Annotated in this window: 53 protein-coding genes (1 of these 53 only partly in view); 30 read left to right on the forward strand and 23 right to left on the reverse strand. The window is 68.9% G+C overall.

Annotation, left to right across the window (positions count from 1 at the left end):
- The first annotated feature begins 6 nt into the window (after window positions 1-6).
- From P7A99_RS07890 to P7A99_RS07900, 3 genes are all read left to right on the forward strand, one after another.
- Entirely contained in the window at window positions 7-327 is a 321-nt protein-coding gene (locus P7A99_RS07890; RefSeq protein WP_277793355.1) for a hypothetical protein, read from the forward strand.
- Window positions 328-385: 58 nt separating this feature from the next.
- Window positions 386-1,165: an NAD kinase gene (locus tag P7A99_RS07895; RefSeq protein WP_101717634.1), complete on the forward strand. Its 780-nt coding sequence runs from the start codon at window positions 386-388 to the stop codon at window positions 1,163-1,165.
- Window positions 1,166-1,278: 113 nt separating this feature from the next.
- Window positions 1,279-1,758, forward strand: coding sequence for an Hpt domain-containing protein (locus P7A99_RS07900; protein ID WP_277793356.1), 480 nt, complete (start codon window positions 1,279-1,281; stop codon window positions 1,756-1,758).
- A gap of 164 nt (window positions 1,759-1,922) precedes the next feature.
- Here P7A99_RS07900 and folD read toward each other — a convergent pair whose 3' ends face one another.
- Window positions 1,923-2,801 carry a bifunctional methylenetetrahydrofolate dehydrogenase/methenyltetrahydrofolate cyclohydrolase FolD gene (gene folD / locus P7A99_RS07905; RefSeq protein WP_277793357.1) on the reverse strand — a complete coding sequence of 293 codons (879 nt, stop codon included), beginning with the start codon at window positions 2,799-2,801 and terminating at the stop codon, window positions 1,923-1,925.
- A gap of 124 nt (window positions 2,802-2,925) precedes the next feature.
- Between folD and crtY the strand changes: the two genes are divergently transcribed.
- The 3 genes from crtY to P7A99_RS07920 are packed head-to-tail and all read left to right on the forward strand — an operon-like array spanning window position 2,926 to window position 6,571.
- Entirely contained in the window at window positions 2,926-4,113 is a 1,188-nt protein-coding gene (gene crtY / locus P7A99_RS07910) for a lycopene beta-cyclase CrtY (protein ID WP_277793358.1), read from the forward strand.
- On the forward strand, window positions 4,110-5,633 hold the full coding sequence (locus tag P7A99_RS07915; protein WP_277793359.1) for a phytoene desaturase: 1,524 nt from the start codon (window positions 4,110-4,112) through the stop codon (window positions 5,631-5,633). The genes crtY and P7A99_RS07915 overlap by 4 nt, the downstream gene beginning before the upstream one ends.
- Complete coding sequence (locus P7A99_RS07920; protein ID WP_277793360.1) at window positions 5,630-6,571, forward strand: phytoene/squalene synthase family protein; 942 nt, start codon at window positions 5,630-5,632, stop codon at window positions 6,569-6,571. The genes P7A99_RS07915 and P7A99_RS07920 overlap by 4 nt, the downstream gene beginning before the upstream one ends.
- A gap of 114 nt (window positions 6,572-6,685) precedes the next feature.
- On the opposite strand, the gene P7A99_RS07925 is transcribed toward P7A99_RS07920, so the two are convergent.
- The 3 genes from P7A99_RS07925 to P7A99_RS07935 all read right to left on the reverse strand — a co-directional run bounded on the left by P7A99_RS07925 (window position 6,686) and on the right by P7A99_RS07935 (window position 10,236).
- Window positions 6,686-7,900 (reverse strand): O-antigen ligase family protein, encoded by a 1,215-nt coding sequence (locus P7A99_RS07925; protein ID WP_277793421.1) that lies wholly within the window; start codon window positions 7,898-7,900, stop codon window positions 6,686-6,688.
- Between the two features lie 44 nt (window positions 7,901-7,944).
- A complete protein-coding gene (locus P7A99_RS07930) occupies window positions 7,945-8,625 on the reverse strand; it encodes a sugar kinase (protein WP_277793361.1) in 681 nt (226 codons plus the stop codon).
- Between the two features lie 108 nt (window positions 8,626-8,733).
- Complete coding sequence (locus P7A99_RS07935; protein ID WP_277793362.1) at window positions 8,734-10,236, reverse strand: GumC family protein; 1,503 nt, start codon at window positions 10,234-10,236, stop codon at window positions 8,734-8,736.
- Between the two features lie 86 nt (window positions 10,237-10,322).
- On the opposite strand from P7A99_RS07935, the gene P7A99_RS07940 reads away from it, so the two are divergent.
- The gene (locus P7A99_RS07940) at window positions 10,323-11,063 is read left to right on the forward strand and encodes a polysaccharide biosynthesis/export family protein (RefSeq protein WP_277793363.1); all 741 of its coding nucleotides are present in this window, start codon (window positions 10,323-10,325) and stop codon (window positions 11,061-11,063) included.
- 65 nt (window positions 11,064-11,128) lie between these two features.
- Here the strand turns inward: P7A99_RS07940 and P7A99_RS07945 are convergent, their stop codons facing one another.
- Both P7A99_RS07945 and P7A99_RS07950 read right to left on the reverse strand, forming a co-directional pair.
- On the reverse strand, window positions 11,129-11,407 hold the full coding sequence (locus tag P7A99_RS07945) for a hypothetical protein (protein ID WP_058350531.1): 279 nt from the start codon (window positions 11,405-11,407) through the stop codon (window positions 11,129-11,131).
- 174 nt (window positions 11,408-11,581) lie between these two features.
- A complete protein-coding gene (locus P7A99_RS07950; protein WP_277793364.1) occupies window positions 11,582-12,307 on the reverse strand; it encodes a glutathione S-transferase family protein in 726 nt (241 codons plus the stop codon).
- 181 nt (window positions 12,308-12,488) lie between these two features.
- Between P7A99_RS07950 and P7A99_RS07955 the strand changes: the two genes are divergently transcribed.
- Window positions 12,489-12,989, forward strand: a complete 501-nt coding sequence (locus tag P7A99_RS07955; protein ID WP_277793365.1) for an RcnB family protein — start codon at window positions 12,489-12,491, stop codon at window positions 12,987-12,989.
- A gap of 203 nt (window positions 12,990-13,192) precedes the next feature.
- Window positions 13,193-13,582, forward strand: coding sequence for a proteophosphoglycan 5 (locus P7A99_RS07960; RefSeq protein WP_277793366.1), 390 nt, complete (start codon window positions 13,193-13,195; stop codon window positions 13,580-13,582).
- Window positions 13,583-13,701: 119 nt separating this feature from the next.
- On the opposite strand, the gene gatB is transcribed toward P7A99_RS07960, so the two are convergent.
- A complete protein-coding gene (gatB, locus tag P7A99_RS07965; RefSeq protein WP_277793367.1) occupies window positions 13,702-15,198 on the reverse strand; it encodes an Asp-tRNA(Asn)/Glu-tRNA(Gln) amidotransferase subunit GatB in 1,497 nt (498 codons plus the stop codon).
- 347 nt (window positions 15,199-15,545) lie between these two features.
- Between gatB and P7A99_RS07970 the strand changes: the two genes are divergently transcribed.
- On the forward strand, window positions 15,546-16,493 hold the full coding sequence (locus P7A99_RS07970) for a hypothetical protein (protein WP_277793368.1): 948 nt from the start codon (window positions 15,546-15,548) through the stop codon (window positions 16,491-16,493).
- Window positions 16,494-16,521: 28 nt separating this feature from the next.
- Window positions 16,522-17,031, forward strand: a complete 510-nt coding sequence (locus tag P7A99_RS07975; RefSeq protein WP_277793369.1) for a hypothetical protein — start codon at window positions 16,522-16,524, stop codon at window positions 17,029-17,031.
- 105 nt (window positions 17,032-17,136) lie between these two features.
- On the opposite strand, the gene hrpB is transcribed toward P7A99_RS07975, so the two are convergent.
- Window positions 17,137-19,581 carry an ATP-dependent helicase HrpB gene (gene hrpB / locus P7A99_RS07980; protein ID WP_277793370.1) on the reverse strand — a complete coding sequence of 815 codons (2,445 nt, stop codon included), beginning with the start codon at window positions 19,579-19,581 and terminating at the stop codon, window positions 17,137-17,139.
- A gap of 181 nt (window positions 19,582-19,762) precedes the next feature.
- Between hrpB and P7A99_RS07985 the strand changes: the two genes are divergently transcribed.
- Both P7A99_RS07985 and P7A99_RS07990 read left to right on the forward strand, forming a co-directional pair.
- Window positions 19,763-21,379: an amino acid permease gene (locus P7A99_RS07985; protein WP_277793371.1), complete on the forward strand. Its 1,617-nt coding sequence runs from the start codon at window positions 19,763-19,765 to the stop codon at window positions 21,377-21,379.
- 74 nt (window positions 21,380-21,453) lie between these two features.
- Window positions 21,454-22,164 (forward strand): MBL fold metallo-hydrolase, encoded by a 711-nt coding sequence (locus tag P7A99_RS07990; protein WP_277793372.1) that lies wholly within the window; start codon window positions 21,454-21,456, stop codon window positions 22,162-22,164.
- Between the two features lie 7 nt (window positions 22,165-22,171).
- On the opposite strand, the gene P7A99_RS07995 is transcribed toward P7A99_RS07990, so the two are convergent.
- The gene (locus P7A99_RS07995) at window positions 22,172-22,612 is read right to left on the reverse strand and encodes an EF-hand domain-containing protein (RefSeq protein WP_277793373.1); all 441 of its coding nucleotides are present in this window, start codon (window positions 22,610-22,612) and stop codon (window positions 22,172-22,174) included.
- 104 nt (window positions 22,613-22,716) lie between these two features.
- On the opposite strand from P7A99_RS07995, the gene P7A99_RS08000 reads away from it, so the two are divergent.
- The 3 genes from P7A99_RS08000 (at window position 22,717) to P7A99_RS08010 (ending at window position 25,800) form a co-directional block, all read left to right on the forward strand.
- Window positions 22,717-23,484, forward strand: a complete 768-nt coding sequence (locus tag P7A99_RS08000; RefSeq protein WP_277793374.1) for a response regulator — start codon at window positions 22,717-22,719, stop codon at window positions 23,482-23,484.
- A complete protein-coding gene (locus tag P7A99_RS08005; RefSeq protein ID WP_277793375.1) occupies window positions 23,481-24,947 on the forward strand; it encodes an ATP-binding protein in 1,467 nt (488 codons plus the stop codon). The genes P7A99_RS08000 and P7A99_RS08005 overlap by 4 nt, the downstream gene beginning before the upstream one ends.
- A 91-nt stretch (window positions 24,948-25,038) precedes the next feature.
- The gene (locus P7A99_RS08010) at window positions 25,039-25,800 is read left to right on the forward strand and encodes a hypothetical protein (RefSeq protein WP_277793376.1); all 762 of its coding nucleotides are present in this window, start codon (window positions 25,039-25,041) and stop codon (window positions 25,798-25,800) included.
- Window positions 25,801-25,806: 6 nt separating this feature from the next.
- Here the strand turns inward: P7A99_RS08010 and P7A99_RS08015 are convergent, their stop codons facing one another.
- A complete protein-coding gene (locus tag P7A99_RS08015) occupies window positions 25,807-26,346 on the reverse strand; it encodes a DUF1345 domain-containing protein (RefSeq protein WP_277793377.1) in 540 nt (179 codons plus the stop codon).
- A gap of 252 nt (window positions 26,347-26,598) precedes the next feature.
- On the opposite strand from P7A99_RS08015, the gene P7A99_RS08020 reads away from it, so the two are divergent.
- Both P7A99_RS08020 and P7A99_RS08025 read left to right on the forward strand, forming a co-directional pair.
- Complete coding sequence (locus tag P7A99_RS08020; protein ID WP_277793378.1) at window positions 26,599-26,766, forward strand: hypothetical protein; 168 nt, start codon at window positions 26,599-26,601, stop codon at window positions 26,764-26,766.
- 9 nt (window positions 26,767-26,775) lie between these two features.
- On the forward strand, window positions 26,776-26,985 hold the full coding sequence (locus P7A99_RS08025) for a KGG domain-containing protein (protein ID WP_058350544.1): 210 nt from the start codon (window positions 26,776-26,778) through the stop codon (window positions 26,983-26,985).
- A 148-nt stretch (window positions 26,986-27,133) separates the two neighbouring features.
- Here the strand turns inward: P7A99_RS08025 and egtB are convergent, their stop codons facing one another.
- Entirely contained in the window at window positions 27,134-29,296 is a 2,163-nt protein-coding gene (gene egtB / locus P7A99_RS08030) for an ergothioneine biosynthesis protein EgtB (protein ID WP_277793379.1), read from the reverse strand.
- Window positions 29,297-29,518: 222 nt separating this feature from the next.
- Here egtB and P7A99_RS08035 point away from each other — a divergent pair, with 222 nt between their 5' ends.
- Entirely contained in the window at window positions 29,519-30,151 is a 633-nt protein-coding gene (locus tag P7A99_RS08035) for an alpha/beta hydrolase (protein ID WP_277793380.1), read from the forward strand.
- Between the two features lie 154 nt (window positions 30,152-30,305).
- Here P7A99_RS08035 and P7A99_RS08040 read toward each other — a convergent pair whose 3' ends face one another.
- Window positions 30,306-30,506 (reverse strand): hypothetical protein, encoded by a 201-nt coding sequence (locus tag P7A99_RS08040; RefSeq protein WP_277793381.1) that lies wholly within the window; start codon window positions 30,504-30,506, stop codon window positions 30,306-30,308.
- A 33-nt stretch (window positions 30,507-30,539) separates the two neighbouring features.
- Window positions 30,540-31,028, reverse strand: a complete 489-nt coding sequence (locus tag P7A99_RS08045; RefSeq protein ID WP_277793382.1) for a GcrA family cell cycle regulator — start codon at window positions 31,026-31,028, stop codon at window positions 30,540-30,542.
- A gap of 288 nt (window positions 31,029-31,316) precedes the next feature.
- Here P7A99_RS08045 and P7A99_RS08050 point away from each other — a divergent pair, with 288 nt between their 5' ends.
- Genes P7A99_RS08050 through P7A99_RS08060 form a run of 3 tightly spaced genes read left to right on the forward strand, consistent with a single transcriptional unit; the run spans window position 31,317 to window position 32,580 of the window.
- Entirely contained in the window at window positions 31,317-31,856 is a 540-nt protein-coding gene (locus P7A99_RS08050) for a c-type cytochrome (protein WP_277793383.1), read from the forward strand.
- Window positions 31,853-32,215 (forward strand): nuclear transport factor 2 family protein, encoded by a 363-nt coding sequence (locus P7A99_RS08055; protein WP_277793384.1) that lies wholly within the window; start codon window positions 31,853-31,855, stop codon window positions 32,213-32,215. The genes P7A99_RS08050 and P7A99_RS08055 overlap by 4 nt, the downstream gene beginning before the upstream one ends.
- A gap of 2 nt (window positions 32,216-32,217) precedes the next feature.
- Window positions 32,218-32,580, forward strand: coding sequence for a nuclear transport factor 2 family protein (locus tag P7A99_RS08060; protein ID WP_277793385.1), 363 nt, complete (start codon window positions 32,218-32,220; stop codon window positions 32,578-32,580).
- A gap of 185 nt (window positions 32,581-32,765) precedes the next feature.
- Here P7A99_RS08060 and P7A99_RS08070 read toward each other — a convergent pair whose 3' ends face one another.
- From P7A99_RS08070 to P7A99_RS08085, 4 genes are all read right to left on the reverse strand, one after another.
- Entirely contained in the window at window positions 32,766-35,120 is a 2,355-nt protein-coding gene (locus tag P7A99_RS08070) for a transketolase (protein ID WP_277793386.1), read from the reverse strand.
- Between the two features lie 14 nt (window positions 35,121-35,134).
- Window positions 35,135-38,281, reverse strand: a complete 3,147-nt coding sequence (locus tag P7A99_RS08075; protein ID WP_277793387.1) for an efflux RND transporter permease subunit — start codon at window positions 38,279-38,281, stop codon at window positions 35,135-35,137.
- Window positions 38,281-39,408: an efflux RND transporter periplasmic adaptor subunit gene (locus tag P7A99_RS08080; protein ID WP_277793388.1), complete on the reverse strand. Its 1,128-nt coding sequence runs from the start codon at window positions 39,406-39,408 to the stop codon at window positions 38,281-38,283. The genes P7A99_RS08075 and P7A99_RS08080 overlap by 1 nt, the downstream gene beginning before the upstream one ends.
- 174 nt (window positions 39,409-39,582) lie before the next feature.
- On the reverse strand, window positions 39,583-40,359 hold the full coding sequence (locus P7A99_RS08085; protein ID WP_277793389.1) for a class II aldolase/adducin family protein: 777 nt from the start codon (window positions 40,357-40,359) through the stop codon (window positions 39,583-39,585).
- A gap of 151 nt (window positions 40,360-40,510) precedes the next feature.
- On the opposite strand from P7A99_RS08085, the gene P7A99_RS08090 reads away from it, so the two are divergent.
- From P7A99_RS08090 to P7A99_RS08110, 5 genes are all read left to right on the forward strand, one after another.
- Window positions 40,511-41,179, forward strand: coding sequence for a DUF969 domain-containing protein (locus P7A99_RS08090; RefSeq protein ID WP_277793390.1), 669 nt, complete (start codon window positions 40,511-40,513; stop codon window positions 41,177-41,179).
- Entirely contained in the window at window positions 41,176-42,129 is a 954-nt protein-coding gene (locus tag P7A99_RS08095) for a DUF979 domain-containing protein (RefSeq protein WP_277793391.1), read from the forward strand. The genes P7A99_RS08090 and P7A99_RS08095 overlap by 4 nt, the downstream gene beginning before the upstream one ends.
- Complete coding sequence (locus tag P7A99_RS08100; RefSeq protein WP_277793392.1) at window positions 42,110-43,099, forward strand: DUF2891 domain-containing protein; 990 nt, start codon at window positions 42,110-42,112, stop codon at window positions 43,097-43,099. Before P7A99_RS08095 ends, P7A99_RS08100 begins: the two co-directional genes overlap by 20 nt.
- Before the next feature lie 283 nt (window positions 43,100-43,382).
- Window positions 43,383-45,731, forward strand: a complete 2,349-nt coding sequence (gene ligA / locus P7A99_RS08105; protein ID WP_277793393.1) for an NAD-dependent DNA ligase LigA — start codon at window positions 43,383-43,385, stop codon at window positions 45,729-45,731.
- Window positions 45,707-46,597, forward strand: coding sequence for an exonuclease domain-containing protein (locus P7A99_RS08110; protein WP_277793394.1), 891 nt, complete (start codon window positions 45,707-45,709; stop codon window positions 46,595-46,597). Before ligA ends, P7A99_RS08110 begins: the two co-directional genes overlap by 25 nt.
- Before the next feature lie 165 nt (window positions 46,598-46,762).
- Here P7A99_RS08110 and P7A99_RS08115 read toward each other — a convergent pair whose 3' ends face one another.
- Together P7A99_RS08115 and P7A99_RS08120 are read right to left on the reverse strand one after the other, a co-directional pair.
- Complete coding sequence (locus tag P7A99_RS08115; RefSeq protein ID WP_277793395.1) at window positions 46,763-47,830, reverse strand: alpha/beta fold hydrolase; 1,068 nt, start codon at window positions 47,828-47,830, stop codon at window positions 46,763-46,765.
- A 3-nt stretch (window positions 47,831-47,833) separates the two neighbouring features.
- A complete protein-coding gene (locus P7A99_RS08120) occupies window positions 47,834-48,691 on the reverse strand; it encodes an NAD(P)-dependent oxidoreductase (protein WP_277793396.1) in 858 nt (285 codons plus the stop codon).
- Between the two features lie 126 nt (window positions 48,692-48,817).
- On the opposite strand from P7A99_RS08120, the gene P7A99_RS08125 reads away from it, so the two are divergent.
- From P7A99_RS08125 to P7A99_RS08135, 3 genes are all read left to right on the forward strand, one after another.
- Window positions 48,818-49,717 carry a flagellar motor protein MotB gene (locus tag P7A99_RS08125; RefSeq protein ID WP_277793397.1) on the forward strand — a complete coding sequence of 300 codons (900 nt, stop codon included), beginning with the start codon at window positions 48,818-48,820 and terminating at the stop codon, window positions 49,715-49,717.
- A gap of 111 nt (window positions 49,718-49,828) precedes the next feature.
- A complete protein-coding gene (locus tag P7A99_RS08130; protein WP_277793398.1) occupies window positions 49,829-50,674 on the forward strand; it encodes an arginyltransferase in 846 nt (281 codons plus the stop codon).
- Window positions 50,675-50,951: 277 nt separating this feature from the next.
- Entirely contained in the window at window positions 50,952-51,152 is a 201-nt protein-coding gene (locus P7A99_RS08135) for a hypothetical protein (RefSeq protein WP_277793399.1), read from the forward strand.
- A gap of 16 nt (window positions 51,153-51,168) precedes the next feature.
- On the opposite strand, the gene P7A99_RS08140 is transcribed toward P7A99_RS08135, so the two are convergent.
- The 4 genes from P7A99_RS08140 to P7A99_RS08155 all read right to left on the reverse strand — a co-directional run.
- The gene (locus tag P7A99_RS08140; protein ID WP_277793400.1) at window positions 51,169-51,936 is read right to left on the reverse strand and encodes an SDR family oxidoreductase; all 768 of its coding nucleotides are present in this window, start codon (window positions 51,934-51,936) and stop codon (window positions 51,169-51,171) included.
- A 49-nt stretch (window positions 51,937-51,985) separates the two neighbouring features.
- Complete coding sequence (locus P7A99_RS08145) at window positions 51,986-53,311, reverse strand: serine hydrolase domain-containing protein (RefSeq protein ID WP_277793401.1); 1,326 nt, start codon at window positions 53,309-53,311, stop codon at window positions 51,986-51,988.
- A gap of 239 nt (window positions 53,312-53,550) precedes the next feature.
- Entirely contained in the window at window positions 53,551-53,736 is a 186-nt protein-coding gene (locus P7A99_RS08150) for a hypothetical protein (RefSeq protein WP_277793402.1), read from the reverse strand.
- A gap of 74 nt (window positions 53,737-53,810) precedes the next feature.
- Window positions 53,811-54,864 carry the 3' portion of an SGNH/GDSL hydrolase family protein gene (locus P7A99_RS08155; protein ID WP_277793403.1) on the reverse strand. It continues 173 nt past the right edge of the window, so 1,054 of the gene's 1,227 nt are visible here — the last part of the coding sequence; the start codon falls outside the window, past its right edge; its stop codon occupies window positions 53,811-53,813.

Here is a 54,864-nt window from a genome sequence, read left to right on the forward strand (position 1 = left end):
CGCAGCATGACGCCCCTCCCGCCGCCCGGCCCAGTCGAGCACGACGACCGCTACGGCTGGATGCTGTGCTTCTGGGGCGAGGCCTGCGACTTCACCATCCCGTTCAGATCCTGGCTGGACCAGATCGCCCTGCGGTTGGACGCCGCGATCGCCCTGCCCGTCAGGACCGCCGGCGAGGACTTCGTCGAGGGATCTCTGGCCTTCGACGGCCAGACCCTCGCCGTCTACTACGAGTTCAGCCTCGGCTACCTGTCGCTGGCCCATGCGAGCAAAGCGGTGATGACGGTCACCCACCAGCGCCTGCTCGGAGCCTGCAGCGCCGCCTGACGGAGCCGGCAAGACCGCCGTTTGACAAGCAGGCGGCGATCCCGCCACTTGGGGCGGCATGTTCCAAGCCCAGCCGTACTCGACTCGCCTGACATTCAAGGCCAGCGACCGTCCCGAAGCCCAGGAGGCCCGCGAGCGCCTGACGGCCCGCTACGGCGACGCCGGCGACGACGCCCAGATCGTCGTCGCCCTCGGCGGCGACGGCTTCATGCTGGAAATGCTGCACGAGACGATCCTGAACCAGAAGCCGATCTACGGCATGAACCGAGGCTCGGTCGGCTTCCTGATGAACGAATACAGCGAGGACGACCTGCTGGGGCGCATCAACGCCGCCGAGCGCGCCGTCATCCATCCGCTGGCCATGGTCGCCATCGACTCGCGTCGTCGCCAGCATCGGGCGCTGGCGATCAACGAGGTCTCGCTGCTGCGCCAGACCCGCCAGACGGCCAAGCTGCGCATCTCGATCGACGGCAAGGTGCGGATGGGCGAGCTGGTCTGCGACGGGGCCCTGGTGGCCACGCCGGCCGGTTCGACCGCCTACAATCTGTCGGCTCACGGACCGATCATTCCCCTGGACGCCCGGGTGCTGGCCCTGACCCCGATCAGCGCTTTTCGACCCAGGCGGTGGCGGGGCGCGCTTTTGCCGCAGAGCGCGAGGGTGACGTTCGAGGTCCTGGAATGCGATAAGAGACCCGTCAGCGCCGTGGCCGACAACTACGAGGTCCGCGACGTCGTCGAGGTGCATATCTCCGAGGACCGGGGTTCGACCCTGTCGATGTTGTTCGACGCGGGCCGCAGTCTCGAGGAGCGCGTACTGACAGAACAGTTCTCGGCCTAGCCGGGAACGTCGGAAGCCCGACACAAGGCTGTGGAGTGAAACCTTCGTCTCACTCATTGTTAACGCCTGTCGTGTGACCGTTCCCTAAGTAACGCCGACGGGGAGGCGACCCGATGAACAAGCCCACCGCTGAGGTGATCCAGGTGCCGAACATGCTCAAGCTCAAGGTGGGCGGACGCGGCGGCATCGACATGGCCGCGATCGCCAAGGCTGAAGCCGCGCTCAAGAGCCTTTCGGGCAACTTCGCCCAATGGCTCAACGACGAGATCGTCAAGCTGGAGGCCGCCCGCCAGGGCGTGCGCGCCGAGGGCCTCAACGCCCAGACGGTCGAGACCCTCTACCTGCGCGCCCACGACCTGAAGGGCCTGGGCGCCACCTACGAATTCCCGCTGATCACGCGCCTGGCCGCTTCGCTGTGCAAGCTGATCGACGACCCGGCCACCCGCCTTTCGGCCCCGATGTTCCTGGTCGACGCCCACATCGACGCGATCAAGGCCTGCGTCCGCGACGACATCAAGACCGACGAGCACCCCGTGGGCCGCGCCCTGGCGCTGGAACTGGAAGGCCGCGTGGCCGAATACCTGGCCGGCTGATCGGTCGCGACCGCCATTGAAAACAAGAAAGCCGGGGCCAACGCCCCGGCTTTCTTCGTTCTGGCGTCCGAACCTAGCCCTTCGACAAGCTCAGGGTGAGGTTCTACTTCGAAGCTGGCCTTGATCCTCTTTCTGAGCCTGTCGAAGGATGAGGATCACGCAGCCTACTCCCCGATCCCGTTCAGGCGCTTGGCGGCCAACACGGTGTTGGCCAAGAGGCAGGCGATGGTCATGGGGCCCACGCCGCCCGGCACCGGGGTGATGGCCGAGGCCACTTCCTTGACCTCGTCGAACGCCACGTCGCCCACCAGGCGGGTCTTGCCGTCATCCTTGGGGATGCGGTTGATGCCGACGTCGATGACCACCGCGCCCGGCTTGACCCAGTCGGCCTTGACCATCTGCGCACGGCCGACGGCGGCCACGACGATGTCGGCCTCGCGGACGACGGCCGGCAGGTCCTTGGTGCGCGAGTGGGCGATGGTGACGGTGCAGTCGGCGGCCAGCAGCAGCTGGGCCATCGGCTTGCCCATCAGGTTCGAGCGGCCGATGACCACGGCGCGCTTGCCCGACAGCTCGCCCAGCTGGTCGCGCAGCAGCATCATGCAGCCGGTCGGGGTGCAGGGCGTCAGGGCCGGCAGGCCGCTGGCCAGGCGCCCGGCGTTGGCCACGGTCAGGCCGTCGACGTCCTTGTCGGGCGAGATGGCGGCGACCACGGCGGCCTGGCTGATGTGGTCGGGCACCGGGAACTGCACCAGGACGCCGTGCACGGCGGGATCGGAGTTCAGCCGCTCGACCAGGGCCAATAGCTCGGCCTGGCTGGTCTCGGCCGGCAGGCGATGGGTTTCGGAGTGCATGCCCGCTTCCAGGGTCTGCTCGCCCTTGCTGCGCACATAGACCTGGCTGGCCGGGTCCTCGCCCACCAGCACGACGGCCAGGCCGGGCGTCAGGCCGTGCTCGGCCTTCAGGGCCGCGACCTCGGCGGCGATGGTCTGGCGCAGGCGGGCGGCGAAGGCCTTCCCGTCGATGATGGCGGCTTCTGACATGTGGGGGCGCTCCTGTGCGCGCTCCCCTATCGCCTCGACCGCCTGGGTGCAACGCCCAAACGGGCGACCGCTTTGCGTCATAGCGCTGGCGTGAGCGTCGTTCTTTCGTGCTAGAGCCACAACGATGGAATCCGCTTCCGCCGCGCTTCGCGCCGACGTCGTCCTGGTGGGCGGCGGACTGGCCAACAGCCTGATCGCCCTGCGCCTCAAGGCGCTGCGGCCGGGCCTGCGGGTGCTGTTGCTGGAGCGCGAGGCCACCATCGGCGGCGAGCACACCTGGTGCCACTTCGAAACCGACGTTGACGCAGCCATCGGCGGCTGGCTGCGGCCGCTGATCGTGCATCGCTGGACCGGCTACGAGGTGCGCTTCCCCGCCCATAGCCGCCGCCTGCCCACGCCCTACCTGGCCATCACCTCGAAGCGCCTGCACGAGGTGGTGACCCGCGCCCTGGGTCCAGACGCCTGGACGAGCATCAACGTCGTCGACGTCAATCCGCACCAGGTCACCCTGGCCGACGGCCGCCGCATCGTCGCTGGCGCGGTGATCGACGGCCGCGGCGCCCGCCGCAGCAAGCGCCTGGCGCTGGGCTGGCAGAAGTTCGTCGGCCAGGACCTGCGCCTTGCCGCGCCCCACGGTCTTTCCGCCCCCATCATCATGGACGCCACGGTGCCGCAGACCGACGGCTACCGCTTCGTCTACGTCCTGCCGCTCGACGCCCATCGCCTGCTGATCGAGGACACCCGCTACAGCGACGGCCCGGGCCTGGACCGCGTCTCGCTGGGCGCGGCCATCGCCGACTACGCCAGGGGCCAGGGCTGGACCATCGAGGCGGTCGAGCGCGAGGAGCACGGCGTGCTGCCCATCGCACTTGGCGGCGACATCGACGCCTATTGGCGCGAAGCCCGGCCGCAGGTGGCGGAGGTCGGCCTGCGCGCCGCCCTCTTCCAGCCGACCACCGGCTATTCCCTGCCCGACGCCGCGCGCCTCGCCGACAAGATCGCCGCCCTGCCCCGCATCACCAGCGCCAGCGTCCGCGCCTGCGTCGAGGCCCACTCCAAGGCGGCCTGGCGCAAGCGTAGCTTCCTGCGCCTGCTCAACCGCATGCTGTTCCGCGCCTGCGCGCCGGAAGAGCGCTATCGGGTGCTGGAGCGCTTCTACCGGCTATCGGTCCCGCTGATTCAGCGCTTCTATGCGGCGCGCCTGACCTGGCGCGACAAGGCGCGGGTGCTGATCGGCAAGCCGCCGGTGCCCATCCCGGCGGCCATGAAGTGCATAAGCGAGAGTTCCGTGTTCGGAGGACAAGACGCATGAACGCCCACGCCCCGGTCCCGCCCCGTCCCAAGGCGGCCGTCATCGGCGCCGGCTTCGGCGGCCTGTCCCTGGCCGTGCGCCTGCAATCGCAGGGCTTCGACGTCACCCTGTACGAAGGCCGCGAGAAGCCGGGCGGGCGGGCTTATGTCTGGGAGCAGGAAGGCTTCACCTTCGACGCCGGTCCCACGGTCGTCACCGATCCCGATTGCCTCAAGGAACTGTTCGAGCTCTCGGGCCGCGACATCGCCGACTATGTCGACCTGCTGCCGGTCGATCCCTTCTACCGCCTGCTGTGGGAAGACGGCGACGTCTTCGACTACGTCAACGACCAGGAGGGCCTGGATCGCCAGATCGCCGCCCGCAACCCGGCCGACGTCGAGGGCTACCGCCGCTTCCACGACTATTCCGAGGAGCTGTACCAGAAGGGCTATGTCGAGCTGGGCGCCGTGCCCTTCCTCGACTTCGGCTCGATGATCGCCGCGGCCCCGTCGCTGATGAAGCTGCAGGCCTGGCGCAGCGTCTATGACAAGGTCGCCGGCTTCGTGAAGGACGACCACGTCCGCCAGGCCCTGTCGTTCCACAGCCTGCTGGTCGGCGGCAGCCCGTTCGCCACCTCGTCGATCTACGCCCTGATCCACGCCCTGGAGCGCCGGGGCGGCGTGTGGTTCCCGCGCGGCGGCACCCACGCCCTGGTGCGGGCCCTGGCCAAGCTGTTCACCGACCTGGGCGGCAAGCTGCAACTCTCCCACCCCGTCGAGCGCATCGCCGTGCGCGAGGGCCGGGTGACGGGCGTGGTGACCAAGGAAGGCTTCGAGGCCTTCGACACCGTCGCCTCCAACGCCGACGTCATGCACACCTACCGCCACCTGCTGCGCGAGGAGCCGCGCGGCCAGAAGGTCGGCAAGGCGCTGGAGAACAAGCGCTGGAGCCCGTCGCTGTTCGTGGTCTATTTCGGCCTCAAGACGAAGCACCCCGAGATCCGCCACCACACCATCTGCTTCGGCAATCGCTATCGCGAGCTGATCGGCGAGATCTACGGCAAGAACGCCCTGGCCGAGGACTTCTCGATCTATCTGCACCATCCGACCGCCAGCGATCCGGCCATGGCTCCGGAAGGCTGCTCGACCTTCTACGCCCTGTCGCCGGTGCCCAATCTCGAGACGGCCGACATCGACTGGTCGGTCGAGGGGCCCAAGTACCGCGACCGCATCCTGGCCTATCTGGAAAAGCACTACATTCCGGGCCTGACCGCCGACCTGGTCACCAGCCGCTTCATCACGCCGGACGACTTCGTGAAGGACCTCAACGCCTGGAAGGGCGCGGCCTTCTCGCTGGAGCCGATCCTGACCCAGAGCGCCTTCTTCCGCACCCATAACCGCGACGACGTGATCCCCAACCTCTATTTCGTCGGGGCCGGCACCCATCCGGGCGCGGGCATCCCCGGCGTGGTCGGCAGCGCCAAGGCCACGGCCGGCCTGATGATCGACGACTTCGCCACCCTGGCCCCGGCGGCCGAATGAGCGCGCTGGAAGCCGACATCGAGGCCCAGAGCCGCGAAGCGATCCAGAAGGGCAGCAAGAGCTTTGCGGCCGCCGCCGCCCTGTTCGACGCCCAGACCCGCGCCGACGCCGAGATGCTCTACGCCTGGTGCCGGCACTGCGACGACGTCATCGACGGCCAGACCCTGGGCCACGGCATGAGCCCGGTGGCCGACGCCCCCGCGCGTCTCGCCGCCCTCTACGCCCAGACCCGCAGCGCCCTGGCCGGCGAGACGCCGACCGACCCGGTGTTCGCCGCCTTCCAGACCGTGGCCCTGCGGCGCGGCATTCCCGAACGCTACGCCCTCGACATGATCGACGGCTTCGCGATGGACGTCGAAGGCCGCACCTACGAGACGCTGGAAAACCTCTTGGCCTATTGCTGGGGCGTGGCGGGCGTGGTCGGCGCGATGATGGCCATCGTCATGGGCGTGCCGGCCTCGGATCTCGCCACTCTGCGCCGGGCCCAGGACCTGGGCCTGGGCTTCCAGCTGACCAATATCGCCCGCGACATCGTCGAGGACGCCCGCAACGACCGGGTCTATGCGCCTCGCGCCTGGCTGACGGAACTGAACCTGCCCGTCGATCAACTGACCGCCCCGGCCCGCCGCGCCGACGTCGCCGCCCTCGCCCGCCGCCTGGTGGAAGCCGCCGAGCCCTACTACGCCTCGGCCCGCTGGGGCCTGCGCGACCTGCCCGTCCGCTCGGCCTGGGCGATCGCGGCGGCGCGTGGCGTCTACCGCCAGATCGGCCTGGACGTGGTCTCGGCCGGCTCCGCGGCCTGGGACGAGCGCGTAGTCGTCAGTGGGCGGATGAAAGCCTGGCGCGCGCTGGAAGGCGGCATCGTCGCCCTGCGCTCGGCGACGCTGGACCGGCTTGGCAAAGCGCCCGAACGGCCGGCGATGTGGTCGAAGATCTGAGCCGCGCGAACCTCGCCCTTCGAGAAGCTCAGGGTGAGGTTCTCTACTGGTCCGCAGCGCCTGAACTGGCCCTCATCCTGAGCTTGTCGAAGGACGAGGGCCACGCCCCGCCCCTTACCGCTCCAATTCCCGGTCCGGGAACGCCAGCTTCACCGCCAGCGCCACGAACAGCACCCAGCGGAAGTCGTTGTAGGCTACCGCGATGCTCTCGGTCAGGGCCACGAGGCTGTAGACGACCAGGAACGGGAAGGCGAGCAACGCGCCCCGGTCGCGGAACACGGCGATCAGGGCCAGCGTCATGGTCTGGATGTAGAACAGGCCCCAGGCGGCCAGACCGAACAGCCCCATGCCCAGCCACTGCTCCAGCCAGGAATTGTGGGCGTGCTGGGCCTGGAAGCCAGCGTTCTTGCTGATCCAGGCGAACGGCCCCCAGCCGCTCTTGTCGCCCCAGATGGCGTGGTAGCCGAAGCCCAGCCACGGCCGCTCCTGGATCTCGACCAAGGCCGCACTCCAGATCTTGGTGCGACCCGTCAGGGTGGCGTCCTTGCCGAGGATGGCGAAGAACACGTCCGAGGCCAGCACCACGAAGGCGATCAGCAGGCCAAAGCCCGTCACCGCCGTCCAGGTCGCCGCCGTGCCCGCCGCCGGGCCGCGTCGGGCGATGAGCACGAAGCCCAGGGCAGCCACGCCCAGCATCAGCGACACCAGCGAGGTCTTCGAGGTCGACATCAGGACGAGGCCGATCGCCAGCACGGCGAAGCCCCACCAAAGCCTGGCCCGCTTGGGGTTCAGGAGGGCGGCGGCCGAGACGATGCAGAAGCCGAAGGCCATCATGCCGCCCAGGCCGTTCTTCTCGCGCCACAGGCCGCGCCAGGCGCCGGGGAAGAGCTCGGTCATCACCCCGATGCGCGGCACGGCGATGCAGACCACGTAGGAGGCGATGATCAGCACCGCGAAGGCAGCGGCGAACACCTCGGCCAGCTCGCGCCAGCGGAAGCGCGCGGCCAGGGCGACGCCACCCAGCGTCGTGCAGGTCACGGCGAAGGCGCGGCGAGTGGTGACGTCGGGCGCGATCGACCAGAAGGTCGACAGACAGACCATGCCGATCAGGGCGAACAGGAACGGTTGGCGCACGCTGGCGCGGAAGCTGTTGCGCGGGTCCAGGGCGATCAGGCCGAAACCCGCCGCATAGGCCGGCAGGTAGGCGACGCGCAGGATGGCCGAACCGGCCTCGTCGGCGTTCTCGCCCACCAGCGGCAGCTCCCAGCCGCCGCTGTAGAGCAGCAGCAGAACCACCGCGGCGGTGAAGATGGCGATCTGGGGAAACAGGAGCCTCGGCGGCGCGACGCTGACCGGTCCGCCGTAGGACGAGGTCACGGCAGGATGGCCCGCAGGAAGCTCGGCGGCGTCACCGAGGCCTGGTTGAAGAACACCCCGGCGCAGCGGCCGCCGGCCGAGGCCAGGGCGTCGCGCAGCAGGCCCGGCGGCCGCACGTCGGCCTCCTGGGCGCTGACCACCAGGATGGTCTGGTCCATGTGCTGGGCGATGGTCAGGGCGGCCTGCGAGGTGTCGGCCGACGGGCAGTCGACGACGATGATCTCGGCGTGGCGTCGCAGGGCGGCCCAGTACTCGACGCCCGGCAGAATGTGGGCCTTCTGGCGGCCGCGCAGGGCCTCGCGCTTGAAGCGGGTGACCCAGAAGCGCGGCCCGCCGACGCTGTGGGCGGCGACGTATTTAGAGTCCGGCCACACGCCGCCGTCGGGCCGAGGCGCCGGCGGCTGCACGGTGAAGAACATCGAGCCGTCGGGACTGGCCGCCGCGCCCGAGCCCAGCGGGCCATAGCGTTCCGGATCGGCGGCGATGGCCTGGTATTGCGGCGAGGTGGTGAGGTCCAGGTCGATCAGCCAGGTCCGGCGGCCGGCGCGCTTGGAGGCGAAGCGGGCGAACTCGCGGGCGACCGTCGAGGTCCCCTCCCCGCGCCGGGCCGACACGAACTGGACGACGTGCGCACGGCCGGCCGCAGGGGCGCCGAGCGACCCCCACAGTTCCGCCATTTCCACGTTCAAATCCACCATTCGCCCGAATCGCCGCGCGTTGAAGACCGTTGAAACTAATGCCTAACCATGTTCGCGCGAAAGGCGACCAAATCGCCCACTTGGACCTTAAGCCGCGCGCTTGACGCCGGCGGTCGCCAGGACCGGCAGGCCAAGCGTGCGCGAGGCCGAGGCCGGCGTCTGCAAGCCCGGACGCAGCAGCATCCGCACTAGGCCCGCGCAGGCGGCGGTGAAGGCGGCGAACAGGAAGGCCAGCACGACCACCGGCTTCTGAAGGCTCTTGCCCTGCGACGGCGCGACGGCGCGCTGGACGATGCGGATGTTGTCGCTGCTCTCGGCCGACATCTGCCGCTGGGCCTCGTCCTGCTGTTCCTTGACGGTGAAGTCGCGGACATTGGCCGACAGCACGTCGCGGTCGCGGGTCAGCTGGTTGAACTGCGGCTCCAGCTGCGACAGGCGCAGCAGGCGCTCGTTCACTTCCTGCACCTGCATGGCGTAGGCGCCTTGCGACTGGCGCAGGGCGGCGACTTCCGCCGACAGGTCGTTGCGGGTCGATTGCAGGGTCTGCCAGATCGGGTTGGGGCCGCTGCGGCGCGCGCCTTCGCCATTGGTGCGACCACTGGCCACGCCCTGTTCCAGCTGGGCGATCTGGGCGTCGATGTCGCGCACCGGCTGGGCGTTGGGCAGATAGCGGGCCAGCAGCCCCTCGCGGTCGAGCTTAAGCTGAGCCAGCTTGCTCGAAGCCGACATGTCCTGGTCGCGATAGAGCACCGCTTCGGACGGCGTGCGGGACAGCTCGGCCTGAACGGCGGCCAGGCGCCCCTGGCGGTCCTGGAGCTGGGCGTCGATCGAATACTTCTGCGCCTCGACCTGGGCCTGCAGCTGGGTCAGGGCCGTCTTCTGGGCGGTGAAGTCGCCGATGTCGTTGGTCTGCAGGAAGGCCTGATAGGCGGTGTCCGTCTCGGCCAGGCGCTGCTCGAAGCTGTCGCGCTGGCGGGCCAGCACCTTGTCGTCGTCGTTGATCAGCAGGCTGCGGCGATAGATCAGGTACTCTTCCAGCAGGGTGTTGAGCACCTTCTCGGCCGTTTCCGAATCCTGATGCTGGTACGACAGGCGGATGATCGAATTGTCGGGCGCGGTCTCGATCTTCAGGCTGCGGCCGACGCTGTCGCGCCCCTGGGCGATCATCTTGCGCTTCTGCTCGGGATTGGCGGCGGCGTACTTGGCGGCGGCGTCCGGGAACACGGTGGCGAAGCCCAGCTTGCGGATCACCCGCTCGCGCAGCTCGCCGCTGCCCAGGATCTCGCTTTCCGACTGGATCACCTGGTCGACGTCTGGCACCGCGCCGCGGGCGGCGTCGCCGGCGCGCGGCTCGTAGACATATTCCTGGCCCAGGCGCACGAAGAGGCTGGAATTGGCGGTGTAGGTCTTCTTCAGGGTCGTGGCGAAGGCCACGCCCAGCACCATGATGACGGCGAACACCGCCAGCATCAGCCAGCGTTCACGCCACAGCAGGGTGATGAAGTCGGTCGGCGCATAGCGAGCCCGCGCCGCCCAGTCGCGTCGCGACGGCGGGTCGTGCGGCACGCTTGTCCAGGCGCTCGTCGACATGCGAATCCAATGGGTCCAAACTTCCACACGACCCTGGGGCTTCCGGACTTAAGGTTTGGTTACCTATGTTTGGTAAGAGTCGTCGCATGGATCGGCGCATCGCTCTCTCCACCGCCCTGACCCTGGCGCTCGCTAGCGCCGGTCTCTCGGCCTGCGGCCATGTCGACGGCGAGCCGCTGACGCCCGCCCCGCGGCCCACCGGCCAGTTCCCCAACATCGGTTACGCCGACTGGAGCGAGAGCGAACCCGCCTACCGGTTCTATCCGGGTGACGAGCTGGAGGTGACCGTACCTTCAGCCACGGAGCTTAATAAGTCGGTGGTGGTGCAGCCCGACGGCCGCGTCGCTTTGCCGCTGGTCGGACCGGTGATGGCGGCCGACCGCACGATCGAGGAACTGGAAGCCTCGCTGACCCAGGCCTACGGCCAGCAGCTGCTGCGCCCGCAGGTGCAGGTGGCGGTGAAGGCGACGGCCCCGCTGAAGGTGTTCGTCGGCGGCGAGGTCGGCAATCCCGGCGTGTACGACATGGCCGGCGACGGCGACGCCCTGCGGGCCGTGATCCAGGCCGGGGGCTTCAAGAGCTCGTCCAAGCGCAGCCAGGTGATCATCATCCGGCGCGGCCCCGACGGGCGGGCCATGATGCGGACGGCGGATCTTCTGAAGGGTCTGACCGACCCCCGCGGCGCGGACCTGGTGCCGCTTCGCCGCTTCGACATCGTCTACGTGCCGCGCAGCGGGGCGGCGGAGACGGGCCTGTTCATGCAGCAGTACTTCCGAGACCTGCTGCCGATCAGCTTCAGCTACGCCATCAACGGCTTCAGCAACTGAGCTGGAAAGTCACGGCCGGATCCAGAGAGCGTCCGGCCCGAAAGTAGAAACGGCTGAACCGTGGTTCAGCCGTGAGCCAGCCATTGGCGCGCCTGGCGCTGGGCTTCGGCGACGTCTTCGCTGGCCATCTCTTGCGACAGTTCCTTGCGATAGACCTTGGCCTCGACCGAACCGCGCATGGCGGCCAGGTTGAACAGCATGTGGGCCGAGACGTAGTCCAGCGGCGCGCCGCCCTGACCGGTCGAATACAGCATGCCCATGCGGAACAGTTCGTCGCCGCTCGAATCGGCGGTCGGCAGCGGCAAGCCCATCACGGCGGCGGGCGGTTCGATGCTCATCATCATGACTTCAATTCCCCAGTCCTTCCGGCTGGTCCCCAGTGGTCCAGCTCGGCCATGAACACAGAGAAAACCTTGCTCGCTGAACATATAGTTAAGCGCGCAGAGATCATGAATCGAGGCGCGACAACACGCCTCGTTCACTGAAGTAACACCCGATGAACACGGGTATACGGGTGGTTAACGGGCCCGCTGGCCGAACAGAACCTTGCGCGCCTCTTCGGCAGCTTTTCCGGACGCTTGCAAGCCGCTGGAACGCAGCTCTGCGCCCAGTTTGAAGCCCTTTTGCACGGCCTCGCGCCCGTTCACCCGCTCGAACCACGCCTTGATGTTCGGGAACTCCTCGATCTGGATTCCCTGGTTCTTCCACGGCACGACCCACGGCCAGATGGCGAAGTCGGCGATGGACAATTGGCCGCAGACGAAATCCCTGCCCGCCAGCTGCTTTTCCAGCACGCCGTAAAGGCGGTGGGTCTCGTTGGTGTAGCGGATCGCCCCGTAGGCCAACTGGCGCTGATCGGCGATGATCGCCCCGGCGTACTGCCGGAAGTGGTGTGTCTGGCCGGCCATGGGCCCCAGACCGCCCATCTGCCACATCACCCACTGGTCGATGTTCACCCGGTCGCGCTCGCCCTGGCCGTAGAACTGGCCGGTCTTGCGGCCCAGGTACTGGAGGATAGCCCCGGACTCGAAGACCGAGATCGGCTGGCCATCGGGCCCGTCCGGATCGACGATGGCCGGCATGCGGTTGTTGGGGCTGATGGCCAGGAACTCCGGCTTGAACTGCTCGCCCGTGCCGATGTTCACCGGGATCATCTCGTAGGGCAGCCCCATCTCCTCCAGCGCGATGGAGATCTTCCAGCCGTTGGGCGTGGGCCAATAGTGCAGCTCGATCGGACTGGTCATGCACGCGACTCCCTGATGTCGGTCTTGGTGACAGGGAACATGGCCATCCGTGCGCGCGACGCCAACATCCATCCTGACATGACCGTTCAGCGACGGTTCAGGCGCCGGGGATCAATCTTGTTTCCAAGGTCGAGGGATAAGGCCGCCTCCAGGCGACCGCTGACCACAAGGAGACGTACACATGAAACGTCTGTTGCTCACCATCGCCGCCGTGGCCTCGGTCGCGGGCCCGATGGCCGCCGCCGCCACGGACGCTTCGGCTCAAGGCCGCGGCCACCACGAGGATCGCTGGGATCGTCGTGACGACCGCCGCGGCGACCGCTGGGATCGTCACGATGATCGCCGTGACGGCCGCTGGGATCGCCGTGACGACCGTCGCTACGACCGCCACAGCCGCTGGGACGACCGCCGCTACAACGGCTACTACTACCGCGACCGCTGGCACTACGGCGCTCCGCCGGCCCACTACTACGGCCGTCCGGACTATCGCCCGGGCTACACCGCCTGGCGCCGCGGCGGCTATCTGCCGCCCTACTATCGCGGCGGCGGCTACGTCGTGCACGACTACGGCCGCTATCGCCTGCGCCCGCCGCCCCGCGGCTACTACTGGTACCGCGCCGGCAACGACTACGTGCTGGCCGCCATCGCCACCGGTCTGATCTTCGAGATCATCAACAACTAGATCATCGGCATTTCGCCGGTATCTGAGAAGTCTTGCGGCGCCCCGGGAACTCCACCTGGGGCGCCGTTTTTGCGCCACGCTCGCCGCGCGCGCGCCACGCATCGGGCCGCAAAGCCCGATTGTCGGGTCATTTCGGCCGTATCCGGTCGCCAGCGTAGGCCTCGCGTCACAGTCCGACGCAGCAGACACGAAGGCGCTTACCGATGAAGAGCTTGCGCATCTCCGCCGCCGTCCTCGCCCTCGCCGCCGCCGGCTATGCCGGTTCGGCCCTGGCCCAGCAGGCCCCGGCCGATCCCTCCGCCCAGACCACCCCGCCTTCGTCCAGCAGCAGCTGGGGCTCGTCGACCACGACGACCGACCCGTCGGCCTCGACCACCGCCCCGGCGACCACCGACAGCACCGCTCCGCAGGCCGACAGCGCCGCCAGCGCGGGCGAGCCGACCTCGGCCACGGCCCCGGGCGAGACCTCGACCACCACGGCCCCGGCCGCCGAGGACGCCGCCAAGCCCGACAAGAAGTCCAAGAAGCACAAGAAGCACGCCGACGACCCGGCCGCGTCGTCGTCCGCGCAGGACCCGACCACGCCGCAGTAGACGCGTCCCTGTTCGAGTCCCTTCCGAAAAGAGAAGGGCCCGCCGCTTTCGCGACGGGCCCTTTTCCTTGTTCACCAAACTCCTCCCCCATAGCGAAGCGTGCGGGGGAGGAACCCCAATCAGAGACCCAGCTTGGCCTTCAGCAGGTCGTTGACCGTGCCCGGGTTGGCCTTGCCGCCGGTGGCCTTCATGACCTGGCCGACGAACCAGCCGATGGCCTGGGGCTTGTCCTTCACGGCCGCGGCCTTGTCGGGGTTGGCGCCGATCAGCTCGTCGATCGCCGCCTCGATGGCGCCGGTGTCGTTGATCTGCACTAGGCCCCGCTTCTCGACGATCTCCGCAGGACGGCCTTCGCCGGCCCACATGTGCTCGAACACTTCCTTGGCGATCTTCGAGCTGATCGTGCCGTTCTCGATCAGCTCGACCAGCTGGGCGATGTCCGACGAGGGCAGCGGCGAGTCCGGGAACGCCGTGCCGGCGGCCGACAGCTTGGCCAGCAGCTCGTTCGTCACCCAGTTGGCCACCAGCTTGGCGTCGCGACCCTTGGCGGCGGCTTCGAAGTAGTCGGCGCGCTCGGCGTCGATGATCAGCACGCCGGCGTCGTAGGCCGAGAGGCCGTACTCGCTCTGCAGGCGCGCCTTCTTGGCGTCCGGCAGCTCCGGCAGCGTGGTCTCGATCTCCTTCACCCAGGCCGGGTCCAGCACCAGCGGCAGCAGGTCCGGATCGGGGAAGTAGCGGTAGTCGTGCGCCTCTTCCTTCGAACGCATCGAGCGGGTCTCGCCCTTGGTCGGGTCGAACAGGCGGGTCTCCTGGTCGATCACGCCGCCGTCTTCCAGGATCTCGATCTGGCGACGGGCTTCGTACTCGATCGCCTGCTGGATGTAGCGATACGAGTTGACGTTCTTGATCTCGCAGCGCGTGCCCAGGTGCTTGAAGCTGCCGGTCTCGCGGAACTTCTCGTAGTCGCCCGGACGGCAGACCGACACGTTGACGTCGGCGCGAAGGTTCCCCTTCTCCATGTCGCCGTCGCAGGTGCCCAGATAGACCAGGATCGTCCGCAGCTTCTTCACGTAAGCGGCGGCCTCTTCCGAGGTGCGCATGTCGGGCTTGGAGACGATCTCCATCAGCGCCGTGCCCGCGCGGTTCAGGTCCACATAGGTGGCGTTCGGGTCCTGGTCGTGCAGCGACTTGCCGGCGTCCTGTTCCAGGTGCAGGCGCTCGATGCGCACGTCGAAGGTCGTGCCGTCGTCGCGCTCGACCACCACCACGCCCTCGCCGACGATCGGCTGGTCGAACTGGCTGATCTGATAGCCCTGCGGCAGGTCGGGATAGAAGTAGTTCTTGCGGTCGAAGCGGCTCTTCAGGTTGATCTGCGCCTTCAGGCCCAGGCCCGTCTTCACCGCCTGCTCGACGCAGAAGCGGTTCAGCACCGGCAGCATGCCCGGCATGGCCGCGTCCACGAGGCTGACCTGCTCGTTGGGACCGGCGCCGAAGCCGACGGCGGCGCCCGAGAACAGCTTGGACTTGCTGGCCACCTGGGCGTGAACCTCGAGGCCCAGCACAATTTCCCAGTCGCCGGTGCGACCCTTGATCGTCTTGGAAGCAGCTTCGGTCATGTCTCTTGTCCTCCCTCCGTCGCCGGAAGGCCGGTTAGCGCGGGCGGCGAAGCAGGCCTCGCCGTGTCAGGGTTCCTCATGCACCGTGGGGGTCGGGGAGCGCAAGGCTGGCGGGGTGGTTTGTTGAGGGGGAAGTAGGCGTTGGAAACTTCGCTCCGGCCTCATGTGATTTCGCCCTATCGAGAGAAACCGCAGACTGCACCTCCAATCCCCGACAGAGGGTGACGGCAACAGATAGCCAGCCAAGACGACATAAACCGAGCACAATGGCGATACTTGCTACAAAGTTGTGGAATTCTAGGCAGAGTTGCGCTTTCACAAGCACACCTCGGGGGGACGCTGCTGAAATGATTCCAGAAATTTCCGAATTCTCGTACGGCTTCGCGCTGACCAATGAGCTCGTTCGATGGGCGGAACTTTCGGTAGCTCCGATCTTTCCGAGTCTCATCGAAGAAGGCGGCCCTGGCGGCGGATACGACGTTAAACTTGATCGTCCCGGCGCACCACTCTTCCTACAATTCAAACGATCGGAATGCATGACTCGCCGTTCGGCCCGCGAGTGGAAGCTTGTGGACGACCTCGGGGGGCGACTTGGGGTGCCCTTCTATCGATTTCCCGTCACGCAATCGCTGAAATCAGATCAGCACGAACTTCTCCTGGCACTCGACACGCCCCCCAATCTCGTCTTTTACGCTGCACCACGATTTCACGAACTCAGTGAGATCAATCGGGCGTGGCAGGACGCAGCGGTAAGCGCACGGTCTGTTTTTGTCGCACCGTCCGAGATCGGATCGCTCGATGATGAACGCCACAATGTAGCTTTTGACGCAGCCCGAACCTGGATTTGCTCTGAACCACGGGAAATTCGCGCATTAACGAGCAGAGATTTACTCGAAAAAATAAAGACCGCCCTGAATCATGACGACCGACCTCTTCGGGAAACCCTACCCGAGTTATCTGAGCGCCTCCAAAGAGCCGAAGTCCAAGGCCGAGAACGGGCCGAGGCCAAACGTCGCGCCTACGAGCGCCGACAAATGGAATTGGCCGCGCAGAAGGTGGAATTGTCGGTGGAGGCGGCGCCCATGGAGAGAGGCGACTTCCTTCGCTCGGTAAGTCGATCGCTGATCCAAACGTCGATCGACCTCGAGGCCCTTGAAGCACCAGAACCGACACCACCGACAACTCGCCCTATGGAAGAAATTAGCCCGGAACGGCGCACGCTGAGCCGCTTGGCCGATCAAGCAGCCAGGGTCTTCGACTCTCAACTAGTTCTCGTCCAGCCTCGAGACGAATAAAGATCGCAGTCGCGCAAGTTCGCAGAGATTGATTAAAGTGATGTATGAACATTGGCTCTCGGAGCGAGTGCCCAGATATAGGCAGCTCTCTACAGCAGAACGGGAGGCTGTCGCTGGCTTCCTGCACTTCTGGCCTCTCTTCGAAGGCCTTGTGCTCGACGGCTCAGCGAGCCCAGGCAAGCTTTGCGATCTGGCCGAACGGGGTGGTGAAAATCTGGGCTGGTCTCAAGCCGTTAGAGAGGCTTTGGCCCATTATCAACAACGCTATTTTCCCAACAGGGAGGCGGCGGCACGCTTTGAGTCCCTGCGCTTTCGCCGGCACGATCGACGAGACCTCGTCGTCGCAGTGATGAGCCAAGAGGTTCGAGACCCCGCTTCCTGCACGGCTGCTGTACTTCTCATCCTCTATCGTCTGCGAAACAATCTTTTTCATGGAGAGAAGTGGCACTACGGTCTTGAGGGCCAGCAAGCTAATTTCGACCATGCCAACCAAGTGTTGATCGAGCTCTTGGAGCATTTTTCAAGCCTGCGCCCCTGAGTGTTGCTCGGCACTGCCCCGAATTCGCCAGAACTAAGGTCAGCGGAACGGCAGCGCGACGCGTGCTCGGCTGCCGATATTAGCGCTCATGGTCATCAGCCCCCCTCACGTCCCCCGGGGCTTGGCCCGCGTCGTCGGCGCCGCGCTGGCCGGATCATCCGGCCACACATGCCGGGGATAGCGCCCCTTCATCTCGACCTTCACCTCGCGCCAGGAGCCTTTCCAAAAACCCGGCAGGTCCTTGGTGATCTGGATCGGACGATGGGCGGGCGACAGGAGGGCCAGGGTCAGGGGGACCTTGCCGTGGGCCACGCAGGGGTGCTCGGCCAGGCCGTAGAGCTCGCCCACCCGCACCTCGACGCGAGGACCGCCTTCCGCGCCATAGTCGATGGCGAAGGTCGAGCCGGTGGGGGCGGTGAAGCGGGCCGGGGCCTGGGCCTCGATGCGGCCCTGCATGTCCCACGGGATCAGGGTCTTGATCGCCGCCTCCAGCGTGGCCTCGTCGATGCCGGCCAGGGACGAGCGGCCGGCCAGCAGGGGTTCGAGCCACTCGTCCAGCCGCGCGACCAGGGCCGCTTCCGACAGGTCCGGCCAGGCGTCTCCGTCATTGGCGCGCAGGAAGGCCACGCGGTCGAGCAGCCCCCTGCCCCGCTCGCCCAGCTTCAGGGCTGACAGGCCGTCGCTGCGCACCTGGTCGGCCAGGGCCCCGGCGATCAGGGCCGGGTCGGGCTTTTCGATGGTCTTCTCGTCGATGACGAGCTTGCCCAGGCGCAGCAGGCGCTTGGCGCGCAGCTTGCCGCCGCCGCTGGTCTCCAGCCGGTCTTCCGCCACCAGCCGGTCGGCGAAGGCGGCGCGCAGGGCTTCTTCGTCCAGCGGGGCGGCCAGCAGGATGCGGTCGCGGGCGTCGCCGCCGCCCAGTTCGCCGACGGCCAGCCAGGTCTCACGGGCTAGGGCGTCGGTCGGCTCCAGATAGACGCCGCGGCCGCTGGCCAGCTGGTACTCGCCAGGCTTGCCGCGCGCGCGGGCCACCCGCTCGGGATAGGCCTCGGCCAGCAGCAGGGCGTCGTCCAGGGGCTCGGCGCCGCTCGGCTTACCCGCCTGCCGCGACCAGCGCTCGGCCAGGGCGCGGGCGTCGCGGGCCCTCGGCGTACGGTCCCGCCCAAAGCCCTCCAGCCGGCCGCGCAGGTCGACGCCTCGGCCGCCAAGCCCCTGCTCGCTGAGCACGGCGGCGATCTCGGCGGCGCGGTGCGCCTGTCCGCTGGCGGCGGCGCGGGCGACCATGTGGGCCAGACGCGGGGCCAGAGGCATGTTCGACAGCGCCTTGCCGTGCGCGGTCAGCCCGCCATTGGCGTCCAGCGCCTGCAAGCGGTTCAGCAGCGACCGCGCCTCGCTGAAGGCCGCGCGCGGCGGCGGGTCGAGGAAGGCCAAGCCTTCCGCATCCTTGGCGCCCCAGCGGGCGAGATCCAGGGCTAGGCGCGACAGGTCGGCCTCGAGGATCTCGGGCCGGGCGAAAGCGGGCAGCGCGCGGGTCTCGGGCTCGTCCCACAGGCGGTAGCAGACGCCCGGCTCGGTGCGGCCGGCGCGCCCCCGGCGCTGGTCGGCGGCGGCGCGGGCCACGCGCACGGTCTCCAGCCGGGTCAGGCCGCTGGAAGAATCGAAGCGCGGCACGCGCGACAGGCCGGCGTCGATGACGACGCGCACACCCTCGATGGTCAGGCTGGTCTCGGCGATCGAGGTGGCCAGCACCACCTTGCGGCGGCCTGCGGGCGTGGGCTGCACCGCGCGGTCCTGTTCGGCCGGTTCCAGCGCGCCATATAAAGGAGCAAGATCGACGTCCGGCCGGCGCAGGCGTTCGGCTAGCCAGCTCTCGGCCCGGCGGATCTCGCCCTGGCCCGGCAGGAAGACCAGGATCGAGCCGCTTTCCTCGGCCAGCGCCCGCTCGACGGCGCGCCCGACCCGCTCCTCAAGGCGCTGGCGGTCGTCGCGGCCCAGATAGCGGGTCTCGACCGGGAACATCCGGCCCTCGCTCTCCACCACCGGCGCATCACCCAGCAGGGCAGAGACGCGGGCCCCGTCCAGCGTGGCCGACATCACCAGGATCTTGAGGTCATCGCGCAGCAGGCCCTGCGCATCCCGGGCCAGGGCCAGGCCCAGGTCAGCGTCCAGGCTGCGCTCGTGGAACTCGTCGAAGATCACGCAGGCCACGCCGTCCAGGCCCGGGTCGTCGAGAATCATCCGGGTAAAGACGCCCTCGGTGACCACTTCCACCCGCGTTCTGGCCGACACCTTGGACTGCAACCGCACGCGGAAACCGACCGTGTCGCCGACGCTTTCGCCCAGGGTCTGGGCCATGCGCGAGGCGGCGGCCCGGGCGGCCAGCCGGCGAGGCTCCAGCATGACGATCTTGCCGCCACCGACCCATGCTTCCTCCAGCAGGGCCAAGGGAACAGCTGTGGTTTTGCCCGCGCCGGGCGGGGCCACGAGAACGGCGGTCTCGCGTTCGGACAAGGCGCCTTTGAGCGCGGGAATGGCCTGAAAAATGGGCAGCATCGCGCCGCCTTTAGCTGGGCTGGGGATCAACGCCAAGCAGGACTGGACTAGCCTAAGGTGTGGAGAACATTTACGCGCTTCGGCGGCGCGGCCTTGACCCCATGCTCATAAACGGGTCACCGTCCGCAAAATTTTCCAAAGGCGACCCCCGGGGGGGAGTCTTGCCTATCCAGGAGGAACTATGTGGCGCGTTAAATCGCTTGATGCGATCCTTGCGACGGCTGAGAAAAAATCCCTTCATCGCTCGCTCGGACCGGTCCAGCTGACGCTGCTGGGGGTGGGCGCCATCATCGGTACGGGGATCTTCGTCCTGACCGCCGCCGCCGCCCAGAAGGCCGGCCCCGGCATGATGTGGAGCTTCGTGATCGCCGGCGCCGTCTGCGCCATCGCCGCGCTCTGCTACTCCGAACTGGCCTCGATGGTTCCCGTCTCGGGCTCGGCCTACACCTATTCCTACGCCGTGATGGGCGAGCCGCTGGCCTGGATGGTCGGCTGGGCGCTGATCCTCGAATACGCTGTCGCCGCCAGCGCCGTGTCGGCCGGCTGGTCCGGCTACTTCCTCGGCCTGATCGAGAACGCGCTGGGCTTCCAGTGGCCCGCCCTGTTCAAGGCCGGCCCGGCCTGGTCGATGAACGGCTTCATCCCGGTCGCCGACTTCAGCGCCGGCATCGTCAACGTGCCCGCCATCATCGTGGCCCTGTCGGTCACCGCCCTGCTGGTCGTCGGCACCACCGAGAGCGCCCGCGTCAACGCCGTGCTCGTGGCCATCAAGGTCACCGCCCTGACCGCCTTCATCGTGCTGACCATCCCGGTCCTGAAGAGCGGCAACTTCTCGCCCTTCGCCCCCAACGGCTGGTTCGGTCCGGAAGGCACCAGCGGCATGGGGATCGTCGGCGCCGCCGCCTCGATCTTCTTCGCCTATGTCGGCTTCGACGCCGTGTCGACCGCCGCCGAAGAGACCAAGAACCCGCAGCGCAACGTGCCGATCGGCCTGATCGGCAGCCTGGCGCTCTGCACCATCTTCTACCTGCTGGTGGCCGCCGGCGCGATCGGCGCCATCGGCGCCCAGCCGGTGTTCGGCGCCGACGGCTCGGCCGTCCAGCCCGGCTCGGCCGCTTTCCAGGCCGCCTGCTCGCTGGCCGACAACAGCGGCCGTCTGGTCTGCTCGAACGAAGCCCTCGCCCACGTCCTGCGCGAGATCAACTGGCCGGTGGTCGGCAACGCCCTGGGCCTGGCCGCCAACCTGGCCCTGCCCTCGGTCATCCTGATGATGATCTACGGCCAGACCCGCATCTTCTTCGTCATGGCCCGCGACGGCCTGCTGCCGGAGAAGCTCGCCACCATCCACCCGAAGTTCAAGACGCCCTACATCGTGACCATCGTCACGGGCATCTTCGTCGCCATCGCCGCCGCCTTCTTCCCGGTCGGCCAGCTGGCCGACATCTCGAACTCGGGCACCCTGTTCGCCTTCTTCATGGTGGCGATCGCGGTGATGGTGCTGCGCGTGAAGGATCCGAACCGTCCGCGTCCGTTCAAGACCCCGCTGGTGTGGGTGGTCGGTCCGCTGGCCATGGTCGGCTGCGCGGCCCTCTACTTCAACCTGCCGGCCGAAGCCATGCTGGTGCTGCCGATCTGGGGCGCCATCGGCCTGGTGATCTACCTGGCCTACGGCATCCGCAAGAGCCATCTGGCCCGCGGCCTGGTCGAGGTTCCGGAACTGGCCGCCGACGCGCCGGCCGGCCCCGTGCCGCCGATGCCGGGCGCCCCGGCCCCGGGCTCGCCCGAGGAACGGTCTTGATCTTGGGGACGTAGTCTCTAGTTCAGACGGGCGGGAACTTCGGTTCCCGCCCGTTTTCGTTTGGAGCCGACACCTTGACCACCCCGTCGCCCATCAGCGCCGTCATCGCCCCGGTCACGCCGCTGCAGCAGAACTGCACGATCGTGTGGTGCTCCAAGACTAAGAAGGCCGCGATCATCGATCCGGGCGGCGAGGTCGACCGCCTGCTGCGCGCGCTGAAGGACCAGGGCCTGACGCTCGAGAAGATCTGGATCACCCACGGCCACATGGACCATGCCGGCGGCGCGGCCGAGCTGAAGGCCAAGACCGGCGTCCCGATCGAAGGCCCGCACAAGGACGACCAGTTCTGGATCGACCGCATCCAGGAGAGCGGCGAGATGTACGGCATGCCCGAGGCCCGCATCTTCGTGCCCGACCGCTGGCTGGAGGACGGCGACGTCGTCACCCTGGGCGATACGCAGTTCGAGGTGCTGCACTGCCCGGGCCACACGCCGGGCCACGTGGTGTTCTTCCACCGCGAGACGAAATTCGCCCAGGTCGGCGACGTGCTGTTCCAGGGCTCGATCGGGCGTACGGACTTCCCGCGCGGGAACCACCAGGACCTGATCGACGCCATCACCGGCAAGCTGTGGCCGCTGGGCGACGACATCCGCTTCGTGCCGGGCCATGGCCCGATGTCGAGCTTCGGCGCCGAGCGCCGCACCAATCCCTTCGTCGGCGACCGCGCCGTGGCGGCCATGAAGGGGCCCGGCTACACGGCTCCGGTGAACCGCTCGCCGGGGTGACCGGTCCTTACTGACGCGGCGGTGGGCCGCCGGGGGGGCCCATGCGGAACTCGTCGCCGGTCAGCTTGCCGTCGCCGTCCTTGTCGGCGGCGGTGAACTGGGCGCGGCTGGCGGCCAGGGCCTCGTCCTTGGTGATCCTGCCGTCCTTGTCGGCGTCCTGCGCGGCCAGTTGGGCCAGCATCCGGCCGCCGAAGCCGCCGCCGGGACCGCCCTGCCCTTCGCGCTGGGCGAAGCGCTGCTTGATCGCCTCGAGCTCGGCCGCGTCGATCACGCCGTCCTTGTTGGCGTCCATGCGCTCGAAGCGCTGAAGGGCCGAGGCCTCGTACTCGGCGGCGGTGACCACGCCGTCGCCGTCGGCGTCCGGGCCGCGCATGCCCGGGCCTGGCTGGGCATGCGCGGCGGCTCCGAGCAGGGACAATCCGAGGACGGCGGAAACGAGTCGGTTCATGGAGGCGCTCCGTGGCGATTTGACGCTAGGGGGCCACGATCAGGTTGCGCGCCTGTTGCAAGCGTGAAATCTGACGGTGACAGGGGCATGAAAGGACCATCGGCATGGAGACCTCCCCGACCACCGCCTCGTCCGCCGCCGTCGCGGACACCACCAAGGGCGCCGGCGCCCGCATCCTGATCGTCGACGACGATCCGGGCATCCGCGACGTCGTGTCCGATTTCCTCGTCCGCCACGGCTATGTCGTCGACACGGCCCAGGACGCGCGCACCATGGAACAGGCCCTGGCCAAGGGCCCGGTCGACCTGGTGGTGCTCGACGTCATGCTGCCGGGCGAAGACGGCCTGGCCATCTGCCGTCGCCTCGCCGCGCAGGACGGCCCCGCCATCATCATGCTCTCGGCCATGGGCGAAGAGACCGACCGCATCGTCGGCCTCGAACTCGGCGCCGACGACTACCTGCCCAAGCCGTGCAATCCGCGCGAGCTGCTGGCCCGCGTGCGCGCCGTCCTGCGCCGCCGCACCGAGCCGCGCTCCAGCGACGACAGCATGGGCGCGGCCTGCGAATTCGCCGGCTGGCGCCTGGATCTCGTCCGCCGCGAACTGCGCTCGCCGCAGTCGGTGGTGGTCAATCTCTCCAGCGGCGAATTCTCGCTGCTGCGCGCCTTCGTGGAACGCCCGCAGCGCGTGCTGACCCGCGACCAGCTCCTCGACCTAGCCCGCGGCCGCGACAGCGACGCCTACGACCGCGCCATCGACGTCCAGATCAGCCGGCTCCGCCGCAAGCTGGACGACGGCGGCGGCGGCGAGCTGATCCGCACGATCCGCAGTGAGGGCTACATGTTCACGCCCAAGGTCACCCGCACGCCATGAAGTTCGCAGTCCCGGGGCGCGGCGGCGCGCCCCTGTTCGCCCAGGCCCTGGGACTGGCGCTCGTCACTCTGGTCGCAACGATCCTGATCTGCGTGGCGGTCGTGTTCAACGTGCCGCCCCCGCCGCCCGAGCTCTACAAGCTCAGCGAGATCAGCCGGGCGCTGAAGACCGGCCAGACCGTGCATCCGCGCGACGGCCGTCCGCTGGTCGTCCATCACCGCACCCGGGTCAAACCCGATGGCGAGGATTCCCAGCGCCGCGCCGAGTTCAAGGCCGCCATCGGCCGCGAGTTGAACGTGCCCGTCGACCGGATCTCGATCCGCACCGAGAACGGCCCCCGCTTCTTCGTGCGCAATGCTCGCCAGAAGGGCCCGCCGCCTCCGCCGGGTCCTGGCGGTCCCGGTGGTCCTGGCCCGGGCCCCGGTCCCGGCGGCCCTCCCCCGCCTCCGCCCGGCGCGGTCGGCCCCAAGCTCCCCGGCGGCCAGATTCTCGCCGACCGCATCGCCGCGGTGATGCGCGACGAGCCCTTCCTGTTCGGCGACTTCGAGCTGGGCATCCGGCAGGCCGACGGGCGATGGCTGGTCGTCGAGCCCAAGTTCACCGTCCTGCGCGACACCTGGCAGGTGCGAATCCTGCTGATCCTAGCCCTGTCGGCCGCGGCCGTGTCGCCACTGGCCTGGCTGTTCGCCCGCCGCCTGGCCGGCCCGATCACCGCCTTCGCCGCCGCCGCCGAGCGCCTGGGCCGCGACCCGCGCGCCCCGCCGCTCAGCCTGTCGGGCTCGGCCGAGGTGGCCGCCGCCGCCAACGCCTTCAACGAGATGCAGGAGCGCCTGCGCCGCTACGTCGAGGACCGCACGGCCATGATCGGCGCGGTAGCCCACGACCTGCGCACGCCGCTGACCCGCCTTCGCTTCCGCATCGAGACCACGCCCGACGACGTGCGTAGCAAGCTCGAGAGCGACATCGACCAGATGGAGGCGATGATCTCGGCCACCCTGGCCTTCGTCCGCGACACCAGCCGCCCGGCCGAACGCACCAAGCTGGAACTGGCCTCGCTCCTGGAAAGCGTCATGGACGAGGCGGCCGAGACCGGTGGGAACGCCACCGCCGAGGAAAGCGAGAAGATCGTCGTCGAGGGCGATCCGATCGCGCTGAAGCGCCTGGTCACCAACCTGGTCGAAAACGCCCTGAAGTACGGCGGCGCCGCACGCGGCCGGGTCTACCGCCAGACCGGCGGCGCGGTGCTGGAGATCGACGACGACGGTCCCGGCGTGCCCTCGGCAGAACTCGAGCGCGTATTCGAGCCGTTCTTCCGGGGCGAGCCCTCGCGCAACCGCGAAACCGGCGGCATCGGTCTGGGCCTGGCCGTGGTCCGCTCGCTGGCCCGCGCCCATGGCGGCGACGTGACCCTGCTGAACCGCCCCGAAGGCGGCCTGCGGGCCCGCGTGACCCTACCGGCCTGACGTCTGTTGCGGCCGCGCAATCAAGCGCGGCCGTGACGACATAACCGCGCAATGCGGCGGCGCTTCAAGCGGTGGGAAGGAGCTCCTTTCCATGACCGCACGCGCCCTGCCCCTCCTGGCCTTTGCCGCCCTGTCGCTCGCCGCCTGCGGCCACGCCCCGCCGGATGGACCGGGCGGTCGCGGCCCCGGCGGCCCGGGCGGTCGTCCCGGCTTCGCCGGCGGCCCGCCCCCGGGCGAAGACGGTCCTCGCATGGGCGGCGGCAAGCAGGTGTTCATCAGCCCGGCGGGCGAGCCTTTCCGCGCCGATCCCGGCCAGCCCTATCCGGTCGCCCAGTGGTTCGCGGGGGCCGACGCCGACCACGACGGCGAGCTGACCCGCGAGGAGTTCCTCGCCGACTCCCTGCGCTTCTTCGACAAACTCGACACCGACAAGTCAGGCGTCCTCGACGGGTTCGAGGTCTCGGCCTACGAGCGCAACATCGCGCCCGAGATCGTCCAGGCCTCGGCCATGCCGCAGCAGGGTCCGCCCTCTGGCGGCGGCCCCGACGGCGAGGGTCCGCGCCCCCGCCGCGACCGGGGCCTGGGCAACATGCTGCTGGGCGCCACGCCCTACGCCCTGCTGGCCGAACCCCAGCCGGTGATGGGCGCCGACGCCGACTTCAACCGCCGCATCACCCGCGACGAGGCGACCCGCGCGGCCAACGCCCGCTTCAAGCTGCTCGACAAGGACGGCGACGGCCGTCTGACCCTGGCCGAACTGCCCCAGACCCGCGTGCAGCGGATCATGAGCGGCGAGGAAGAGCCCCGCGATGGCGGCCGGCGCGGCAAGGGCGGCCGCCGCCCGCCGCGCTAGGCCCTCTCACCCCGCCACCACCCCGGCGATGATGTTGATCCCCAGCGCCAGGATGGCGGTGTTGTAGAAATAGGCCGTCACGGCGTGGGCCGTGACGAGGTTGCGCAAGGCCCCGGTGCGCACGTCGTTGTCGGAGACCTGGAAGGTCGCCCCGATGCTGAAGGCCAGGTAGACGAAGTCCTTGTAGGTGCGGGCCGGCTCGCCGGGAAAGCCGAACCCGCCCTTCCCCGCTCCCGCGCCGAAATGGCGGTGGGCGTAGTGCAGCACGAACACCGAGTGCAGCACGATCCACGACAGCACCAGGGTGACGCCCGCGCAGGCCGCCGTCAGGTTCTTCACGGCCAAGGCCTGGGAGCGCGCACCGATCATCGCCGCCACCACCGCGGCTAGGCTGGCGGCGATGGCCGACAGCACGATCAGCAGGATCAGCGAGCGCCCTTCATCCTCGGCCGCTGCCTTGGCGCGGAGAGCCGCCTCGTCGGTGGTGAGGAACAGGCGCCACAGCAAAACGGCATAGATTGCGGCGCCGACGTCCCACCCGATCAAAATATGCGTGCTTTCGGGCAGATTTATCTGACGGGCGAAACCCCATCCAAACAGCCCCGTCGCGACGCCCGCCAAAAGCCTCCAATGCCTTGTAATTAATGAAGATTTACCACCATCCAAGGTGCTCTTGCGCATCGGTTTCAGCCTGCCTTTTCCCCAGACAATCGTCCTTAACGCTGCATTTGTCTCGCCTGACACGTGAAACCGAACTCGGCTTCACCGGTTACTTCACCGGAACACTGGAACGACGCCATGACCGACCCCGACGCCCCGCCTCCGCTGGAGCCGCAAACGCCGGACGATCCGCCGGGCTCCACGCCCGACGAAGTCCCGCTGGAGCCGCCTCCGGTGCAGCCGGGCGACGATCGGCCCTATGGCGCCGCTCCGGACCCGTTCCCTCCCGTTACCAGTCCCGATTAGGAGCAAGACATGGACCTCGACAGCGAACGGCCCCGCGGCCGCCGAGGCTTCGCCGCCATGGATCCGGAACGCCGCCGCGAGATAGCTCGCAAGGGCGGCGCCAGCGTCCCCAGTGAGAAGCGCAGCTTCGCCAAGGACCGCGACCTGGCCGCCAATGCCGGCCGCAAGGGCGGTTCCTCGTCGCGTGGCGGCGGCCGCCTCGGCGCTCGCGACCTTTAAGGAATGCCGCGGCCGAGGGGGGGACGGGCGACGCAGCCGACGGTGGCGGCGCACGTATCAGGATTTTAGGGCCCGGATCGGTCTTGCCGATCCGGGCTCTTGGGCTGTCCGCCATCCAGCGGCCGGCCGCGACTTTCTTGTTCCGCTCTCAGGAGCGAAGCGCGAAGACGCCGAACGCCGGCGCCTCGCTGATCCAGCGCGCCTCGACGCGCCATCCGGCCTTCTCCGCCATAGCCGCGAAGGCGTCGGGGTCGTACTTGTAGGAATTCTCGGTGTGGATGGTCTCGCCGGCCGCGAAGTCGATCGGCCGGCCGGCGATCTCGACCGTCTGGTCGCGCAGGCTGACGAGATGCATCTCGATCCGGCTCTCGACGGCGTTCCAGACGGCCCGGTGGGCGAAGGCGTCCAGATCAAAACCGCCGTCCAACTCGCGGTTGATGCGCGCCAGCAGGTTCTTGTTGAACGCCGCCGTCACCCCGGCCGCATCATCATAGGCCGGGATCAGCACGTCCTCGGCCTTGGCGATGTCGGCGCCGACCACGAACAGCGCTCCTGGCCCCAGCAGTTCACGCGCCGCGCTCAGGAAGGCGACAGCCTCGTCCGTCGGGAAGTTGCCGATCGTCGAGCCGGGGAAGAAGCCGACCGTCGGCCGTCCCCGCGCCGCCGCCGGCAGGCCCAGCGGATGGGTGAAGTCGCCCACGGCCGGGGCCACGGTCAGGCCGGGATAGTCGGCGCGGATCGCGGCGGCGGCCGCGTCCAGGGCCGAGGCGCTGATGTCCATAGGTGCGTAGACCGCCAGCTGCGGGGCTGCGTCCAGCACGATGCGGGTCTTGGTGCTGGCGCCGCTGCCGAACTCGATCATCGCCGCGCCGTCGGGGATGCGGGCGGCGATCTCGGGCGCGATGCGACGCAGCAGCGCCGTCTCGGTGCGGGTCGGATAGTACTCCGGCAGCACCGTGATCTCCTCGAACAGCCGCGAGCCCTCGGCGTCGTAGAAGTACTTGCTGGACAAGGTCTTGGGACTGGCCGAGAGGCCCGCCAGGACGTCGTCGCGGAAGCCCGCGTCCATCGCCCGCTCGCGCCCGCCCGCCCCGTCGCGCGCCAGGCGCACGCCCGAGAACATCCAGCGCTGGCCGGGGTGGAAGAAGTTGCGATAGCTGGCTCGCGCATGGCCCGGCGGCGTGCCCGCCGCCCCGCCGCGCAGGACCATCTGATTGACCATGAACTTGCCGTTGTACTCGCCCAGAGCGCCGGCGCCGGGGCGGAAGCCGGGATAGGCGCCATAGGCGCTGGCGGTCCACTGCCAGGCCTCTCCGGACATCTGCCGCAGGTCCTTGCCCGACTGCGCGGCGGCCTCCCACTCGGCCTCGGTGGGCAGGCGCCCGCCCGCCCAGGTCGCGAAGGCGGCCGCTTCGTAATAGCTGACGTGGCTCACCGGCGCGGCCGGGTCTAGAGGGCGAAGCCCGGCCAGGCCGAACTCGCGCCAGGCCCCGTCCTCGTCCTGGCGCCAGTAGAGCGGCGCGCGCCAGCCCTGTTCCTGCACCATGGTCCAGCCGTCCGAGAGCCAGAACTCGGGCCGCTCATATCCGCCGTCCTCGATGAAGCACAGCCATTCGCCGTTGGTGGTCAGACGATCGGCCAGGCGGAAGGGCTCGAGAAACACCCGGTGGCGCGGCCGCTCGTTGTCGAAGGCGAAGCCGCCCTCCTGCGCACCGATCGTTTCCACACCGCCCTCGAAGCCGACGAAGCCCAGGGCGGGCGCCGCCGGCCGGGCCGGATCCGGGCGCTCGCGATAGGCCGGGGCCAGAGGCGACTGGGCGAACAGGTGCTGGATGTCCATCAGCAGCAGTTCCTGGTGCTGCTCTTCGTGGGCCAGCCCCAGGTCGAGCCGCTCCAGGATCTCGGGCGACAGCGCACCCGACAGCAGCCGCGTCATCGCCGCATCGACGTGGCGACGATAGGCGCCGACTTCGACACAGGACGGCCGCGTCAGCAGCCCTCGCTGGGGCCGGGGCTGCCGAGGACCCATGGCCTCGTAATACGAGTTGAAGATGTAGCCGAACGCCGGGTCGTAGGGCTTGTAGCCGGGCGCGTACGGGATCAGCAGGAAGGTCTCGAAGAACCAGGTGGTATGGCCGCGATGCCACTTGGTCGGACTGGCGTCGGGCATGGACTGGGCCGCCTGGTCCTCGGGCGACAGCGGCGCGGCCAAGGCCTCGGTGCGTTCGCGCACGGCGCGGTATCGGGCCAGCAGGGTGTCGGCGGCCACAGCGGCGGCGGTGGCCAGGACCAGGGTATCGTCGGGACTCATGCACGCTCCTGGCGCTGACGGGCCGTATGGGCGGGCCGCTGTCCAAAACGGATCGGGAGCTTGGGCGTTCCCCGTTTCGAGGGCAAGGCGGCCTGCTGCCAGCATGGTGTCATCAGCGCTTCTCAATTCCTATTGAATTGATCTGATTTGATCCTCCCGCCTCGCGGGAGCGACAAGCAGCTCAAATCCGCTTCGCGCGGTCCCGTCTTGAAGAGTTGAGCGATGTCTTTCGTTTCGCCGCCCGAACACTCGCCGCAGCGCCCAGGCGCCGCCCTGCCCGATCCCGCCGGCGATCCGCCGATCCTGATCGTGCCCGGCCTCTACAATTCCGGTCCCGACCACTGGCAGAGCCACTGGGAGCGCGCCCTGCCCAATGCCGAGCGCGTCGACCAGGTCGACTGGGAGCGACCCGCCCTGGGCGACTGGACAATCAGCCTGGCCGAAGCCGTGCGCAGCCGCCCCGGCGCGATCCTGGTGGCCCACAGCCTGGGCTGCGCCCTGGTCTGCCACTTGGCCCAGGTCACCGGCGGCCGGGGCGTGCGCGGCGCCCTGCTGGTGGCCCCGGCCGACGTCAACCGCGAGGGCCCGGCCGGCCGGCTGCTGATCGGCTTCTCGCCGATCCCCCGGCCCCGCCTGCCCTTCCCCTCGCTGGTGGTCGCCAGTCGCGACGATCCCTATGTGGCCATCGAGCGGGCCGAGGCCTTCGCCCGCGGCTGGGGCTCGCGCTTCGTCGACCTGGGCCGGGCGGGACACATCAACGTCGACTCCGGCCACGGCGCCTGGCCGCGCGGCCGCCTGCTGCTGAACGAGCTGATCCGCGCCACGGCGCCGGCCTCGCCAACACCTCAGGCCTGACAAAAGACGACCCCCGCGAACCGGGTTCGCGGGGGTCGTTCTTTACGCGGACTGTCACTCGTTTCGCCGATCCGGCTTCGCGATCCTCAGCGCTTGGCTCCAGCCTCCCTACGGGCGAGCGCGCTGTTCCGCGAAGATCGAACCCTTACTGACCTCAGGCGGCGGCCTGACGGCTGCGCACCCGGCTCATCCAGTCTTCCGGATAGGTCTCACGCACGACAATCGACTTGAACTGGCCGACCGGGATGTGGGCGGCGTCGCCCGGCTGCAGGTCGCGCGAGACCGAGTGGCCCGCGAATTCCTGGATGATCGTGATCACCTGGCTGCTGCCGGCGGCGTTCTCGATGAGGATCATGGGATGTCTCTCTCTGAGAGGGCTGTCGGCGCGTCAGAGGACGCGGCGTTCCTGGGGCAGGCTCTGGCGGGTCCAGGCGTCGATGTCGGCCGAGGTCTGGAAGCGGCGGAAGGCGCCCTGGGTATGGTCGGGGCAGTACGAGGCGCGCTTGCTGGTCGTCTCGCGGCCGCAGAAGCCGAAATCGCCGGCGTCCGGATTGCCGATCGGCCAGCGGCACGAGTGCATCGACAGGTCCAGGATGCTGGCGGTCGGGGTCAGGTCTTCCATGACCGCGACATGAGCGCGGGGCGGACGGGCCTGGGCCGGGGCGGCGGTGCGGGTGCGCGGGGTCTGGCGCGAGACCCGGACGGTGACGGCGCGCTGGCGCACCGGCGTCTCGCGGACGGTGATGCCCAGGCGGTGGATCTTGCCAATGACGGCGCTGCGGCTGACGCCGCCCAGCTGGCGCGCCACCTGGCTGGCGCTCAACCCTTCGAGCCACAACTTCCTGAGCGTGGCGGTACGTTCCTCGTTCCAGTCCATGACGGTTTCCGCTTCTTAAGGGTGCGGGATCAGCCCCCGCCCTTCTTCGGTAGAATCATGGTTAACGGCGGTCAAATTCTTCCGTGCATACCCACGGTTCTCGAAATCACATTTTCCGAACGAATCCCGAGTGATAGCAGACGATGTCGCAGGGAGCCGTTTTGAACTGCGGCGAGACCTTGACCGAATAACGTCGTTCCGCGATGAATTCACGGGTCAGAAACCGGCTTGGATTTGAATGCGGCGCGGCGTCGCAAGCCTTGCGACATAACGCCTACGGGGATTGTGATGCGTACCCTCTTTGCCGTCGCCGCCGCGACGCTCTGCCTGTCCATCGGCCTGACCATGACCGCCTGTTCGAAGGGCGGCGAAAGCTCCGGCCAGGACGCCGCCGCCCCGCCGCCCGTTCCGCCGCCGACGCCCGCCGAGAAGGCCGCCGCCCTGGCCGCCCTCCCCGCCCCGTACAACACCGGCGACCTGCTGAACGGCCAAAGCAAGTTCGCCCTCTGCCGGTCGTGCCACACGATCACGCAAGGCGGCCCCAACATGACCGGCCCCAACCTCTACGGCGTGTTCGGCCGCAAGGCCGGGACCCATCCGAAGTACACCTACTCCGACGCCGTCAAGAACGCCGGCTTCACCTGGGACGCCGAGCATCTGGACCACTGGCTGGACAACCCGCGCACCTTCCTGCCGGGCACCAAGATGACCTTCGCGGGCCTGTCCAACCCCAAGGACCGGATCGACCTGATCGCCTATCTGAAGGTCGAAACCGGCTACAGGCCCGAGCCCTCAGCGGCGACAGCTCCCGCCCCATCAGCCCAATGACACCCCGCATCGCCCTCCTGACCCGGCTCTACGAAGCCTACAACAAGGGCGATTTCGACGCCTTCGCGGCGGAGCTGGATCCCGCCGTCGACTGGCCCGACCAGATCGGCGGCGGCCGGATCCTGGGTGTGGAGGCGATGCGGGCCTTTTGGACGCGGCGCGACGGCATGGTCCGGGTCGAGGCCGCCCCCATGGACTTCACCGTGCTGAAGGACGGCCGCATCGCCGTGGCCACGAACCAGACTGTGCATAACCTGGAGGGCCGGCTCTGGTCCGACAGCCGTGTGCGACATATCTACACGTTCCAAGACGGGCGCGTGTCGCGCATGGATATCGTCGAGTATCTGGACGAGGCGTGAGCATGGCGAAGGCAGAGGTGTTGCTGACCCGGCACTTCGAGGCGACCCGCCGGCGCGACCTCGAAGCCGTGGTCGCCCAACTGCATCCCGACATCGCCTTCGCCAACGTGCTGGAAGGCGGCCAGGTCGTCGGGCTGGAAGCCGCCCGCGGCTATTTCGAGCGCCAGTTCGCCATGGCCGGCGTCGACATCAGCCTGATGCGCGCCCGCGCCCAGGCCGACGGCTGGGTCCACGCCGATGTCGAGATCGCCCTGCGCCGCCCCGACGGCCGCCTGTGGTCGCAGAACCTCGCCGTCATCGCCTATCTGATCCGCGACGACCTGATCGTGGGGATTGATCCGCTGCCGGATCCTGGGACGCGGTAAAGCACCTTCCCACGACCTTTTCATCGTCATCCCGGCCGTAGCGAAGCGGAGAGCCGGGACCCAGGGACCGCCGCGATGCGCCGGCCGCCTTCTGGTTGGATGATCTCGAAGCCGCGTCCAGTCCCCCTAGGTCCCGGATAAGCCCTTCGGGCTTTCCGGGATGACGAAGTGTTTGGGATCAGGGATCAGGCCAGCAGATCCGCACAGGCGTCCAGAACCGCCTCGGCGTCCAGACGGTACTTCGAATACAGATCCGGCAAATCCCCCGACTGGCCGAAGGTCTCCAGGCCCAGCGCCCGCAGGCGGTGGCCGTGCACCGAGCCCAGCCAGGACAGCGTCGCCGGCGCGCCGTCGACCAGCGTCACCAGGCCCGCCTCGCGCGACAGGTCGGCCAGCAGCCGCTCCACCGTCGAGACGCGCCTGGCGCCGTCCGTCCAGCGCGAGCGGCCGGCGGCCGTCCAGTCGCGGTGCAGGACGTCGGCCGAGGTCACGGCCAGCACGCCTGCGCCCGGCTCGTCCTCCAGCAAGGCCGCGTGGGCCTCCAGCGCCTCGGGCGCGAGTGCGCCGCTATAGACGACGGCCAGGCGTGCATCCGGCGCCGGCGGCTTCAGCCAGTAGGCGCCTTCGACCACGCCCTGCCTCCAGGCCTCGTCCGCCCGTTCGGGCTGGTCGATGACGCGGGTGGAAAGGCGCAGATAGGTCGAGCAGCCGTCGGCGGCCTGGATGCGCTCGAAGGCGTGGGCCATCAGCACCGCCGTCTCGTCGGCGAAGGCGGGCTCGTAACTGTCGAGGCCCGGCTGGCTCATGCCGATCAGCGGCGACCCGATCGACTGGTGCGCGCCCCCTTCGGGGGCCAGGGTCAGGCCGGACGGCGTGGCCACCAGCAGGAACCGGGCGTCCTGGTAGCAGGCGTAGTTCAGGGCATCGAGGCCGCGGGCGATGAAGGGGTCGTAGAGGGTGCCGACCGGAAACAATCGCTCGCCGAACAGCGGGGCGGTCAGGCCCAGGGCCGCCAGGGCGATGAACAGGTTGTTCTCGGCGATGCCCAGTTCGACGTGCTGGCCCGTCTCGCCCATCGACCAAACCTGGGCCGAGGGGATGCGGCGGCGCTTGAAGACATCCTCGTGGGCCCGGCGGTGGAACACGCCCCGCCGGTTCACGAAGCCGCCCAGGTTGGTCGACACCGTCACGTCCGGCGAGGTGGTCACCACCCGGCCGGCGAACTCGTCCTTGCGGGCGGCGATGTCGAACATGACCTTGCCGAAGGCGGCCTGGGTCGACTGTTCGCCCCCGCCACCAACCGCCGACAGCAGCTCGTCGGCCGTCGGCGTCGCCACCGTCGCCGCCGTGTAGTTGCGATCGTTGGCCACCGCGAAGGGCGCCCGGGCCACCAGGCCCTTCAGGGCCGTGCGCTCGGCCGAGGACAGGCCCGACAGCGCATCCCACTCCTCGCCCTCGACCACGCCCAGGCGCTCGCGCAGTTCGGCGATCTGGGTGGGGTTCATCAGGCCCGCATGGTTGTCCTTGTGGCCCTGGAACGGCAGCCGCAGGCCCTTGACGGTGTAGGCGATGAAGAACCGGGGGGAGTCGTCGCGCGAGGCCCGCTCGAAGGCCTCCAGGATCGTCTCCAGGCAGTGGCCGCCCAGCTCGGTCATCAGCTCGCCGAGGTCGACGTCCTTGTAGGTCGCGATCAGCGCCAGGGCGTCTGCGTCGCCGGCCAGGTCGGCGGTCAGGCGCTCGCGCCAGGCCGCGCCGCCCTGATAGGTCAGGGCCGAATAGAGGTCGTTGGGCGCAGTCTCGATCCAGGCCTTCAGCGCCGCCCCGCCCGGCCGCTCGAAGGCTTCCCGCTGGCGCTTGGACCACTTCAGGGTCTCGACGGTCCAGCCGGCGGCCTCGAAGATCTCGCCATAGCGGGTGAACATCCGATCCTTGGTGGTCGCGTCCAGGCTCTGGCGGTTGTAGTCGACGATCCACCAGGTGTTGCGCAGGTCGTGCTTGCAGGCCTCGATCAGGGCTTCGTAGATGTTGCCCTCGTCCAGCTCGGCGTCGCCCAGCAGCGAGATCATCCGCCCCATGCTCTCTGGCTTCACCGAGCCGCGCGCGGCCAGATAGTCCTGGGCCAGCGAGGCGAAGGCGGTCACCGCCACGCCCAGGCCCACCGAACCCGTCGAGAAGTCGACGTCGTCGACATCCTTGGTGCGCGAGGGGTAGGACTGCGCGCCGCCCAGGGCGCGGAAGGCCTTCAGCTTGTCCAGGCTCTGGCGGCCGAACAGGTGCTGGATGGCGTGGAAGACGGGGCTGGCGTGCGGCTTGACCGCCACCCGGTCCTGCGGCCGCAGCGCCTTCATGTAGAGCGCCGTCATCAGCGTGGTCATCGAGGCGCACGAGGCCTGGTGACCGCCGACCTTCAGGCCGTCGCGGCTTTCGCGAAGGTGGTTGGCGTTGTGGATCGTCCACGACGCCAGCCAGAGAATGCGTTCCTCGAGACGCCGCAGCAGCGCGATTTCCTGCCGCTTGGCCGTCAGAGACCCGTCAGCCATGCTTCCTCACCCGTTTATACGGGTGAGGTATGCCCCTCGCCCGCCTTTTCGCGCGCTTCATAGTCCTCGATCTGCCGCGCCGTCCACTCCGGAGATTTCGTGAAGCGTGCGAGCAGGTTGTAGAACACCGGAACGATGAACAGCGTTAGCAGGGTCGCCACGATCGCGCCGAAGAAGATCACGGCCCCGATCGTCTGGCGGCTTCCCGCCCCGGCGCCTGTCCAGAGAAGCAGCGGCAAGGCGCCCATGGCGGTGGCGATCGAGGTCATGATGATCGGGCGCAGGCGCAGGGCCGCCGCCTCGATCACCGCCTCGGTGACCTTCAGGCCCTCGTCGCGCAGCTGGTTGGCGAACTCGACGATCAGGATGCCGTTCTTGGCGGCGATGCCGATCAGGATGATCAGGCCAATCTGGCTGTAGGTGTTGATGGTCGAGCCGGCCATGACCAGGCCGAACAACCCGCCCAGCACCGCCAGCGGCACGGTCAGCATGATCACCGCCGGGTGGATCCAGCTTTCGAACTGCGCGGCCAGCACCAGGAACACCAGCAGCAGAGCCAGGCCGAAGGCGATGGCGATGCCGCCCGAGCCTTCCAGATAGTCCTTGGCCTGGCCGCCCCACTTGATGCTGACGCCGGGGGTCGGATGCTGCGCGGCCTGGGCCTGGAAGAAGCTGACGGCGTCTTCGACGGTGTAACCCGGCGACAGCTGCGTGGTCAGGGTCACCGAGCGCAGGCGGTCGACGCGCGGACGGTCCGGGGTGTCGCCCCGCAGCTCGGTCTTCACCACCGTCGACAGCGGCACCAGGCCGCCGGCGTTGGTGCGCACCTGCAGCTTGTCCAGGTCGGCGACGCTGCGGCGCTGGTCGAGCTCGGTCTGCAGGATGACGTCGTATTCCTGGCCGTTCTTGATGTAGGTCGTCGCCTGGCGCGAGCCGAACATCGTCTCCAGCGCCCGGCCCACGGCCTGGGCCGAGACGCCGAGGCTGGCGGCCTTGTCGAGATCGATCTGCACCGACAGGCGCGGCGCGGTCGGCTCGTAGTCGATGCGCGGGCGCGAGAAGCCCGGGTTCTCCTGAGCGGCCGCCAGGATCGGCTTCAGCCAGTTGGACAGCTGCACGTAGTCGTTGCCGACGGCGATCAGGTCGACATTGGTGCCGCCCCCGCCGCCACCACCACCGCCGCGCTGGAAGGCGCCGCGAACGCTGGCCACGGCGCGCACGCCGGTGATCTTGGAGAGGTCCTTGTTGAGCTCGGCCGCCACGTCGTCGGCGGTCTTGTCGCGCTCGCCCCAGCCTTTGAGCACCACCACGCCGTTGCCGGAGTTGAACTGGCTCTGGCCGAAGCGCGGAATGGTCAGGATGGTGCGCTCGGCCACCCCGTCCTCGCGGTAGCGGGCCATGATCTTCTCGATCCGGGCGCCGATCGCGGCGGTGTAGTCGAAGCCGGCGCCTTCCGGCGCGCTGATCTGGATGTCGACGCGGCCGCGGTCCTCGGCCGGCACCAGTTCCTTGGGCAGGCTGACGAACAGCAGCGCCGCGAAACCGGCCAGCAGGATCACCGCCCCGCCGGCGGCGAAGCTGGCGGCCCGCACGCCCAGCAGGCTCTCAAGCGAGGCGCGGTAGCTGTCCTTCAGCCGGTCCATCGCCCAGTCCATGCGCTTGTTGAACCAGCCCCCGCCGTGCGCGGGCTTGAGCAGCTTGGAGGCCATCATCGGCGACAGCGACAGCGCCAGCAGCGCCGAGAAGGCCACGGCGGCGGCGATGGCCACGGCCAGCTCGACGAACAGGCGGCCGATATAGCCGGGCAGGAACATCAGAGGCGCGAACACCGAGATCAGCACGATGGTGGTGGCCACCACCGCGAAGAACACCTGACGCGAGCCCCGCTGGGCGGCGATCAGGGCCGGCTCGCCCTCGTCCACCCGGCGCTGGATGTTCTCGACCACGACGATGGCGTCGTCGACCACCAGGCCGACGGCCAGCACCAGGGCCAGCAGGGTCAGCAGGTTCAGCGAGAAGCCCAGCGGCGCCAGGATGATGAAGGTCGACAGGATGCAGATCGGCGCGACGATCGACGGGATCAGCGCCGAGCGCCAGCTGCCCAGGAAGATCAGGTTGACCAGCGCGACCAGGGCCACGGACATGCCCATGGTGATCCAGACCTCGTGGATGGCCTCGGCGGTGAACACCGAGTTGTCCACGGCCACCACCAGCTTGGTGCCCGGCGGCAGGGTCTGGTTGATGACCTCGACCTCCTTGCGGACGGCCTCGGAGATGGCGACGTCGTTGGCCTGTGACTGGCGGGTCAGGCCGATGCCGACCTGGTCGACGCCGTTGCCCCGGAACAGGCGCCGGCGCTCGTCCGGGCCTTCCTCGATGCGGGCCACGTCCGACAGGCGCAGCACGAAACCGTTGCCGTCCGCCGCCCGGATCGGCAGGCGGGCGAAGTCTTCAGGCTTGGCGTAGGCGCGGGCCACGCGAATGGTGAAGTCCTTGGCGCTGCTTTCCAGCGAACCGGCGGGCAGTTCCAGGTTCTGGGCGTTCAGCGCGTCCTCGACGTCGCTGACGGTCACGCCGCGGGCGGCCATGGCGTCGGCGTTCAGCCAGATGCGCATCGCGTAGATCTTGGCCCCGAACAGGTTGGCCTGGGCCACGCCGTCGATGGTCGACATCCGCTCGACCAGATAGCGGTCGGCGTAGTCGGCCAGCTCCAGCGGATCCAGCGTCGTCGAGGTCAGGTTCAGGATGATGATCGGCGAGGCGTCGGCGTTGGCCTTGGCGATCTGCGGCGGGTCGGCCTGGTCGGGCAGGTTGGCCGAGACCCGGCTGACGGCGTCGCGCACGTCGTTGGCGGCGGCGTCCAGGTCGCGGTCCAGGCGGAAGGTGATGCTGATCTGCGAGCGGCCGTCGCGCGAGGAGCTGTTGACCCGGTCGATGCCCTGGATGCCCGAGACCTGGCGCTCGATCACCTGGGTGATGCGCTCTTCGATGACCTCGGCCGAGGCGCCGCGATAGACGGTCGAGATCGACACCACCGGCGGGTCGACATTGGGCAGTTCGCGGATCGGCAGCGAGCCGAAGGCCGCCAGGCCGATGACGCAGAGGATGATCGCCGCGACGGCGGCGAATACCGGGCGGCGGACGGAGATGTCGGACAGCATCAGCCGGCCTTACGATCTTGGCCGTGCTTGCCGCCTTGGCCGCCCGGGCCGCCGGCCGGCTTGGCCACGTCGCGCACCGCGCCGCCGTCCTGCACGCGGTTGAGGCCGTCGGCCACCACCACGTCGCCGGCCTTCAGGCCCGAGCGGATCTCGACGAAGCCGTCGGCGGTAAGACCCGTGGTGATGTTGGTGCGGCGGGCGACCTGGCCCTTCTCGCCCTTGGCGACCAGGAACACCGAGGCCTGCTGGCCTTCGAACTGCACGGCCGCTTCCGGCACGGCCAAGCCCTGGCGCACGCCCTGGTCGATGGCGACCTTGACCAGCATGCCCGGCTTCAGCCGACCGCCCTGATTGGGGAACTCGGCGCGGGCCTTGATGGCGCGGGTCGCCGCGTCGATACGGGTGTCGATCTGGGCGATCTGGCCCTGGAAGCTCTCTCCCGGCAGGGCGTCGGGGCTGGCCTTGATCGGCAGGCCGTCTCGCAGGGTGGCGAGATAGCGGTCAGGGACCGAGAAGTCGACGCGCACGACCGAGGCGTCGTCGAGGCTGACGATGGCCCCGCCCGGCGCGATCAGGGTGCCAGGCGCGACGTCGGAAATGCCGACCCGGCCGGCGAATGGCGCGCGGATCACGCGGTCCAGGCGCTGGGCCTTGGCCGAGGCCAGGGCCGCCTTGGCGCTTTCATAGGCGGCCAGGTTCTGCTCGGCGGTGGCGCGCGGGGCGATGCCCTTGTCGGCCAGGGTCTTCCAGCGGTCGTAACTGCGCTTGGCCTGGTCCAGCTCGGCCTGGGCCTGGGCGATGCCGGCGGTCTCCTGGTCGTCCTTCAGCGTGACGAGGACCTGCCCGCGCGAGACCAGCTGGCCGTCGGTGAAGTGGACGGCGGTGATCAGCTCGGTGGTGTTGGAGGTGATCGTCACCGACTGGCGGCCCTTGGCCACGCCCAGCACTTCGATGCGGTCGGTGAAGGGACGCTCGCCCACCTTGACCTGCGATACGGCCGTGGCGCGACCGGCCGGGCCGCCCTGCCCGTCGGCCTTGCCGCCAAGCAGCAGCTTGGCTCCGCCGGCCAGGATCATCAGAACCAACGCGACCCCGGCCGCGATGAGGAAGAAGTGCCTGCGGATCACAAATACGCTCCGGCGCCGTTGAACCGGCGCCCTTAAGGTCTAGGTTGGGGCGACATATGACCCCACCCTAGACCCGCGTCTAGTGACACTAGAATTACGTGACATTTCAATCCTGAAACACTCACAAGGCCTTAGCTTGACGTAACGTCGGTCGACAAGCTTGGCCGTGAGCGCCTAATCCGCGTAGCCCGGGGACTGGCGGTCCAGCTGGCGCAGGCAACCGGGCCACGCCAGCCCCGCGATCATGCCCAGACCCATCCCCGTCTGGCTGCGAACCTCGGCCTGGGCTGCCTCCGGAGCGAGCAGCACGTGATCGCGTCCTGCGCTCAGGGCCATCACCTGCTGGGCGCAGGCGCGCTCCAGGAAGAACATCCCCAGCCAGCATTCGGCCGCCGTGCGCCCCACCGCCAGGGTGCCGTGGTTGCGCAGCAGCATCAGCCGCTTGTCGCCGAGGTCAGCGACCAGGCGCTCGCGCTCGTCTAGGTTCAGGGCGATGCCCTCGTAGTCGTGATAGGCCAGTTGCGGCGTGACGATCAGCGCCTGCTGGCTCAGCGGCAGCAGGCCCTCGGCATGGGCGGCCACCGCCACGCCCTGGTCGGTGTGCAGGTGCATGACGAACTGGGCGTCCTCGCGCGCGGCGTGGATGGCCGAGTGGATCGTGAAGCCCGCCGGATTGATGAAGTACGGCGTCTTGTCGATGACGTTACCGTCCAGATCCACCTTCACCAGGCACGAGGCGGTCATCTCGCCGAAGAACATGCCGTAGGGATTGATCAGGAAGTGGTGCTCGGGGCCCGGGATGCGCGCCGAGATGTGGGTGAAGATCATGTCGTCCCAGCCGTGCACCGCGACAAGGCGATAGAGGGCCGCCAGGTCGACGCGAGCCTGCCATTCGGCCTCGCTGACCTGATCCTTGATCGATGCGGCGATCGCGCCGGTTCCGTCGGCCATGACGCTTGCTCCCGTAAGTTATCATTGTTCCGTAGAGCGTCGCGCCGACGGGCGCAGCCGTCAAGCGACCCGCGTTCGATCGGATCGTACTTGCCAGCGCCCTTTGCCCGTCGGACCGTCTTGGCGGATTCGAAGACGGGGGATCTTCCGCATGTTGCCCTTGATCGGCGTGGGCGTGATCGTCCTGGGCTTCGCCCTGCGGTTCAATCCGCTGCTGGTGGTGGTCTGCGCCGCCATGGCCTCGGGCCTGGCCGCCGGCCTTGGCCCGCTGGAGGTGCTGGCCGCCTTCGGCAAGGCATTCAACCAGAACCGCTATGTCAGCATCGTCTGGGTGATCCTGCCGGCCATCGGCGTGCTGGAACGCTCGGGCCTGCAGGAGCGCGCCCGCACCGCGGTCCGGGCCATGAAGGCCGCCACCGCCGGGCGGATCCTGCTGGCCTACCTGCTGGCCCGCCAACTGACCGCAGCCATGGGCCTGATCTCGATCGCCGGCCACGCCCAGACCGTCCGCCCCCTCGTCGCGCCGATGGCCGAGGCCGCCGCCGAAAGCCAGGGCGAGCTGGACGACGCGACCCGCGACAAGGTGAAGGCCATGAGCGCCGGCACCGACAATGTCGGCGTCTTCTTCGGCGAGGACATCTTTATGGCCATCGGCTCGATCCTGCTGATCGTCGGCTTCCTCGACCAGAACGGCCTGATCGTCGAGCCCCTGCACCTGTCGATCTGGGCGATCCCGACGGCGATCGCCGCCTTCCTCGTGCATGGCGCACGATTGCTGCTCTTCGACCGCAAGCTCTCGCGCCGGGGGACGAAAGCATGATCGGCCTGCCGCTCGTCTATCTGCTGGTCGGCTTCATGTTCACGGCCTTCGCGGCCATGAGCGCCGGCGACAAGGCCAACCCCAAGCGCTTCGGCAACGCCGCCTTCTGGGGCCTGTTCGCGATCAGCTTCCTGTTCGGCGACAGCCTGGGCGACCTGGGCAACGGGTTCCTCGTCGTCGCCCTGGCCCTCTTGGCCGGCACGGGCCGTCTTGGCGTCGGCCAGCCCGCCACCACCACCGGCGAAGAGCGCGTGCAGATGGCCCAGCGCTTCGGTCTCAAGCTCTTCCTGCCGGCCCTGCTGATCCCGGTGATCGTCCTTCTGGGCACCTTCGCCTTCAAGGCCCTGACCTGGAATGGCCAGCACGTCGTCGATCCCAAGCAGGCGACGCTGGTCTCCCTGGCCCTCGCCGCCATCGTGGCCGCCATCCTCGCCCAGCGCCTGTTCGGCCAGCCCGCCACCTCGCCGCTGCAGGAGGGCCGCCGTTTGATCGACCTCGTCGGCTGGGCCGCCATGCTGCCGCAGATGCTGGCGGCGCTCGGCGCGGTCTTCGCCCTGGCGGGCGTGGGCCAGACCATCGGCGACATCACCCTGGCGATCACGCCGATCGACAGCCGCCTGGCCGTCGTCGTGGCCTACTGCGCAGGCATGGCGCTCTTCACGGTGATGATGGGCAACGCCTTCGCCGCCTTTCCGGTGATGACCGCGGGCATCGGCCTGCCGCTGGTGATCGGCCGCTTCGGCGGCGACCCGGCCGTGGTCTGCGCCATCGGCATGCTGTCGGGCTTCTGCGGCACCCTGCTCACGCCGCTAGCCGCCAATTTCAACCTCGTCCCCGCCGCCCTCCTGCAACTGAAGAACCGCTACGCCGTCATCCAGGCCCAGGCGCCGACGGCGGTGCTGATGCTGCTGATCAACATGGTCCTGATGTATGTCCTCGCTTTCCGCTGAGACCGCCGCCCGCTTCGCCCAGGCCGCCCTCGGCCATGTCGCCCGCGAATATCCCAACAAGCTCGACCACGTGATGGCGGGCGACGCCGACGCGCTGGGCCCTCGCGCCCTGCATCCGATCTTCTTCGGCAGTTTCGACTGGCACTCCTGCGTCCACGGCTACTGGACCCTGGCGACGATCCTGCGCCTGCATCCGCAGATCGCCGACGCTTCGGCCATCCGCGCCCTGTTCGATGAGGCCTTCACGCCGGAGAAGGTCGCCGCCGAGGTCGCCTATCTCGCCCGCCCCGAAAGCCGCGGCTTCGAGCGCCCCTACGGCTGGGCGTGGCTCTTGAAGCTGCAGGCCGAACTGCTGTCCCACGACGCCCCCTGGGCGGCGACCATGCAGCCGCTGGCCGACGCCTTCGTCGCCCGCTACCGCGCCTTCCTGCCGATCGCCGACTATCCGATCCGGGCCGGCGTGCACTCCAACACCGCCTTCGCCCTGGCGCTTGCCGCCGACTATGCCGACGCCGCCAGCGACGCCGACTTGCGCGCCCTGCTCGCGGCCAAGGCCGCCGCCTGGTACGGCCAGGACCACGCCTGCCAGGCCTGGGAACCGTCAGGCGACGACTTCCTGTCGTCGGCGCTGGTCGAGGCGCTGGCCATGCGCCGCCTCCAGCCGGAAGTCTTCGCGGAATGGTTCGCCGCCTTCCTGCCCGACCTGGCCCAGCGCCGCCCCGCCACCCTGTTCTCACCGCCCAACGTCAGCGACCGCACCGACGGCAAGATCGCCCACCTGGACGGCCTGTCGCTTTCCCGCGCCTGGTGCTGGCGCGCGGTGGCCAAGGAGGCCCCGCCCGCCGTCGCCGCCGTGGCTCTGGAAGCCGCCGACCTGCACCTGGCCACCGCCCTGCCCCACGTCACGGGCGACTATATGGGCGAGCACTGGCTGGCGAGCTTCGCCCTGCTGGCGATGCTGGAGGGGTAAACGGTGATCCTTCTCCCCTTGCGGGAGAAGGTGGCGGCGAAGCCGTCGGATGAGGGGTCTCTCAGAAATTGGACGCTTCACCCGGCCTGACCGCCACGCGCAGCTTCGAGGTTTGAGAGACCCCTCACCCGACCTGCTTCGCAGGCCACCCTCTCCCGCAAGGGGAGAGGGATCGCACGGATTCCATTGCAGGAAATGGGACCTCCGGCCCTTCGGGCCACCTCCCCCAGAGGGGGAGGATCATCTAACCTGCCCCGCCGACCGCAACCGGATTCGCCGACCCGTGCCCCTGATCCCCGTCTCCGACCTCACCGAAGCCCAAGCCGTCGAGCAGCTGGAGCGTCTGGCCGACGAGATGGCCGGCCACGACCTGCGCTACTATCAGGATGACGCGCCGACGATCGACGACGCCGGGTACGACGAGCTCAAGCGCCGCAACGCCGACATCGAAGCGCGCTTTCCGCACCTGGTTCGCGAGAACTCGCCGTCGCTCAAGGTCGGCGCCGCGCGCTCGGCCCAGTTCGCGCCGGTCGAGCACGGCGTACCGATGCTCAGCCTCGACAACGCCTTCTCCAACGACGAGGCGACCGAGTTCGACGCCCGCGTCCGCCGCTTTCTGCGTATCGGCGCCGACGAGCCGCTGTTCTACACCGCCGAGCCCAAGATCGACGGCCTGTCGGCCTCGATCCGCTACGAGAAGGGCGTGCTGGTCCAGGGGGCCACGCGCGGCGACGGCCGCGTGGGCGAGGACGTCACGGCCAACCTCAAGACCATCGCCGACATCCCCCACAAGCTGAAGGGCTCGGGCTGGCCCGACGTCATCGAGATCCGCGGCGAGGTCTATGTCGAGCTGGAGGCCTTCGCGGCCTTCAACCGGGCGGCGGAGGAAGCCGGTTCGCGCACCTACGCCAACCCGCGCAACTTCGCCGCCGGCTCGCTACGCCAGATCGACCCGAAGATCAGCGCCACGCGTCCCCTGCGCTTCTTCGGCTACGCCTGGGGCCTGGCGTCCGAGCCCTTCGCCGCCGGCCAGTGGGAAGCGCTGGAAAAGCTGGAGGAATGGGGCTTCGTCACTACCGCCCCGCCGGCCCAGAAGGTCGAGGGCGCGCAAGGCCTGCTCGACGTCTACGCCCATTTCGAGACCCTGCGCCCGCAACTGCCCTTCGACATCGACGGCGTGGTCTACAAGGTCGACGACCTGGAGCGGCAGCGCCGCCTGGGCTTCGTTTCGCGCTCGCCCCGCTGGGCCATCGCCCGCAAGTTCCCGGCCCAGCGCGCCAAGACCATTCTCGAGGCCATCGACATCCAGGTCGGCCGCACCGGCGCCCACACGCCCGTCGCGCGGCTCAAGCCCGTCACCGTCGGCGGCGTCTCGGTGACCAACGCCACCCTGCACAACGCCGACGAGATCGCCCGCCTCGACGTCCGCATCGGCGACACGGTGGTCCTGCAACGCGCCGGCGACGTGATCCCGCAGATCGTCGAGGTCGACCTCTCAGCGCGCCCGGAGGACGCCGCCCCTTACGCGTTCCCGCACGTCTGCGAATGCCCTCTGAAGACGGCCCTGACCCAGGAGATCAACGCCAATGGCGTGGAGTCGGTCGTCCGCCGCTGCACCGGCGAGTTCGCCTGCCCGTTCCAGCGGGTCGAGCACCTGCGCCACTTCGTCTCCCGCCGCGCCTTCGACATCGAGGGCCTGGGCGAAAAGCAGCTGCAGGCCTTCTTCGAGGAAGGCTGGATCAAGGAGCCGGCCGACATCTTCGCCCTGGCCAAGGACGAGGAGAAGCTGGCCGCCCTGCGCGAGCGTGACGGCTACGGCGAGACCTCGGTCAAGAACCTGATCGCCGGCATCGAGGCCCGCCGCACCATCGGTCTGGACCGCATGATCTACGGCCTGGGCGCGCGCGATATCGGCGAGACCACCTCGACCGTGCTGGCCCGTCACTTCGACACCTTCGCCGACCTGCAAGCCGCCTCGGAAGCCGCCGCCGCCGGCCTGCCGGGCGCGACCTATCTGGAGCTGTCGACCGCCGCCGGCGTCGGTCCCAAGGCGCTTGATCTCCTCGTGGAGGCCGGCCGCGCCGGCGTGCCCGCCGATCCGTGGCCTCAGTCGGAAGACCTGGAGCTGAAGATCGGCCAGGTGGTCCCCAAGCTGACCAAGCCGGCCCGCGCCGCCCTGGCCCAGCGCTACGGAAACTGGGACGCCTTCGCAGAAGGACTGGCCCAGGCCGCCAAGGGCGCGCCGGGCGAGGACTACCTGCACCTGGCCGCCGTCGACGGCGTCGGCCCCGTCGCCGCCCAGTCCCTGGCCCGCTTCTTCGCCGAGGAGCACAACCGCCAGAAGGTCGAGAACCTCCTGGCCCAACTCGACGTCCAGGCCGTGGCCAAGCCCAAGACCGACACCGCCGTGGCCGGCAAGACCGTGGTCTTCACCGGCTCGCTGGAGAAGATGACCCGCGACGAAGCCAAGGCCCAGGCGGAGTCGCTGGGCGCCAAGGTCGCCTCGTCGGTGTCCAAGAAGACCCATCTGGTCGTCGCCGGTCCCGGCGCGGGCTCCAAGCTCAAGACCGCCCAGGACCTCGGCATCCAGGTGATGACCGAGGACGAGTGGCTGGCTTTGGTCGCCGGCTGATGAAGGTCGTCGCCATCGACTTCGAGACGGCCAACGAGACCCGGTCGAGCCCCTGCTCGATCGGTCTGGCCTTTATCGACGACGGCGCGGTCGCCCGCGTCGACCACCACTATATCCGGCCGTGGGACATGCGCTTTGCGCCGTTCAACATCGCTTTCCACGGCATCGGCCCGAACCACGTACGCGACGCCGACGAGTTTCCCACCGTACTCGACCGGCTGCGGGCCGATCTCGACGGCGCCCTGGTGCTGGCCCACAACGCCGCCTTCGACATCAGCGTCATCCGCCGCACCTGCGAGCATTACGGGATCACGCCGCCGGCCTTCGACTACATGTGCACCGTCCAGGTCGCCCGCAGCGTCTGGCCCAGCCTGCCGTCGCACAAGCTGAACGTGGTCGGCCGGCACCTGGGGGTGAACTTCAAGCACCACGACGCCGCGGGCGACGCCTATGCCTGCGGCCAGGTGGCCCTGGCGGCCGCCGGCCAGACCGGCGCGAGCGGCGTGCACGACCTGCCGTCGCGGATCGGCCTGACGCTCGGCCGGCTTAGCCACGGAACCTACGCCCCGTCGCAGAGCCGGCATCTGCCCAAGAAGGCCCCGCCGCCGCCTCGCCCCATCCTGCCGCCCGGCGCCGAACGCCGGCTGGCCGGCCGCACCGTCGTCTTCACCGGCCAGCTCGACACCATGAGCCGCCCCGACGCGCAAGGTCTCGCCGCCGCCATGGGCGCGCGCGTGGTGCTGTCGGTGACCAAGGCCGTCGACCTCGTGGTCGCCGGCCCCGGCGCCGGCGCCAAGCTGCGCACCGCCCGCGAGCGGGGATTGCAGGTGATGGATGAGGAGGCCTGGCTGGCGCTCGTCAGCTAGTCCCTCTCCCCTTGCGGGAGAGGGTGGCCCGCGAAGCGGGTCGGGTGAGGGGTCGAAAGTCCGATCCGCATTGACGGCGTATCGACCGGGTGCGGTTTTGGCGTTCTGAGAGACCCCTCATCCGTCGACCTTCGGCCGCCACCTTCTCCCGCAAGGGGAGAAGGACTACTTGGCGAGGAACGCCGCCAGTCGGTCCTTCCACAGCACCGCCCAGGTGTGGCTGCCGTGGCCCTTGGTCTTCTCGCTGGCCGGCAGAAGCACGAACTGCCCGTGCTTCAAGCGCTTCACCTCGCGCTCGGCGATGCCCAGCTCCGGCGGGTTGATGAAGTCGTCGGCCGAGTTGATCCAGAGGACCGGAACCTCGATCTTCTCCAGCCCGGCCGACGGGTCATAGGTGCGCGAGGCGTCGACCTGGTAGAGCAGGTCGTTGGCGTCCAGGCCCGCGATCCGGCGGTTGAAGTCGGCCTCCAGCGCCTTGTCGGTCGCCTCGCGGGTCGGCAGGGCCAGCTGCATCGGCAGGGCCGAGGCGCCGGCGATGATCAGGAAGTCGGTCGCCGTGCGCAGGCCCTGCTTGGGCTGCTGGGCGTAGTCGCCGCCGTTCCAGGCCGGGTCGGCCTTGATGGCGTCCATGGTCATCTTGCGCCACATGCGGTTGCGGCCGGCGATGGCCACCGGCTGGCAGGCGAACGGCGCCAGCTTGGCGGCGAAGCCGGGATAGGTCTCGCCCCAGACGAAGCCGTGCATGCAGCCCATCGACGTGCCCATCAGCAGCTGCAGCCGGTCGACCTTCAGCCCCTCGACCAGCAACTGGTGCTGGGCGCGCACCATGTCGTCGTAGTCGTAGTGCGGGAACTTCGCCTTCAGTCCGTCCGAGGGCTTGGAGGATTTCCCGTGGCCGATGCCGTCGGGCAGGATCACGTACCACTTGGCCGGATCCAAGAGGCCGCCCGGAACCAGCAGCTCGTCAGCGAACTGCGGCGACAGGAACTGCTTGCCGCTGCCGCCGGTGCCGTGCAGCACCATGACCGCATTGGTCACCCGGCCTTGCGCGTCGCGTTTGGGCTCGCCCAACGTCGTGTAGTGCAGCCGCAGCTCCGGCAAGGTCTCGCCCGAGCCGAACCTGAAGTCCTTGACGACGAAGTCGCCTTCCTTGGGCGTCACCGCTGGCGCGGAGAAGGCGGCGACAGGGCTCAAGGCCGCGCAGGCGGCCAGGGTCAGAAGCAGGCGGCGCATGGCTTACTTCTTCTCCAGACGGGCCACGAGGCTGGAGGTGTCCCAGCGATTGCCGCCCATCGCCTGCACCTCGCCGTAGAACCCGTCGATCATCCGGGTCATGTCGAGCGCCGCGCCGTTGCTGGCCGCCTCGTCGAGCGCGATCCCCAGGTCCTTGCGCATCCAGTCGACAGCGAAGCCGAACTCGAACTCGCCGCGCGACATCGTCCCCCAGCGGTTCTCCATCTGCCAGGACTGGGCCGCGCCCTTGGAGATCGCCGCGAGCACGTCGTCGGTCGGCAGGCCCGCGCGCTTGGCGAAGTCCAGCGCCTCGGCCACGCCCTGCACCACGCCGGCGATGGCGATCTGGTTGCACATCTTGGTCAGCTGGCCCGCGCCCGACGGGCCCATGCGGCGCATGGCCTTGGCATAGACGTTCAGAACCGGCTCGGCGGCCGCGTAAGATCCCTCATCGCCGCCGACCATGATGGTCAGCTGGCCGTTCTCGGCCCCGGCCTGGCCGCCCGAGACCGGCGCGTCGAGAAAGCCCACGCCCTTGGCGGCGCAAAGCTCCGCCATCTCGCGAGCCACCTTGGCCGAGGTGGTGGTGTGGTCGACGATGATGGCGCCGGCCTCCAGCGCGGGAAGGATCTGCGCCACCACGGCGCGGACGTCGTCGTCGTTGCCCACGCACAGGGCCACGATCTGCGCGCCCTTGCTGGCCCCGGCGATGGTCGGATCGCTCTTGCCGCCGTGCTTTTCCACCCAGCGCGCGGCCTTCTGCGCGGTGCGATTATAGACGGTCACCTCGTGGCCGGCGGCCTGCAGGTGGCCCGCCATCGGAAAGCCCATGACGCCAAGACCGATGAACGCCGTCTTCATGCGCGAGACTCCTTGCCGCACCCTGCGAATTGGCCCCGTGCATGAGCCCAACGGCGGCGTATCGCAACGGCATTTTAACGTCCTGCGGGCAGGTTGCCCCGACAGGGTTAAGCAGGCTTAAGCACGATGGCGTCGACCGGCGAAGCGCCGATCATCATCAAGAAGGTCAAGAAGGGCGGCGGCCATGGTCACCATGGCGGCGCCTGGAAGGTGGCCTATGCCGACTTCGTGACGGCGATGATGGCCTTCTTCCTGCTGATGTGGCTGCTCAACACCACCAGCCCCGAACAGAAGCAGGGCATCGCCGACTACTTCGCGCCCGCCTCGATCTCGTCCAGCACCAGCGGCTCGGGCGGCATCCTGGGCGGCACCTCGCTCGGCGACGACGGCGCCAAGGCCGACGGCAAGATGTCGGTCGTCCAGCAGATGGCGCCCGAAGCGCCCGACCAGACCAACCAGGACGGCCAGTCCTCGACCACCGCCAGCCTCGACTCGGCCAGCGAGCAGGCCCTGCGCGACGCCCTGGCCAAGAAGGAACAGGACAGCTTCGCCTCGGCCGCCCAGTCCCTGCGCCAGTCGTTGCAGGACATGCCGGAACTGGCCGAACTGTCGAAGCAGATCCTCATCGACCAGACCCCGGAAGGCCTGCGCATCCAGCTGGTCGACCAGGAAGGCCGCTCGATGTTCAAGGAAGGCTCGCGCGAGCCCAACGACCGCGCCCGCCTGCTGCTGCGCGCGGTGGCCAAGGTCATCAACCAGCTGCCCAACCGCGTCACCGTCTCGGGCCACACCAACGCCGACGCCCGCGGCCGCAAGGCCGACAGCGACTGGGCCCTGTCGGCCCAGCGCGCCGACACCTCGCGCCAGATTCTCCGCGGCGCCGGCGTCGACGACGACCGCATCTACCAGGTCTCGGGCAAGGCCAACTCCGAACCGCTGTACGCGGACGATCCGACCCTGGCCGGCAACCGCCGGATTTCCATCGTCCTGTTGCGCGAAAAGCCCGTCCTGCCCGACAACCTGTGACCGTTAGCCGCGTCGCGCGTTTGTCCTGCTTGCACAACGGCCCGGCATGTCGCCTAATCGCCTCCACGGCATAGGCGGGGGCCTGGCCGGGCGTAAGGGGATTGGGAAGACGTGACGCAGCATTTTCCGACGCGACAGCTTCGGTTCTTCCTGACGGCTCCGACCCCTTGCCCGTACCTGCCCGGCCGCCAGGAACGGAAGGTGTTCACTCACCTGCCCCTCTCCGACGGCCCCGGCGTCAACGACAGCCTCACCCAGGTGGGCTTCCGCCGCTCGCAGAACATCGCCTACCGTCCGGCCTGCGAGACCTGCCGCGCCTGCCAGTCGGCCCGCGCGCCCGCCGCCGACTACCAGTTCTCGCGCTCCGAGCGCCGCGCCCTGAACCGCAACAACGACCTGGTGCGTCACCTGGTCGAGGCCGAGGCCACGCTGGAGCAGTTCGAGCTGCTGCGCCGCTACCTCACGGCCCGCCATGCCGACGGCGGCATGGCCGAGATGACCTGGCCCGACTATGTGGCCATGGTCGAGGACACCGCTGTCCGCACGCACCTGATCGAGTACCGCCGCCCGTCGGTCGACCGCGGCCCGGGCGAACTGGTGGCCTGCGTGCTGGTCGACGTGCTCGCCGACGGCCTGTCGCTGGTCTACAGCTTCTATGACCCGACCGAGGAACGCCGGAGCCTGGGGTCGTTCATCATCCTCGACCACATCGTCCAGGCCCGCCTGACCGGCCTGCCCTACGTCTATCTGGGCTACTGGGTCCCGGGGTCAGAGAAGATGGCGTACAAGGCCAAGTTCTCGCCGCTGGAGATCCTCAAGCCCGGCGGCTGGTCGCTGATGTCGGCCCGCGAGCGCGGCGCCCGCCCGCCCAAGACCGCCCCGGCCCCGGCCGTGCGCGAGGTCGAACTCTCCGACGCCATCCCGCTGACCGAGCTGCCGGCGGCGGGCAAGCCCTAGAGCGGGCCGACGTTCAGCCGACGACTGACTTCAAGAAATCCGTTGTTCCCCGCGAAGGCGGGGACCCAAGCGATGGCTGCGGGTCGCCCACAGCGGCGCCTTTTCCTGAAAGACAGCTTGGATCCCCGCCTTCGCGGGGACTCTCGGTAGAAAATGACCAGGATTGGCGCATGGCGGCTTCTGCGCCTCCCGCCGGCGACCGTTCTTAACCTTGTTTGATCAGGCCTGGTTAAGGCTTCCGACCCAGATTGCGGCCAGGTTTCCAGAGGAAGTCGCCGTGCAGGTCTCCGCCGCCAACGCCGCCCGCTACACCCCGCCCAGCGCTCCCGCTGCGGCGAGCCAGGCCGCGGCCAAGATCGTCGACCTGACCCAGCTGGCCGTGGCCCAGACCAACGCCAAGGCCACCGCCTCGGCCGGCGCGGCCCTGGCCCAGGCCACCGGCGAGCTGACCGGCGTTCTGGTCAACATCTCGGCCTGAGCCGCACCCGCTCTCCCTACCGCGACCAGGCCACCCCGCCGTCGACCGCCAGGGTCGAGCCGACCACGTAGTCCCCCGCCCGCGAGGCGAGATAGATCGCCGCCCCCGCCATGTCCTCGGCCTCGCCGATGCGGCCGGCGGGAATGAACTTGGCCACCGCGTCGGCGTGATCGCGGGCCACGCGGTTCATGTCGCTGGCGAAGGCGCCCGGCGCGATGGCCGACACCGCGATGTTCTCCGGCGCCAGGCGCAAAGCCATGCGCTTGGTCATGTGGATCAGGCCGGCCTTGCTGGCGCCGTAGGGATAGGTCTCCTCCTTGGTCACCGACAGGCCGTCGATCGAGGCGATGTTGATCACCTTGGCCACCCGGCTCTTGGCCGCCTCGCGCAGCGGGGCCAGCAGGGCCTGGGTCAGGAAGAACGGGGTCTTCATGTTGAGGTCGACGGTCTTGTCCCAGCCTGCCTCGGGGAATTCGTCGATGCCCGCGCCCCAGGCCGCGCCGGCGTTGTTCACGAGGATGTCGAGCTTGCTCTCGCGCTCGAGGATCCGCGCGGCCAGGCCCTGCACGCCCTCCATCGTCGAGATGTCGCCCGGCAGCGAGACGCACTCGCCGAACTGCGACAACTCCTCGGCCGCCTCGTCGCAGGCCCCGGCCTTGCGGGCGGTGATGTAGACCCTGGCCGCCCCGTGGCGCAGGAAGCCCTCGACGATCATCCGGCCGATGCCGCGCGAACCGCCGGTGACGAGGGCCACCCGGCCCTCGAGCGAAAACAGATCCCGCATGTGATTTCCTCCGTCAGCCCTTTGGCGGGCCTTATTTTTCGGGATTGGCTTATTTCTCTGGCTGGACCAGCGCCTGATAGACCAGGGTGGCGGTGCGATCGCTGAGATCGCGGAGGGCCGGATCGCCGTCCTTGGCCAGCACGTGGATCATCCCCAGGAAGAAGAGGTCGTTCTCCGGGTCGATCCAGAACCAGGTGCCGGCCGCGCCGCCCCAGCTGTAGGTCCCCTTCCCCGCCAGCGTACCGGCCCGGGCCGGATCGGTGATCACCATGAAGTCGAGGCCGAAGCCCTTGCCCGTCGCCCTGGAGAACCCGGCCTTGGGATCATCGAGGACGGCGTCGGGCAGATGATCAGACGCCATCAGCTTGACGCTGGCCGGCGACAGGATCCGCGCCCCGTCCAGCTCGCCGCCGTTCAGCAGCATCTGGCAGAAGCGGGCGTAGTCGGCGTTGGTCGAGACCAGGCCCCCGCCGCCCGAGGCCACAACCGGCGGCTTGGTGACGTCCAGCACCATGAAGCCTTCGGCCGGGACGATCTTCTTGGCCTTGCCGTCCCACAGATAGAGATCCGCCAGGCGCCCCAACTTCTCGGCCGGCAGCCAGAAGCCGGTGTCCTTCATCTTCAGCGGCGCGAAGATCCGGGCCTGCATGAAGTCCGGAAGGCTCTGGCCCGACAGCTTCTCGACGATGAAGCCCTGGATGTCGACGCCGACGCTGTACTTCCACTGCTTGCCGGGCGGACCGTAGAGCGGCAGCTTGGCCAGGCGCTCGACGAACTCCTGGCCGCTCTTGGACCCCAGCACGCCCGTCGAGACATAGGCCTTGTCGACTGGGTTGTCGGGATTGAGGCCATAGGCGAAGCCGGCCGTGTGGCTCATGATCTCGCGCATGGTCGGCGGTCGGTCGGCGGCCTCGGTGACGAACGAACCGTCGGCGTTGACGCCCTTGTAGACGCGCAGATTGGCCAGCTCCGGCACGTACTTGGTCACCGGGTCGTCGAGGCGCCACTTGCCCTCCTCGAACAGGGTCATCATCGCCACGCCCGTGACCGGCTTGGTCTGGGAATAGATGCGGAAGATGGTGTCCTTGGTCATCGGCGGCCCGCCGAAGCCCCGCGCGCCGTAGGTCTCGAAGCTGACCACCTTGCCGTGGCGCACCAGCATGGTCGTCGCGCCCGGCAGGTGACCGGTGGCGACCAGGTCCTTCATCAGTGCGTCCAGCCGCCCTAGCCGCTCGGGCGAGACGCCGACGCTCTCGGGCGCGGCCGCGACCAGCTGGTCCTTGGGCGCGGCTAGGGCGGGCGCCCCGCTCCAGGCGAGGGAAAGAGCCAGGGCCGTCGCCAGCCCGAAACGCCGCCCCAAACCTTGCCTAGCCATCGCGTCACCCCAAACAGCCGTTTGAAGGGACCTTACCCAGGATTGCGACAGGTGCAATCACGGCTTGGAGGTCCCAAGCTTCGGAGCTCGGGGAAACTAAGCTCCGGGAGGATCGCCTCCCTCGCCCTTGTGGCGAGGGCCCATGCCGGCGACCGCTCAAACCTGGGCCATTCTGCAAAGGTCTGAGCAGCGGAACCATGGATCCTGGGCACAAGGCCCAGGAAGGCGATTTGAAATTCCTACTTCTTGCCGTTCTTGGCCTTGCTCGCCGCAACGGCCAGGAACACCGTGCCCACGCCGCAGAACGCCGCGAACAGCGCGATGAACACCGCCACCGACTTCCTGGAGTCGCCGTCGGCGGCATGGGCCAGGGTCGGCGTCGCCAGGACGGCGGTCATGATCAGCAGCGACTTGATGGTCTTCATGGATAGGCCCCCTCACGAATACTCCAGAGGGAGCTAACCCGCCCGCCACCTTCGCGGCAAGGCGGGTTGCGGATCTACTTGCCCGCGAAGACGGCCTTGTCCGCCGCCTCGGCCATCAGGGCGTAGCCCGCATCATTCGGATGCAGGTGATCACCGCCATGGGTCTCGACCCGCAGCTGGCTCGGCTTGGCCGGATCGCGCAGCACCGCGTCGAAGTCGATGACGCCGTCGAACTCGCCGCCGGTGCGGATCCAGGCGTTGACGGCCTGGCGCGTGGCCTCGCCCTTGTCGTGATAGTAGGCCGCGCCCTCGAACGGCGGGATGACGCCGCCATAGATCTTCACGCCGCGCGCATGGGCCCGGGCGATCAGCTGGCGATAGCCGGCGATCAGGTCTTCGGGCGTCACCGCATCGGCGGCGAAGCCCGGCTGGGCGGGACGGCCGATATCGTTGATGCCTTCCAGCACCACCACCGCCTTGACCCCCGCCACGCTCAGCACGTCGCGGTCGAAGCGCGACAGCGCGCTGGGGCCCGAGACCTCGCGCAGCAGCCGCCCGCCGCCGACGCCCATGTTGACGACGCTCCAGCCCTGCCCGCGCGCGGACAGCCGCGCGGCCAGCTGCTCGGGCCAGCCCTTGTCGGCGTTCGGGGTCGAGCCGGAGCCTTCGGTGATCGAGTCGCCGATGGCCACCAGCACCGGCGCCTCGCCCGGCCCGCGCACTTCGACGCCGCTGACCAGGCCAGGACCTTTCAGGGCCTGCTCGCCCGGGATCGCGTCCTTGGCGACATGGTTGCCGGGCGGGGCCACGAACAGGCGCACGCGGTGGCCGGCCGGGGCCTGGGTCCCGACGTAGAAGACCGCCGCCGAGACGTGGTCCATCACCTTGACCGGCAAGGCCACCGGGTCGCTCAGCACCGGCGCGCCCGACGGGATCGTGAACTCGGACTTGCCGCCCACCGTCACCGTGATCGGCGCGGAGAGGATCTTTCCGTCGGCGTCGGCCGGGGCCAGCGTGATCGCCCCCACCGCCAGCGGACGCTCGTTCAGCTCGTTGGACAGGCGCAGCCGCACGGCGTCGCCGCCGGCGTTCAGGCGCATCACCTGGCGCACGGTGACGTCGGTGAAG

Origin of the sequence: Caulobacter endophyticus (assembly GCF_029543245.1) — a bacterium.
GTDB classification, from domain to species: domain Bacteria; phylum Pseudomonadota; class Alphaproteobacteria; order Caulobacterales; family Caulobacteraceae; genus Caulobacter; species Caulobacter endophyticus_A.

What these genes read in the sequence shown, in the direction of transcription:
- P7A99_RS07890 (WP_277793355.1), top strand. Translation starts at nt 7, where the DNA reads ATGACGCCCCTCCCGCCGCCCGGCCCAGTCGAGCACGACGACCGCTAC.
- P7A99_RS07895 (WP_101717634.1), top strand. Translation starts at nt 386, where the DNA reads ATGTTCCAAGCCCAGCCGTACTCGACTCGCCTGACATTCAAGGCCAGC.
- P7A99_RS07900 (WP_277793356.1), top strand. Translation starts at nt 1,279, where the DNA reads ATGAACAAGCCCACCGCTGAGGTGATCCAGGTGCCGAACATGCTCAAG.
- folD (WP_277793357.1), bottom strand. Translation starts at nt 2,801, where the DNA reads ATGTCAGAAGCCGCCATCATCGACGGGAAGGCCTTCGCCGCCCGCCTG.
- crtY (WP_277793358.1), top strand. Translation starts at nt 2,926, where the DNA reads ATGGAATCCGCTTCCGCCGCGCTTCGCGCCGACGTCGTCCTGGTGGGC.
- P7A99_RS07915 (WP_277793359.1), top strand. Translation starts at nt 4,110, where the DNA reads ATGAACGCCCACGCCCCGGTCCCGCCCCGTCCCAAGGCGGCCGTCATC.
- P7A99_RS07920 (WP_277793360.1), top strand. Translation starts at nt 5,630, where the DNA reads ATGAGCGCGCTGGAAGCCGACATCGAGGCCCAGAGCCGCGAAGCGATC.
- P7A99_RS07930 (WP_277793361.1), bottom strand. Translation starts at nt 8,625, where the DNA reads ATGGCGGAACTGTGGGGGTCGCTCGGCGCCCCTGCGGCCGGCCGTGCG.
- P7A99_RS07935 (WP_277793362.1), bottom strand. Translation starts at nt 10,236, where the DNA reads ATGTCGACGAGCGCCTGGACAAGCGTGCCGCACGACCCGCCGTCGCGA.
- P7A99_RS07940 (WP_277793363.1), top strand. Translation starts at nt 10,323, where the DNA reads ATGGATCGGCGCATCGCTCTCTCCACCGCCCTGACCCTGGCGCTCGCT.
- P7A99_RS07945 (WP_058350531.1), bottom strand. Translation starts at nt 11,407, where the DNA reads ATGATGATGAGCATCGAACCGCCCGCCGCCGTGATGGGCTTGCCGCTG.
- P7A99_RS07950 (WP_277793364.1), bottom strand. Translation starts at nt 12,307, where the DNA reads ATGACCAGTCCGATCGAGCTGCACTATTGGCCCACGCCCAACGGCTGG.
- P7A99_RS07955 (WP_277793365.1), top strand. Translation starts at nt 12,489, where the DNA reads ATGAAACGTCTGTTGCTCACCATCGCCGCCGTGGCCTCGGTCGCGGGC.
- P7A99_RS07960 (WP_277793366.1), top strand. Translation starts at nt 13,193, where the DNA reads ATGAAGAGCTTGCGCATCTCCGCCGCCGTCCTCGCCCTCGCCGCCGCC.
- gatB (WP_277793367.1), bottom strand. Translation starts at nt 15,198, where the DNA reads ATGACCGAAGCTGCTTCCAAGACGATCAAGGGTCGCACCGGCGACTGG.
- P7A99_RS07970 (WP_277793368.1), top strand. Translation starts at nt 15,546, where the DNA reads ATGATTCCAGAAATTTCCGAATTCTCGTACGGCTTCGCGCTGACCAAT.
- hrpB (WP_277793370.1), bottom strand. Translation starts at nt 19,581, where the DNA reads ATGCTGCCCATTTTTCAGGCCATTCCCGCGCTCAAAGGCGCCTTGTCC.
- P7A99_RS07985 (WP_277793371.1), top strand. Translation starts at nt 19,763, where the DNA reads ATGTGGCGCGTTAAATCGCTTGATGCGATCCTTGCGACGGCTGAGAAA.
- P7A99_RS07995 (WP_277793373.1), bottom strand. Translation starts at nt 22,612, where the DNA reads ATGAACCGACTCGTTTCCGCCGTCCTCGGATTGTCCCTGCTCGGAGCC.
- P7A99_RS08000 (WP_277793374.1), top strand. Translation starts at nt 22,717, where the DNA reads ATGGAGACCTCCCCGACCACCGCCTCGTCCGCCGCCGTCGCGGACACC.
- P7A99_RS08005 (WP_277793375.1), top strand. Translation starts at nt 23,481, where the DNA reads ATGAAGTTCGCAGTCCCGGGGCGCGGCGGCGCGCCCCTGTTCGCCCAG.
- P7A99_RS08010 (WP_277793376.1), top strand. Translation starts at nt 25,039, where the DNA reads ATGACCGCACGCGCCCTGCCCCTCCTGGCCTTTGCCGCCCTGTCGCTC.
- P7A99_RS08020 (WP_277793378.1), top strand. Translation starts at nt 26,599, where the DNA reads ATGACCGACCCCGACGCCCCGCCTCCGCTGGAGCCGCAAACGCCGGAC.
- P7A99_RS08025 (WP_058350544.1), top strand. Translation starts at nt 26,776, where the DNA reads ATGGACCTCGACAGCGAACGGCCCCGCGGCCGCCGAGGCTTCGCCGCC.
- egtB (WP_277793379.1), bottom strand. Translation starts at nt 29,296, where the DNA reads ATGAGTCCCGACGATACCCTGGTCCTGGCCACCGCCGCCGCTGTGGCC.
- P7A99_RS08035 (WP_277793380.1), top strand. Translation starts at nt 29,519, where the DNA reads ATGTCTTTCGTTTCGCCGCCCGAACACTCGCCGCAGCGCCCAGGCGCC.
- P7A99_RS08040 (WP_277793381.1), bottom strand. Translation starts at nt 30,506, where the DNA reads ATGATCCTCATCGAGAACGCCGCCGGCAGCAGCCAGGTGATCACGATC.
- P7A99_RS08045 (WP_277793382.1), bottom strand. Translation starts at nt 31,028, where the DNA reads ATGGACTGGAACGAGGAACGTACCGCCACGCTCAGGAAGTTGTGGCTC.
- P7A99_RS08050 (WP_277793383.1), top strand. Translation starts at nt 31,317, where the DNA reads ATGCGTACCCTCTTTGCCGTCGCCGCCGCGACGCTCTGCCTGTCCATC.
- P7A99_RS08055 (WP_277793384.1), top strand. Translation starts at nt 31,853, where the DNA reads ATGACACCCCGCATCGCCCTCCTGACCCGGCTCTACGAAGCCTACAAC.
- P7A99_RS08060 (WP_277793385.1), top strand. Translation starts at nt 32,218, where the DNA reads ATGGCGAAGGCAGAGGTGTTGCTGACCCGGCACTTCGAGGCGACCCGC.
- P7A99_RS08070 (WP_277793386.1), bottom strand. Translation starts at nt 35,120, where the DNA reads ATGGCTGACGGGTCTCTGACGGCCAAGCGGCAGGAAATCGCGCTGCTG.
- P7A99_RS08075 (WP_277793387.1), bottom strand. Translation starts at nt 38,281, where the DNA reads ATGCTGTCCGACATCTCCGTCCGCCGCCCGGTATTCGCCGCCGTCGCG.
- P7A99_RS08085 (WP_277793389.1), bottom strand. Translation starts at nt 40,359, where the DNA reads ATGGCCGACGGAACCGGCGCGATCGCCGCATCGATCAAGGATCAGGTC.
- P7A99_RS08090 (WP_277793390.1), top strand. Translation starts at nt 40,511, where the DNA reads ATGTTGCCCTTGATCGGCGTGGGCGTGATCGTCCTGGGCTTCGCCCTG.
- P7A99_RS08095 (WP_277793391.1), top strand. Translation starts at nt 41,176, where the DNA reads ATGATCGGCCTGCCGCTCGTCTATCTGCTGGTCGGCTTCATGTTCACG.
- P7A99_RS08100 (WP_277793392.1), top strand. Translation starts at nt 42,110, where the DNA reads ATGTCCTCGCTTTCCGCTGAGACCGCCGCCCGCTTCGCCCAGGCCGCC.
- P7A99_RS08115 (WP_277793395.1), bottom strand. Translation starts at nt 47,830, where the DNA reads ATGCGCCGCCTGCTTCTGACCCTGGCCGCCTGCGCGGCCTTGAGCCCT.
- P7A99_RS08120 (WP_277793396.1), bottom strand. Translation starts at nt 48,691, where the DNA reads ATGAAGACGGCGTTCATCGGTCTTGGCGTCATGGGCTTTCCGATGGCG.
- P7A99_RS08125 (WP_277793397.1), top strand. Translation starts at nt 48,818, where the DNA reads ATGGCGTCGACCGGCGAAGCGCCGATCATCATCAAGAAGGTCAAGAAG.
- P7A99_RS08140 (WP_277793400.1), bottom strand. Translation starts at nt 51,936, where the DNA reads ATGCGGGATCTGTTTTCGCTCGAGGGCCGGGTGGCCCTCGTCACCGGC.
- P7A99_RS08145 (WP_277793401.1), bottom strand. Translation starts at nt 53,311, where the DNA reads ATGGCTAGGCAAGGTTTGGGGCGGCGTTTCGGGCTGGCGACGGCCCTG.
- P7A99_RS08150 (WP_277793402.1), bottom strand. Translation starts at nt 53,736, where the DNA reads ATGAAGACCATCAAGTCGCTGCTGATCATGACCGCCGTCCTGGCGACG.